Consider the following 54,788-nt stretch of genomic DNA (forward strand, 5'->3'; position numbering starts at 1 on the left):
TGAACTGACCCCATAATGTTGGACAGTTTATTTTAAGCGGTTATCTGGGCCTGGGTTCGGTACTCTACCGGACTCAGGCCTTTCAGTTTCTGTTTTATTCTTTCATGGTTGTAATAGTGGATGTAGTCATCGATAGCCATGCGCAACTCGCTGATATTCTTGTGTTCCGTGAGGTAAAAACACTCAGATTTCAGTGTGCCGAAGAAGCTCTCCATCACTGCATTGTCATGACAGTTTCCCTTTCTTGACATGCTCTGTTTTAGACCCGCCTCCTTTAGCCGGTTCTGATAATGCGCCATCTGATATTGCCAGCCCTGATCTGAGTGGAGCAGCGGGTATTCGTTTTTGCCCAGTACAGATATAGCCTTCGACAGCATGTTATCCACCATCGACAGAAGAGGACGGGACTCCATCTGATACGCTACTATTTCTCCGTTATACAGATCCAGAACCGGGGACAGATACAGCTTTTCTCCGCTTATTTTAAATTCCGTGACATCTGTTACCCACTTCTGGTTGGGTTTATCCACACTGAACTGCCGGTTCAGTACATTACCCGCAACTTTCCCATGCCGGCCTTTGTAAGAGTTATATTTCTTCCTTCTGATACAACAGGTTAAATCTAACACCTTCATTAACCTCTGAACCGTTTTATGGTTCAGTAAGCTTCCTTCCCGGCGGCCAGCCAGCGTGATTCGCCTGTATCCATACCGTCCTTTATGTTTATGGAACAGCGTTAAAATATGCTGCTTATCATCGGCATATTTGTCTGGTTTTTTACCGTTGGCCAGTTGCCAGTAGAACGTGCTTCTTGCCAGTCCTGCAGCTTTTAACAAGCGTGCAAGAGGGAACTTCAGCCTTAACTCATTCACGACCTGCGCTTTATCCCGCGTCCTGACGTGCTTCTTTCCCTGAGTAAGGCCTGCAGCTTTTTTAGATATGCCACTTCAGCACGCAGTTGTTCAAGTTCCTCACGTTCATCCGGAGCAAGGGGGGTCTGCAAAGGAGGGACGGGGTGATTCTCAGGGCGTTCTGGCATCGTTTTTTTCCTGCGTCGACTGTCTGTAAGGGCTTCTAATCCCCCTTCATCATACAGTCGTTCCCACTGACTAACAGTGGAAAAGGCAGGGATAGTGAATTTTGCACAGACTTCGCGAACAGACAGCTGGTGTTCACGCATATGCAGGATAACGGACTCTTTAAAAGCAGGAGAATAGGTGAAATGCCGGGTTGTAAGCCCGGCTTCGCCATGGAGCTTCCAGGCGGCAGACCATTTACGAACGGCACTGTGATCGATACCAAAACGTTTTGCAGTCGCCTCCTGTCCTTCCAGCCCGGAAAGATAGTGCTGCACAACCTCAAGCTTGAAGCTGAGAGAATACTTGCTCATAAAAAACTGCACCTTACTTCGTTGGGTGTCCAACTTTTTGGGTGCAGTTCAATGTTGCCGGGGTTTTTGTTTCCAGGCCTCTCTGTAGGCCGGATAAGGCACGTTAATGCCGCCATCCGACAATCAAATTACCCATTTAGTTGTTCTGATAAATATCCTTGTACAACCGGCTCTCGAAGCGCACCAACGGAATACGGCGATTACGCTGGTCAGCTGGCTCTACCGCATAACCAGATAAATACTGCACGAATGCCATGCGTTGGCCACTTGCCGTGGTGATGAAACCTGCGAGGTTATAAACCCCCTGCAGCGAGCCTGTCTTCGCCGATACTTTGCCATCCACACCAGCCTGATGCAGACCCGCACGGTATTGCAAGGAGCCGTCGTGGCCCGCCAGCGGCAGCATAGTGATAAAGTTCAGCTCGTTATCGTGTTGAGCGATATATTGCAGCACCTGCATCATGGTCGCTGGGGCAATCAGGTTATGGCGGGAGAGGCCAGAACCGTCGGCAATAATGGTGTTGCCGATATCAACGCCTGCCTGCTGACGTAAAATCTGGCGCACGGCATCAGAACCCGCCCGCCAGGTGCCCGGCACGTTAAACCGGGCATGACCAATCATACGGAAAACGGTATCGGCAATCATGTTGTCCGATTTTTTCAGCATAATCTTAAGCAGGTCATGTAGCGGCGCAGACTGTTTACTGGCGACCACCGTTCCCGGTTCGTTGACCAACGTCTGGCGCAGCAGCGTACCGCTGTAGGTGATACCTGCTTGTTTTAGCTCATCTTTGATAATTGCCCCGGCATAGCTGGCACCGTCCTGAATGGCGAACGCCAGCGGCAGCGGATCGGCTCGTTGTGGCAGGCATCCGGTCAGCGTATAGCGGTTGAGATCGCCGGGAACCACATCCAGTTCACAATATTGCGCTTCCGCAGAACCTCGGGCGAGGGTACGCACCTGACTGAACATGGTGACCGGGTAATAAGATGCCACGCGAATAAAGGCGAGATCGTTGGGTTTTTGCGCGCTGTAGAGTGAAACCGAGAAACAGTTTCTATCGACAATAGCCGCTGCGGGCGGTGCGCTAAAACACTGCGTCATGTCGTTCCAGGGCCAACCGGGCGCTTTATCATGACTGGCAAAAATAGAGGTGTCGATCAGGACATTCCCGGCAATTTGCGTCACACCTGATTTTTTCAGGGTTGCCACCATATTGCGAATATCCTGGCGTTTTAGCGTCGGATCGGCACCAAATCGTGCCACTAAGTCACCTTTCAATACGCCGCCTTCCACGCTGCCTTTGGTCTCAAGCGTGGTGGTAAAACGAAAGTCAGGCCCGAGCTGAATCAATGCCGCCAGCGCGGTGATTACTTTCTGGGTGCTGGCGGGCAGCGCCATCTGCTGGCTATGAAAATCAATAGCGGGTGCAGGTGCGCCAACCTTCTGTACCATAAGGGCGAGGTTGGCCCCGGCAGGGAGCTGATTGATATACTCGTCGACGTTCGCAGCCTGAACGCTGAACGCTATACTGGCAGTCAATCCGATGGTAAATCTGGAAAATCGCATAATCTCGCGCTAACAACCTGGAAACAGGCCGTCATACTACGGCGCAACGCCCCAAAAAGTAAACGATGACCCATAAGGAACTCCAGGGTAAAATGATCATCAAATAGAGAATTGTAGCTGACCTGGGACCTTGAGCCCCGGGTCGGTATTTTTTTGCTTCTGACTCTGGCATGACACACGCCAGGGTGGGCTTAGCAGCCGGGGTGAGAGCAACTACCCCCTACAGGAATGTTCAAGAGGTATAACAAATGCAAGCTATCCCGATGACCTTACGTGGTGCTGAAAAACTGCGCGAAGAGCTGGATTTTCTGAAATCTGTGCGCCGTCCTGAAATTATTGCCGCTATCGCTGAAGCGCGTGAGCACGGTGACCTGAAAGAGAACGCGGAGTATCACGCGGCGCGCGAACAGCAGGGTTTCTGCGAAGGACGCATTAAAGATATCGAAGCTAAACTGTCCAACGCGCAGGTAATCGACGTTACTAAAATGCCGAACAATGGCCGCGTTGTTTTCGGTGCGACGGTTACCGTTCTGAATCTCGATAACGATGAAGAGCAGACATGGCGTATTGTCGGCGATGATGAAGCCGATTTTAAACAGAACCTGATTTCAGTGAACTCGCCTATCGCTCGTGGCCTTATCGGTAAAGAGCAGGATGACGTCGTGGTTATCAAAACGCCGGGCGGCGAAGTGGAATATGAAGTGACGAAGGTAGAATACCTGTAATTCGCATCTTGGTTAAGATATTGATACATTGTAAAGAAAGGAAAAAGGCCGCATAGCGGCCTTTTATCAACGAAGAGAGCGTGGCATTTTGCTCTCCTGCTAGCGGAAAACCCCGCGTTTTACACAAACTTCGTGTGCAACTTTGGGATATTCTTAGCGTGGCAGCGAGATTTTACGTTCTTTAGTCGGGCGATACAGTACCAGCGTTTTGCCGATGACCTGTACATTGCAGGCGCCGGTTTCGCGTACGATAGCTTCCACGATCAAGGTTTTAGTATCGCGATCTTCCGAGGCGATTTTCACCTTGATAAGTTCATGGTGCTCTAACGCTTGTTCAATCTCGGCCAGTACCCCTTCGGTCAAACCATTATTGCCAAGCATAACTACAGGCTTGAGCGGATGTGCCAGACCTTTCAGGTGCTGTTTTTGTTTAGTACTCAGATTCATCGTATATTTTTGCTTACGTTGGGATTGAAAACGGGTCATTCTACCGCCATCTCCCATATATCACCAAATAGCTGTGTAGAAATTTACACCATTGGTTACGATGAACTGCCCTTTGGGAATGTGAAATGACAGGTAAAAAGCGTTCTGCCAGCTCGAGTCGCTGGCTTCAGGAACACTTTAGCGATAAATATGTTCAACAGGCACAGAAAAAGGGGTTACGTTCCCGTGCCTGGTTTAAACTTGATGAAATACAGCAAAGTGACAAAATTTTTAAACCGGGGATGACGATAGTTGATCTCGGTGCCGCACCCGGTGGCTGGTCGCAATATGCAGTTACGCAGATCGGCAACACCGGCCGCATTATCGCTTGCGATCTTTTACCTATGGATCCAATCGTTGGTGTGGACTTCCTTCAGGGCGACTTTCGTGATGAATTAGTCCTGAAAGCGTTACTTGAACGCGTAGGTGACAGTAAAGTACAAGTTGTCATGTCTGATATGGCGCCAAATATGTGTGGAACACCGGCGGTGGATATTCCCCGGGCCATGTATCTGGTAGAGCTGGCGCTTGGAATGGCTCGTGATGTATTAGCGCCAGGCGGTAGTTTTGTAGTGAAGGTGTTCCAGGGCGAAGGCTTCGATGAGTATCTAAGAGAGATTCGCTCCCTGTTTACGAAGGTCAAAGTTCGTAAGCCGGACTCTTCTCGCGCCCGTTCGCGTGAAGTGTATATTGTAGCGACCGGGCGTAAACCATAACCGGCAGATTTCAAACGAAAGTTTGAAAGAAACTGGATATAGAGTATCCTGACGCTGTTTTTAACACAGTTGTAATATGAGGTTAATCCCTTGAGTGACATGGCGAAAAACCTAATTCTCTGGCTGGTCATTGCCGTTGTGCTGATGTCAGTATTCCAGAGCTTTGGGCCCAGCGAGTCTAATGGCCGTAAGGTTGATTACTCTACCTTCCTGCAAGAGGTCAATCAGGACCAGGTTCGTGAAGCGAAGATCAACGGACGTGAGATTAACGTTACCAAGAAAGATAGTAACCGTTACACGACCTACATCCCGGTTAACGATCCGAAGCTGCTTGATAACCTGCTGACCAAAAACGTCAAGGTTGTTGGCGAACCACCTGAAGAGCCGAGCCTGCTGGCTTCTATCTTCATTTCCTGGTTCCCAATGCTGCTGCTGATTGGTGTCTGGATCTTCTTCATGCGTCAGATGCAGGGCGGTGGTGGCAAAGGTGCCATGTCGTTCGGCAAGAGCAAAGCGCGCATGCTGACGGAAGATCAGATCAAAACGACTTTTGCTGACGTTGCGGGTTGTGACGAAGCAAAAGAAGAAGTCGCTGAGCTGGTTGAGTATCTGCGCGAACCGAGCCGTTTCCAGAAACTGGGCGGTAAAATCCCGAAAGGCGTCCTGATGGTTGGTCCTCCGGGTACGGGTAAAACCCTGCTGGCGAAAGCTATCGCAGGTGAAGCGAAGGTTCCATTCTTCACAATTTCCGGTTCTGATTTCGTGGAAATGTTCGTGGGTGTCGGTGCATCTCGTGTGCGTGACATGTTCGAACAAGCCAAGAAAGCGGCACCGTGCATCATCTTCATCGATGAAATCGACGCCGTAGGTCGCCAGCGTGGCGCAGGTCTGGGCGGTGGTCACGATGAACGTGAACAGACGCTGAACCAGATGCTGGTTGAGATGGACGGCTTCGAAGGTAACGAAGGTATTATCGTTATCGCAGCAACTAACCGTCCAGACGTTCTTGACCCTGCGCTGCTGCGTCCAGGCCGTTTCGACCGTCAGGTTGTGGTTGGTCTGCCAGACGTTCGCGGTCGTGAACAGATCCTGAAAGTGCATATGCGTCGCGTACCGCTGTCTCCGGATATCGATGCGGCAATCATTGCTCGTGGCACGCCTGGCTTCTCCGGTGCGGACCTCGCGAACCTGGTGAACGAAGCGGCGCTGTTTGCTGCTCGTGGCAACAAGCGCGTAGTGTCGATGGTTGAGTTCGAAAAAGCGAAAGACAAAATCATGATGGGTGCGGAACGTCGCTCCATGGTGATGACGGAAGCGCAGAAAGAATCTACCGCGTATCACGAAGCTGGCCACGCGATTATCGGTCGCCTGGTACCGGAACACGATCCGGTGCACAAAGTAACGATTATCCCGCGCGGTCGTGCGCTGGGTGTGACCTTCTTCCTGCCTGAAGGCGACGCAATCAGCGCCAGCCGTCAGAAACTGGAAAGTCAGATCTCCACACTGTACGGTGGCCGTCTGGCGGAAGAGATCATCTACGGTGCTGAACATGTTTCTACCGGTGCGTCGAACGACATTAAAGTCGCGACTAACCTGGCGCGTAACATGGTTACTCAGTGGGGCTTCTCCGATAAACTCGGTCCGTTGCTGTACGCTGAAGAAGAAGGCGAAGTGTTCCTGGGACGTTCTGTAGCGAAAGCGAAACACATGTCCGATGAAACCGCTCGCATTATCGATCAGGAAGTTAAACTGCTGATTGAGCGTAACTATGACCGTGCACGTCGTTTGCTTAACGAAAACATGGACATTCTGCACTCGATGAAAGATGCGCTCATGAAATATGAGACCATCGATGCGCCGCAGATTGACGATCTGATGGCTCGCCGCGATGTGCGTCCGCCAGCGGGTTGGGAAGAACCGGGTTCTTCTAATAACAACTCTGGCAGCACCGGCAAGCCGAGTGCACCGCGTCCGGTTGATGAACCGCGTGCGCCGGACTCTGGCACTATGTCAGAGCAACTGGGCGACAAATAAGTTATCGTTGATGATGACCGTGTTTTAATTGAAAACCCTGGGGCTTGCTCCGGGGTTTTTCTTATCTGCATATTCAAGATTTTACCAGGGATAAAACTATGAAACTCTTTGCTCAGGGTTCTTCACTGGATCTCAGCCATCCGCACGTCATGGGGATTTTGAACGTCACGCCAGACTCATTTTCCGATGGCGGAGCGCACAACTCTCTGGTTGAGGCGGTAAAACACGCAAACCTGATGATTAACGCCGGGGCGACTATCATTGATGTGGGCGGTGAGTCCACGCGTCCGGGCGCGGCTGATGTGAGTGTGGAAGAAGAGTTGCAGCGAGTGATCCCAGTGGTCGAGGCGATTGCTCAGCGTTTTGAAGTGTGGATTTCGGTCGATACCTCAAAACCCGAAGTGATTCGCGAATGCGCCAGAGTTGGCGCGCATATCATCAATGATATTCGCTCGCTCTCGGAGCCTGGAGCGCTGGAAGCCGCAGCGGAGACCGGATTGCCGGTTTGCCTGATGCATATGCAGGGGCAGCCGAAAACCATGCAGGAAGCACCAAAGTATGAGGATGTTTTTGCTGAGGTAAACCGTTACTTTGTTGAGCAAATAGCACGTTGCGAGCGGGCTGGAATCACAAAAGATAAATTGTTGCTCGACCCCGGATTCGGATTCGGTAAAAATCTCACTCACAACTACACATTACTGGCACGTTTGTCTGAGTTTCATCATTTTAATCTGCCATTGCTGGTTGGGATGTCACGAAAATCAATGGTTGGCCAGTTACTGAATGTGGGGCCATCTGAACGCCTGAGCGGTAGCCTTGCGTGCGCGGTGATTGCCGCAATGCAGGGGGCGCAGATCGTTCGTGTCCATGACGTCAAAGAAACCGTAGAAGCGATGCGTGTGGTGGAAGCCACATTGTCTGCAAAGGAAAAAAAACGCTATGAGTAATCGTAAATATTTTGGCACTGATGGGATCCGCGGTCGCGTAGGCGATGCCCCAATTACTCCTGACTTTGTGCTCAAGCTGGGCTGGGCTGCAGGGAAAGTGCTTGCTCGTCATGGTTCACGTAAAATTATTATCGGTAAAGATACGCGTATTTCCGGCTATATGCTGGAGTCTGCGCTGGAAGCGGGCCTGGCTGCCGCCGGACTCTCAGCCTCATTCACAGGGCCAATGCCAACACCCGCCGTTGCGTATCTGACGCGCGCCTTCCGTGCTGAGGCCGGGATTGTTATCTCCGCTTCGCACAACCCGTACTATGACAACGGGATTAAATTCTTCTCTACCGACGGGACTAAACTGCCGGATGCAGTGGAAGAAGCCATTGAAGCCGAGATGGAAAAAGCGATCACCTGCGTGGATTCCGCTGAACTGGGTAAAGCCACGCGTATCGTTGATGCTGCCGGTCGCTATATCGAGTTTTGCAAAGGCACCTTCCCGAACGAATTGAGCCTGAATGAGCTTAAAATTGTGGTGGATTGCGCTAACGGTGCGACGTACCACATTGCGCCAAATGTACTGCGTGAACTGGGTGCAAACGTGATTGCCATTGGCTGTGAGCCAAACGGTGTGAATATCAATGAAGAAGTCGGTGCCACCGACGTCCGTGCCCTGCAGGCGCGCGTGATTGCGGAAAAAGCCGATCTGGGTATTGCGCTGGATGGCGATGGCGACCGCGTCATTATGGTTGACCACGAAGGTAATAAGGTCGATGGCGATCAGATCATGTACATCATCGCCCGTGAAGCCCTGCGTCAGGGTCAGCTGCGCGGTGGCGCGGTAGGTACGCTGATGAGCAACATGGGCCTCGAGCTGGCGCTGAAACAGCTGGGTATTCCGTTTGCCCGTGCAAAAGTTGGCGACCGTTATGTGCTGGAAAAAATGCAGGAAAAAGGCTGGCGTATTGGTGCCGAAAACTCTGGTCATGTGATCCTGCTGGACAAAACCACCACTGGTGACGGCATCGTGGCGGGCCTGCAGGTGCTGGCGGCGATGGTGCGCAACCATATGAGCTTGCACGACCTGTGCAGCGGCATGAAAATGTTCCCACAGCTGCTGGTTAACGTACGATACACAGCAGGTAGCGGCGATCCGCTGGAACATGAAAACGTGAAAGCGGTGATGGCGGAAGTGGAAGCGGCGCTGGGTAACCGTGGACGCGTCCTGCTGCGTAAGTCTGGTACCGAACCGTTAATTCGTGTGATGGTTGAAGGTGAAGACGAAGCGCAGGTGACTGAATTCGCCCACCGTATTGCCGATGCTGTGAAAGCAGCGTAATCCCGAAGAAAGTGAAAGCCGGAGTCTGAGACTCCGGCTTTTTTTTACTGTACGGCAAGCGGCTGTTTACGTCGGCGCTGCCAGAAGTAACCACCGACCATCAGTAGTACAAGGACTGCCAGCCACGGCAGAACCGCCAGCAGATGCCCAGACCGGGCAAAGGTTAGCGCAATCATCAGTAGCCAACCGCCCAGCATCGGAATCGCGGTACGCTTAACAATATCCACAGGCGAGACACCTGCAATCCCTGCGATAGCAATGATTACGCCGGCAATGGGCGATAACGTACGACCAATACCCGCAGAGATCTGGATAGGCAACATCATGACCGCGATATCGCTACCGATATGACGGCTGATGTCCGGCACCATGGGTGCGAAGGAGAAAAATGCCGCATTCCCGGAGCCCATCAGCGCTGAAATTGCGAAGGTGATCAGGGTCATCAGCAGGATAATAGAGGCGGCGCTGAGGCCAAATTCACCGGAAAGTGACAACAGTGCGTCAACGGCACCAATGGCTTTCAGTCCGGCGGAAAAGACTTCACCGGCGATAATCAGTGTCACGACGGTGGCAAAAACGCTGCCCATGCTGTCAAAAACCTTTTGTACGCCAGCCATCACCTCACGCGCCTTGCGATGACGGCAGTACTCACAAACCAGCGTAATAGCGAGGCTTATCAGTACGGCGGTATCCAGCGTGATCTTGAGTGAGCTGAATACTAAATCGCTGCACACCAGCATCAATACCAGCGGCAGCATGGGCAGAAACAGCCAGGCGATAGGTGCGTCGGCTTCATCAGTCGCCGTTAATGTCTGCATTTGCTGAGCTGTATTGTCGCCACTTTCCCGACGGTCAAAAAAGCGTTGCACAACAATATGCAGTAGGGCGATGAAAAGAATGACGGGTACAACGATCGGCAACTGATCCTGCACGAAATAGTTCACGACCTCGATGCCTGCAGTTTTGGCGGCGAGAACAGAGTTGCCGGAACCGGGGCCAAACTCAACCGCACAGGTACTGGCGATAACGGCGGCAACCGCGGCGCGGCTACAGCCAAGACGGGTAAGCAATGGGTAAAGCGTCGCCATCAACAGCAGACCCAATCCGGTGGCGCTGCTGATAAACAGCGACAGGAATTGACCCAGTAGCAGTGCCAGCCCCAGCAGCAGATAAGGCGAGTTCAGGCGTTGCAAAGGACGAGATGTCACCCGAACCAGTACCTGGCTTGCGCCAATGGCCGACATATAGGTGGCAAAACCACCAATCAGCATAATTTGCAGACCGAGGCCGCCGAGACGCACGCTCAGGGTATCGCGAATAAACTCAAAGGCGTCAAAGGGGCCAAATCCAGTGCTCTTTTTCACCAGGCCACTGAGTGAGGTCATTCCGCTAAAATGCGCGATAAGCAACAGCACAATCCCGGTCAATAACAGTACCGACTGGGGGTGATATTTTTTGAGGATTAGACGTCCGGCAAAAATGATGGCGATTAGCGCCAGTAGTAACGACATTCTTGCCCCCTTACTCGAAGTTGCCGGTAACCAGGCACTCGCCATCCCGCAGCAACGGTTTACCCGCGGCAAACAGATGGGCCAGCGAGAGGTCATCATTGAGTACACAGATATCAGCACGTTCTCCGGCGCAGAGCACGCCCCCGGAAATACCCAGCGAGCGCGCAACGTTTGCCGTCAGCATCGCGATGGCCTGTTGCACCGGAATCCCGACATCAATCAGGCGAGGAAGCAGGTTAAGATTGCCTGCGACCGGTGCTGCGCTTAAACCTTCAACGATACCCTGAGCGTTAAAGCGTGGAACGCTGCCGTTGCCGTCAGAACTGATCGTGATGCGCTCCGCCGGAACCTGTGCTTCGAGTGCGTGGAGAATCGCTTGTTCCTGAGGCATAAAACGACTGCCACCTGACGTAACATCGATATGGCCGCCGCGATGGGCAAAAGCAATTGCCTGTTCGAACAAGGGCTCAGTTCTCGCAACATGCGTCGGTGAAATATGGTGAATCGGAATACCCGCATCACACAGCTCAATAAGTTGCGACATCCCTTCCGGCAGATTCCCCAGGTGCACATGCAGCAAGCCCTTTTTCCCAGCCAGCAGGGAAGCGACGCGAATATCGCTCACTATCCTCAGCAACTCCTGGAAAGAGGGGTAAGAACCGCGGTGATCGGCGAGGGCGATTTTTACACCAAGAATTGCCGGAATGAAGGCCATATCATCGCGGATGGATCGCGTAATAGTTGGGCTGGGAACGGCGTAGGCTCCCGTGTGCATAAACGCGCGTAATCCCTCAAGGTTGAGAGACTGCATTTTAGCGTAGAGATCTTTGGGCGAACGGGAAATGGCATCGGTGCCTAACACGCCAACCACCGTGGTAATACCCGCCTGAATCAGATCGCGCAGCTTGACGGCGGGCGTCCGACTGGCAAATCCGGCTTCACCACCGCCACCGGTAAGATGAACATGCTGATCGATGATACCAGGGATAACCCATTTACCCCGACAATCGATGACCTCGTTGATGCCATCAAACAATGAAATATCTTTTTCTACCGCCACAATTCGGTCGGCATGAATGAGCAGGGAGCAGAGGCCTAAATCCTCAGGAGAAAAAACACGGGCATTGGTCAATAAAGTAAACATAGCGGTCCTGTCAAACGTCGAGGGTGAGAGTCGGCAGGTGAAACGAAATATTGTTGTTATGATGCCCACCATAAAGCCATTACTATAACTATGACTATTACCGATTTGTTATTGGAGGATGCGGTTATGGCATGGCGGAGAGCACAACGTGGATTGTAAGTGGCTGGAAGATTTTCTGGCCTTGAGCCAGCATGGAAACTACTCTCAGGCCGCGGCGCAGCGGCATATTACTCAACCTGCGCTGAGTCGGCGTATAAAGGCCCTGGAAGAGGTGCTGGGCGTACCTTTGTTTGACCGGACAACGACCCCCGTCACGTTGACGCGCTATGGTGAACGCTTTGAACCTTATGCCCGGCACGTTCTCAGCACGTTAAGAGAGGCAAGCCATGAGCTGTCGGCGATGACGCCAGCAACGGATAACACGCTGGTGATGGTTAGCCTGCATACGCTGTCGGTGAATATCCTGCCGGATATGATCAACTACCTGCGACAGAGTGAGCCGCAGTTAAACTTTACGGTAAACGCCAGTATCCAGGGGATAGACAACCACTTCAATGCCCTGATGAACCGGCAAATTGATTTACTGGTAACCTACGATTTACCGTCTGCCCAGCCGGGGCTGGAGATCGCCGGAGGGTTAAAACGTTCCCTATGGCGGTATGAGCGATTTATACCGGTTATTTCAGCCCAGTTGGCTGATGCGCTTAATGATCCGCATGCTCCGATTCCGTGGCTATGCTACAGCGACTACACCTTTGTCAGACGTATTATTGAGTCGGCAGAACAACGCGTCCGCCCACGGCTAAAAAAAGTATTTGAGAGTGGTTTAAGCGAAACGATACGAGAAATGGTACTGCGCCATATGGGAATGGCCTGGTTACCTGAATCGATGGTTGCGGAAGAGTTGGTGAATCAGCAAATTATTCACTGCTGGCCAGAAAATACAGACCTGATTTGTGAAATCCCCGTTGTGGTATGGGCGAATCTTGAAGATCAACGTGCCGTTATGCAGAGATGCTGGGAGAAGTTGCTGCGTTTTTGATTGATATGGCGATTTTTTCCGCAGTTGATACAATGCTAACAAATTGCCCTTGCGAAGGTTATTCGCTTTGGTTAGTATTCACACCCGCTTCAGTGGGAAACAGTAAATATTCCCGCTTTAATGGTCGAAGCATTGTACGCGGCAACTCCGCAAGGAACAGGTTGATTATGCACGAAGCTCTTTTAGTAGTTTTCCTTATTGTGGCAATTGGCCTGGTAGGCTTGATCATGCTGCAGCAAGGCAAAGGCGCTGATATGGGAGCCTCTTTTGGCGCAGGCGCTTCTGGTACTCTGTTTGGTTCAAGTGGTTCTGGTAACTTCATGACCCGTATGACAGCTGTATTGGGAACCTTGTTCTTCATCATCAGTCTGGTGCTGGGTAACATGAACAGCAATAAGACCAATAAAGGAAGTGAGTGGGAAAATCTGAGCGCACCGGCGAAAACCGAGCAAACTCAGCCAGTTGCTCCGGCTCAGCCGACCAGCGATATCCCACGCTAAGTATTCTGTACCGAGGTGGTGGAATTGGTAGACACGCTACCTTGAGGTGGTAGTGCCCTAACGGGCTTGTGGGTTCGAGTCCCATCCTCGGTACCAAATTCCAAAAAAAAGACGCTGCAAAGCGTCTTTTTTTTCGTCTGTTATTTATGGCTGTCTGTAGGTCGGATAAGCGTAGCATCATCAGGCGTTGTAATAATGTCGGATGGCGGCGTAAACGCCTTATCCGACCTACAGACATCCTATATTCCGCGCATAAAAAAGGCCGCTTTCGCGGCCTTAAGATAGTGAATCTTTACTTCGCCTTATTTTCCAGATTCTCAACCTGCGGCAGGCCGGTTGCGGAAGAGGCGGTCAGCAGGCCAGACTGCGCATAGCCGAACAGCTTCTCGCGGGTATCGGTGATATCCAGATTACGCATGGTCAACTGACCGATACGGTCGTCCGGAGAGAATACGGAGTCGCCTTTTTCCATCGTCAGACGTTCTGGTTTGTACGTCAGATTGTCAGACACGGTGTTGAGGATTGAGTAGTCATTACCACGACGCAGTTCCAGCGTGACTTCACCGGTAATCTGGCTGGCAACCCAACGCTGCAGACCGTCACGCAGCATCAGCGCCTGAGAGTCGAACCAGCGTCCCTGATACAGCAGACGACCAAGCTGGCGACCGTGCGCGTGATACTGCTCGATGGTATCCTCGTTGTGAATACCGGTCAGCAGACGCTCGTAGGCGATATGCAGCAATGCCATCCCCGGGGCTTCGTAGATGCCACGGCTCTTCGCTTCAATGATGCGGTTTTCAATCTGGTCACTCATACCCAGACCGTGACGCCCGCCGATACGGTTGGCTTCCAGCATCATCTCAACGTCGTCGCTGAAGGTTTTACCGTTCAGAGCAACCGGATGACCCTGTTCAAAGCGCACGGTCACTTCTTCTGCCGGGATCTTCACGCTCTCATCCCAGAACTTCACGCCCATAATCGGGTTGACGATTTTGACGCTGGAGTTCAGGAACTCAAGGTCTTTAGCTTCGTGGGTCGCACCGAGCATGTTGGAGTCAGTGGAGTAGGCTTTCTCAACGGACATTTTGTAGTCGAAACCACAGGCAATCATAAATTCGGACATCTCATGGCGACCGCCGAGTTCATCGATAAAATCGGTATCCAGCCATGGTTTGTAAATCTGCAGTTCGGCGTTGGTCAGCAGACCGTAACGATAGAAACGTTCAATATCGTTACCTTTATAGGTGCTACCGTCGCCCCAGATGTTTACACCATCTTCTTTCATTGCGGCAACCAGCATGGTGCCGGTCACGGCACGGCCCAGCGGGGTGGTATTGAAATAGGTCAGTCCGCCAGTGGTGTTGTGGAATGCACCGCACTGAATGGCAGCGATCCCTTCGGCAACCAGCTGCTTACGGCAATCTACCAGGCGAGCATTCTCAGCACCATATTCCATTGCACGGCGAGGAATGGCGTCATAGTCATCCTCATCCGGCTGACCCAAATTCGCAGTATATGCATATGGGACAGCCCCTTTTTGTCGCATCCACAGCAGTGCTGCGCTGGTGTCCAGGCCGCCGGAAAAAGCGATACCAATACGTTGACCTACCGGGAGATGCTTGAGAATCGTCGTCATAAAATAAAACCCTGCTTGATAGACTGGTGAAGAGGTCGGCTTATTATACTAATTGCATTTTTATGCAAAATAAATGAGTTTTCATTTAATCATCTTTTCTGGATGACAGGAAGAGTTTAGTGATAATTTCGTTAAATAACGGCGTGGGCGGCATATTTATCTTGCTGGGCTAGCGCTGGGCAGCATTCATTGATTTGCATAGTCGTAACAAGGTTGACATAACGCATAGTGAATCAATATACTGTGCGCAGATTTTACGTCCCGTCTCGGTACCAAATCCCAGCAGTATTTGCATTTTTTACCCAAAACGAGTAAAATTTGCCACGTTTCAGGCGCGGGGTGGAGCAGCCTGGTAGCTCGTCGGGCTCATAACCCGAAGGTCGTCGGTTCAAATCCGGCCCCCGCAACCACTTTCCCTTAGAGTTCTTTTTCAAATATACTGTGAAGACTTAGGCCTTCGTAGCTGGATTTGAAAAAAATTCTTTCGGAAGGTTCTCCGAACCGCAGGTGCGGTTATAGGGTTCAGTTATCTAAAGCCCCGATTTATCGGGGTTTTTTGTTATCTGACTACAGAATAACTGGGCTTTAGGCCCTTTTTTTATGTCTTGGGGGTGGGCTTGTCCACATTAGAGCAAAAATTAACAGAGATGATTACAGCGCCAGTTGAAGCCCTGGGCTACGAACTGGTCGGCATCGAATTTATTCGTGGTCGCACATCCACACTGCGCATCTATATTGATAGTGAAGATGGCATCAATGTTGATGATTGTGCTGATGTGAGCCATCAGGTAAGCGCCGTGATGGATGTCGAAGACCCAATCACCGTTGCCTATAACCTGGAAGTCTCCTCTCCGGGTCTCGACCGTCCTCTGTTCACAGCTGAACACTACGTGCGTTTCCTGGGTGAAGAAGTCACGCTGGTTCTTCGTATGGCGGTACAAAACCGTCGTAAATGGCAGGGCGTTATCAAAGCGGTGGACGGTGAGATGATCACGGTCACAGTCGAAGGCAAAGATGAAGTGTTCGCGCTGAGTAATATCCAGAAGGCGAACCTGGTTCCCCACTTTTAACAGTCTGGATTGAGGTGAAAAGCCCGCGATGAACAAAGAAATTTTGGCTGTTGTTGAAGCCGTATCCAACGAAAAAGCGCTGCCACGCGAGAAAATTTTTGAAGCGCTGGAAAGTGCGCTGGCTACAGCAACAAAGAAAAAATATGAGCAAGAGATCGACGTTCGCGTAGAAATCGATCGTAAAAGCGGTGATTTCGATACCTTCCGTCGTTGGGTAATCGTAGAAGAAGTTACTCAGCCGACCAAAGAAATTACGCTGGAAGCGGCACGCTTCGAAGACGAAAGTCTGAACGTGGGCGAATATGTTGAAGATCAGATTGAATCTGTCACCTTTGACCGTATCACTACCCAGACCGCGAAGCAGGTTATCGTACAGAAAGTACGTGAAGCTGAACGCGCAATGGTTGTTGATCAGTTCCGCGAACATGAAGGCGAAATCGTCACCGGTGTGGTGAAGAAAGTAAACCGCGACAACATTTCACTGGATCTGGGCAGCAATGCTGAAGCTGTGATCCTGCGTGAAGACATGCTGCCGCGTGAAAACTTCCGCCCTGGTGACCGTATTCGTGGTGTTCTGTACTCAGTTCGCCCGGAAGCGCGCGGTGCGCAGCTGTTCGTAACCCGTTCCAAGCCGGAAATGCTGATTGAGCTGTTCCGCATTGAAGTGCCGGAAATCGGCGAAGAAGTTATCGAAATTAAAGCGGCTGCTCGCGATCCGGGATCGCGTGCGAAAATCGCCGTTAAGACCAACGACAAGCGTATTGATCCGGTCGGCGCCTGTGTTGGTATGCGCGGTGCGCGCGTTCAGGCGGTTTCTACCGAACTGGGCGGCGAGCGTATCGATATCGTCCTGTGGGATGATAACCCGGCGCAGTTCGTGATTAACGCAATGGCACCAGCAGACGTCGCTTCTATCGTGGTGGATGAAGACAAACACACCATGGATATCGCGGTTGAAGCCGGTAACCTGGCTCAGGCGATTGGACGTAATGGTCAGAACGTCCGCCTGGCTTCACAACTGAGCGGTTGGGAACTCAACGTGATGACCGTTGATGACCTGCAAGCGAAGCATCAGGCTGAAGCACATGCAGCCATCGATACCTTCACCAAATATCTCGATATCGATGAAGATTTCGCGACCGTTCTGGTGGAAGAAGGTTTTGCGACGCTGGAAGAACTGGCCTACGTGCCAATGAAAGAACTGCTGGAAATTGACGGCCTGGATGAACAGACCGTTGAAGCGCTGCGCGAGCGTGCTAAAAACGCACTGACCACTCTGGCACTGGCCCAGGAAGAAAGCCTCGGTGATAACAAACCGGCTGACGATCTGCTGAATCTGGAAGGATTGGATCGTGAGATGGCCTTCAAACTGGCGGCCCGTGGTGTTTGTACGCTGGAAGATCTCGCTGAACAGGGCATTGATGATCTGGCTGATATCGAAGGGTTGACCGACGAAAAAGCCGGTGAGCTGATTATGGCTGCCCGTAATATTTGCTGGTTCGGCGACGAAGCGTAATAAACTGTAGCAGGAAGGAACAGTATGACAGATGTAACCGTAAAAACGCTGGCTGCAGAGATACAGACTTCCGTAGATCGCCTGGTACAGCAATTTGCTGATGCCGGTATTCCGAAGTCTGCTGACGACTCTGTGTCCGCACAAGAGAAACAAACCTTACTGGCGCATTTGAACCGTGAAAACGGCTCAGCGCCGGATAAGTTGACATTGCAGCGTAAAACGCGCAGTACTCTCAATATTCCAGGTACCGGTGGAAAAAGCAAATCGGTACAAATCGAAGTCCGCAAGACACGCACCTTTGTGAAACGCGATCCGCAAGAGGCTGAACGCCTTGCCGCGGAAGAGCAGGCGCAGCGTGAAGCGGAAGAGCAAGCCCGTCGTGAGGCAGAAGAAGCTGCCAAACGCGAGGCGCAACAAAAAGCCGAACGTGAGGCCGCAGAACAAGCTAAGCGTGAAGCCGCTGATAAAGCGAAACGTGAAGCTGCGGAAAAAGACAAAGTGAGCAATCAACAGACCGACGATATGACTAAAACCGCCCAGGCCGAAAAAGCCCGCCGTGAAAATGAAGCCGCAGAACTGAAGCGTAAAGCGGAAGAAGAAGCACGTCGCAAGCTTGAAGAAGAAGCGCGCCGCGTAGCGGAAGAAGCTCGCCGTATGGCGGAAGAAAACGAGAGAAATGGTGTGAATAACGCTGAACCTGTCGAAGACACCAGTGATTATCACGTCACCACCTCTCAGCATGCTCGCCAGGCTGAAGACGAGAACGATCGTGAAGTTGAAGGCGGTCGTGGTCGTACTCGCAGCACTAAAGCAGCGCGTCCGGCGAAAAAAGGTAACAAACACGCTGAATCTAAAGCTGACCGTGAAGAAGCACGTGCAGCGGTTCGCGGGGGTAAAGGCGGTAAGCAGCGTAAAGGTTCCGCTCTGCAGCAGGGCTTCCAGAAGCCAGCTCAGGCCGTTAACCGTGACGTTGTGATCGGCGAAACCATCACCGTTGGCGATCTGGCGAACAAGATGGCGGTCAAAGGCTCTCAGGTCATCAAAGCGATGATGAAACTGGGCGCAATGGCGACCATCAACCAGGTCATCGACCAGGAAACCGCACAGCTGGTTGCCGAAGAGATGGGCCACAAAGTTATCCTGCGTCGTGAAAACGAGCTGGAAGAAGCAGTAATGAGCGACCGTGACACCGGCGCTGCGGCTGAACCGCGCGCACCGGTAGTGACCATCATGGGTCACGTTGACCACGGTAAAACGTCTCTGCTGGACTACATTCGTTCAACGAAAGTGGCCTCTGGCGAAGCGGGCGGCATTACTCAGCACATCGGTGCGTACCACGTTGAAACTGACAACGGTATGATCACCTTCCTGGACACCCCGGGTCACGCCGCGTTTACCTCCATGCGTGCTCGTGGTGCTCAGGCAACGGATATCGTTGTTCTGGTTGTTGCAGCAGACGACGGCGTGATGCCGCAGACTATCGAAGCTATCCAGCACGCGAAAGCGGCAGGTGTGCCGGTAGTTGTTGCAGTCAACAAAATCGATAAACCGGAAGCGGATCCAGATCGCGTTAAAAACGAACTGTCCCAGTACGGCATCATGCCGGAAGAGTGGGGCGGCGAGAGCCAGTTCGTTCACGTTTCTGCGAAAGCGGGTACCGGTATCGACGAACTGCTGGATGCTATCCTGCTGCAGGCCGAAGTTCTGGAACTGAAAGCTGTGCGTAAAGGTATGGCGAGCGGTGCGGTTATCGAATCCTTCCTGGATAAAGGTCGTGGCCCGGTTGCTACCGTCCTGGTTCGCGAAGGTACCCTGAACAAGGGCGATATCGTTCTGTGTGGTTTCGAATACGGCCGCGTTCGTGCGATGCGTAACGAACTGGGTCAGGAAGTACTGGAAGCAGGTCCGTCCATTCCGGTGGAAATCCTCGGTCTGTCCGGTGTTCCGGCTGCGGGTGACGAAGTTACTGTTGTTCGTGACGAGAAGAAAGCGCGTGAAGTTGCACTGTACCGTCAGGGCAAATTCCGTGAAGTTAAACTGGCTCGTCAGCAGAAATCTAAACTTGAGAACATGTTCGCCAACATGACCGAAGGCGAAGTTCACGAAGTGAACATCGTGCTGAAGGCTGACGTACAGGGTTCTGTAGAAGCGATTTCCGACTCTTTACTGAAACTGTCTACCGACGAAGTAAAAGTGAAGATCATCGGTTCTGGCGTAGGTGGTATCACCGAAACCGACGCGACCCTGGCTGCGGCATCCAACGCGATTCTGGTTGGCTTCAACGTACGTGCTGATGCCTCTGCACGTAAAGTTATCGAATCAGAAAGCCTGGATCTGCGTTACTACTCCGTCATCTATCATCTGATCGACGAAGTGAAAGCTGCGATGAGCGGCATGCTGTCTCCGGAGCTGAAACAGCAGATCATTGGTCTGGCTGAAGTTCGTGATGTGTTCAAATCACCGAAATTCGGCGCTATCGCAGGCTGTATGGTTACCGAAGGCACGATTAAACGTCACAACCCAATCCGCGTACTGCGTGACAACGTGGTTATCTATGAAGGCGAGCTGGAATCCCTGCGCCGCTTCAAAGATGACGTTAACGAAGTCCGTAACGGTATGGAATGTGGTATCGGCGTTAAGAACTACAACGACGTTCGCGTAGGCGATATGATCGAAGTGTTCGAGATCATCGAGATCAAACGTACAATTGCTTAAGGTTGTTCGGGTGTAGGCCGGATAAGGCGTTTACGCCGACATCCGGCAATGTAATGCCTGATGGCTCTACGCTTATCAGGCCTACAGCCTAATCACCGAATTATTTTCAAAAGGGGCTGAATGCCCCTTTTTTGTCTGGAGAATTTATTATGGCGAAAGAATTTGGTCGCCCACAGCGTGTCGCGCAGGAGATGCAGAAAGAAATCGCACTCATCCTGCAACGCGAAATCAAAGACCCGCGTGTTGGCATGATGACCACCGTATCGGGTGTTGAGATGTCCCGTGATCTGGCATATGCCAAAGTATTCGTGACTTTCCTCAACGATCAGGACGAAGCTGCTGTGAAAAACGGCATTAAGGCACTGCAGGAAGCCTCTGGTTTTATCCGTTCTCTGCTGGGTAAAGCAATGCGTCTGCGTATCGTGCCTGAGCTGACCTTCTTCTACGACAACTCGTTGGTTGAAGGGATGCGCATGTCCAACCTGGTGACCAGCGTGGTGAAACATGACGATGAGCGTCGTGTGAACCCAGCGGACGACAGCAAGGAGGACTGATGAGTCGTCCTCGTCGTCGTGGTCGCGATATTCACGGTGTCCTGCTGCTGGATAAGCCGCAGGGCATGTCCAGCAATGACGTGCTGCAAAAAGTAAAGCGCATCTACAATGCCAACCGCGCGGGACATACCGGCGCGTTGGATCCGCTGGCGACAGGTATGCTGCCTATCTGCCTCGGTGAAGCGACAAAGTTTTCACAGTATTTGCTGGATTCTGACAAACGCTATCGCGTGGTTGCCCGTCTGGGCCAGCGTACTGACACTTCCGATGCCGATGGGCAGATCGTGCAGGAGCGTCCGGTAACCTTCACCGCAGAACAACTGGCGAGCGCGCTGGAGACTTTCCGCGGCGATATCGAGCAGATTCCGTCGATGTATTCGGCGCTGAAGTATCAGGGTAAGAAGCTGTACGAATATGCGCGTCAGGGCATTGAAGTGCCGCGTGAAGCGCGCCCGATTACCGTCTATGAGCTGCTGTTTATCCGTCACGAAGGTAACGAACTGGAGCTGGAAGTTCACTGCTCCAAAGGCACCTATATTCGTACCATCGTTGACGATCTCGGTGAGAAGCTGGGCTGCGGCGCGCACGTAACGTATCTGCGTCGTCTGACGGTCAGCAAGTATCCGGTGGATCGTATGGTCACGCTGGAACACCTGCGTGAGCTGGTCGAACAGGCAGAACAGCAGAAAATTCCGGCGGCTCAGCTGCTTGATCCTTTGCTGATGCCAATGGACAGTCCGGCATCGGACTATCCTGTTGTTAATTTGCCTTTAACATCGTCGGTTTACTTTAAAAATGGTAATCCGGTACGGACGACAGGCGCCCCGCTGGAAGGGCTGGTACGCGTGACGGAAGGCGATGACGGCAAGTTTATTGGCATGGGGGAGATGGACGATGAAGGTCGTGTCGCCCCCCGCCGCCTGGTGGTTGAGTATCCTGCATAGCGCTCTCTGTCTTGCGATAAAAGGGCGCTGCGAGTAGAATACTGCCGCTTAACGTCGCGTAAATTGTTTAACAATCTGCGTGGCGTATACACAAAATCATTCGAGCTGCATCAAGGCGGCAAGTCTGAGAATCCTCAGGAGCTTACTTAGGTAAGTGACTGAGGTGAGCGGACGCAGCCAACGCAGAGTCAGTTTGAAGGATAAAGTGTATACACTGGGATAGCTGAATTAGAGATCGGCATCCTTTCATTCTTATCACTTTGGAGTTTTAAAATGTCTCTAAGTACTGAAGCTACCGCTAAAATCGTTTCTGAGTTTGGTCGTGATGCAAACGACACCGGTTCTACCGATGTTCAGGTTGCTCTGTTGACTGCACAGATTAACCACCTGCAGGGCCACTTTGCAGAGCACAAAAAAGATCACCACAGCCGTCGTGGTCTGCTGCGCATGGTTTCTCAGCGTCGTAAACTGCTCGACTACCTGAAACGTAAAGATGTTGCACGTTACACCGCGCTGATCGAGCGTCTGGGCCTGCGTCGCTAATTCTTTCGAGTTTCAGAAAGAGGGGGCCTTCATGGCCCCTTTTTTCCAGCAGATGGCAGCAATTCGCTGGAAACTAATGTATTGTTGCTATGAATGATCTTCCGTTGCAGAGGTTCGCGCGGCTAATGAGAGGCTTTACTCATGCTTATGGGTTAGGGTTGTCATTAGTCGCGAGGATGCGCAGAAGATCGGGTATTAACGATGGCGCAAAAATGTGCCGTCAAAAAATAGAGAAAGGATATTATTTTGCTTAATCCGATCGTTCGTAAATTCCAGTACGGTCAGCATACCGTTACGCTGGAAACCGGCATGATGGCGCGTCAGGCGACTGCCGCTGTTATGGTTAGCATGGATGACACCGCGGTATTCGTTACCGTTGTTGGTCAGAAAAAAGCGAAACCAGGCCAGGACTTTTTCCCGCTGACCGTTAACTATCAGGAGCGTACCTACGCTGCTGGACGTATCCCGGGTAGCTTCTTCCGTCGTGAAGGCCGTCCGAGCGAAGGCGAAACCCTGATCGCGCGTCTGATTGACCGCCCGGTTCGCCCGCTGTTCCCGGAAGGCTTCGTTAACGAAGTTCAGGTTATCGCGACCGTTGTTTCCGTTAACCCGCAGGTTAACCCGGACATCGTGGCAATGATTGGTGCATCTGCTGCGCTGACGCTGTCTGGTATCCCATTCAACGGCCCGATCGGTGCTGCACGTGTTGGTTACATCAATGACCAGTACGTACTGAACCCGACTCAGGACGAACTGAAAGAAAGCAAGCTGGACCTGGTTGTTGCAGGTACTGAAGCAGCCGTACTGATGGTTGAATCCGAAGCTGAACTGCTGAGCGAAGATCAGATGCTGGGCGCTGTTGTGTTCGGTCACGAACAGCAGCAGGTTGTGATTCAGGCGATCAACGAGCTGGCGAAAGAAGCTGGCAAACCGCGTTGGGACTGGCAGCCAGAAGCCGTCAACGAAGCGCTGAACGCGCGCGTTGCCGCACTGGCAGAAGCTCGTCTGAGCGATGCTTACCGTATCACTGACAAACAAGAGCGTTATGCTCAGGTTGACGTGATCAAATCTGAAACCATCGCGACTCTGGTGGCTGAAGACGAAACCCTGGACGCTAACGAACTGGGTGAAATCCTGCACGCTATCGAGAAAAACGTTGTTCGTAGCCGCGTACTGGCAGGCGAGCCGCGCATCGATGGCCGTGAAAAAGACATGATCCGTGGCCTGGACGTGCGTACTGGCGTTCTGCCGCGTACCCACGGTTCCGCACTGTTCACCCGTGGCGAAACTCAGGCGCTGGTTACTGCGACCCTGGGCACCACGCGTGATGCGCAGAACCTCGACGAACTGATGGGCGAGCGTACTGACAACTTCCTGTTCCACTACAACTTCCCTCCGTACTGCGTAGGTGAAACCGGTATGGTCGGTTCTCCGAAGCGTCGTGAGATTGGTCACGGCCGTCTGGCGAAGCGTGGCGTACTGGCAGTAATGCCGGAACTGGATAAATTCCCGTACACCGTGCGTGTGGTTTCTGAAATCACCGAATCTAACGGTTCTTCTTCCATGGCTTCCGTATGTGGTGCTTCCCTGGCGCTGATGGACGCAGGTGTGCCGATCAAAGCCGCCGTTGCGGGTATCGCGATGGGTCTGGTGAAAGAAGGCGACAACTTTGTTGTTCTGTCTGACATCCTGGGCGACGAAGACCACCTGGGCGATATGGACTTCAAAGTGGCGGGTTCCCGCGACGGTATCTCTGCACTGCAGATGGATATCAAAATTGAAGGTATCACCAAAGAAATCATGCAGGTTGCTCTGAACCAGGCTAAAGGTGCGCGTCTGCACATCCTGGGTGTGATGGAACAAGCGATCAACGCTCCGCGCGGCGATATTTCTCAGTTCGCTCCGCGTATCCACACCATCAAGATCAGCCCGGACAAGATCAAAGATGTTATCGGTAAAGGCGGTTCTGTTATCCGTGCTCTGACCGAAGAAACCGGCACCACCATTGAAATCGAAGATGATGGTACCGTGAAGATTGCTGCGACCGACGGTGAGAAAGCGAAATATGCTATCCGTCGTATCGAAGAGATCACCGCAGAGATCGAAGTTGGCCGTATCTACAATGGTAAAGTGACCCGTATCGTTGACTTTGGCGCGTTCGTTGCCATCGGTGGCGGTAAAGAAGGTCTGGTACACATCTCTCAGATCGCTGACAAGCGCGTAGAGAAAGTGACCGACTACCTGCAGATGGGCCAGGAAGTACCGGTCAAAGTTCTGGAAGTTGATCGCCAGGGCCGTGTACGTCTGAGCATTAAAGAAGCAACTGAGCAGTCTCAGCCTGCAGGCGAACCGGAAGCTCCGGCAAGCCAGGGCGAGTAAGGTTGCCATTGCCCTCCGTGAAAGCGGAGGGCCTTTAACCCGGCAGGATGCCTTGTTAGCAACCGGGGAACCTGGACGTTCATTCAATCGTTGTCTTCGGGAGTGGGAAATGAAGCCTTTTTTGCGCTGGTGTTTCGTTGCGACAGCACTCACGCTGGCTGGATGCAGTAATTCCGCCTGGCGAAAGAGTGAAGTCCTCGCAGTACCATTGCAACCGACTTTGCAGCAGGAAGTGATTCTGGCACGTATGGAACAAATTCTTGCCAGTCGGGCTTTAACCGATGACGAACGCGCACAGCTTTTATATGAGCGCGGAGTGTTGTATGATAGTCTCGGTCTGAGGGCACTGGCGCGAAATGATTTTTCACAAGCGCTGGCAATCCGACCAGATATGCCTGAAGTATTCAATTACTTAGGTATATATTTAACGCAGGCAGGCAATTTTGATGCTGCCTATGAAGCGTTTGATTCTGTACTTGAGCTTGATCCAACTTACAACTACGCGCACTTAAATCGCGGTATCGCATTGTATTACGGCGGTCGCGACAAGTTAGCGCAAGATGATCTGCTAGCGTTTTATCAAGACGATCCCAATGATCCTTTCCGTAGTCTGTGGCTTTATCTTGCCGAGCAGAAGCTCGATGAGAAGCAGGCTAAAGAAGCGTTGAAGCAACGCTTTGAGAAATCGGATAAAGAGCAATGGGGATGGAACATTGTCGAGTTCTACCTGGGCAACATTAGCGAAGCAACGCTGATGGAACGCCTGAAGGCGGACGCAACGGATAACACCTCGCTCGCTGAGCATCTCAGTGAAACCAACTTCTATTTAGGTAAGTACTACCTAAGTCTGGGGGATTTGGACAACGCTACGGCATTGTTCAAACTGGCGGTGGCTAACAACGTTCATAACTTTGTTGAGCACCGATACGCATTGTTGGAATTATCGCTCCTGGGCCAGGACCAAGATGACCTGGCAGAATCGGACCAGCAATAGCTGACGTACACATCAGCCCGTAATCTTTTTTGATTGCCATCACCTTCACGGGTGAGGGCGTTGTTGTTCGTTAATACACCTACTTTGAGCCGGTTCACACTTTTCAATGAAAATTGCAGATCAATTTCATGATGAGTTATGTAGACTGGCCGCCATTAATTTTGAGGCACACGTACTACATGGCTGAATTCGAAACCACTTTTGCAGATCTGGGCCTGAAGGCTCCTATCCTTGAAGCCCTTAACGATCTGGGTTACGAAAAACCATCTCCAATCCAGGCAGAGTGCATTCCGCATCTGCTGGGCGGCCGCGATGTTCTGGGTATGGCCCAGACAGGCAGCGGCAAAACTGCAGCGTTCTCTTTACCGCTGCTCAACAATCTTGATCCTGAGCTGAAGGCACCTCAGATTCTGGTGCTGGCACCGACCCGCGAACTGGCGGTTCAGGTAGCAGAAGCCATGACGGATTTCTCTAAACACATGCGCGGCGTGAACGTGGTTGCCCTGTACGGCGGCCAGCGTTATGACGTGCAATTACGTGCCCTGCGTCAGGGGCCACAGATCGTCGTCGGTACGCCGGGCCGTCTGCTGGATCACCTGAAGCGCGGTACTCTGGACCTCTCCAAACTGAGCGGTCTGGTACTGGACGAAGCTGACGAAATGCTGCGTATGGGCTTCATCGAAGACGTTGAAACCATCATGGCGCAGATCCCGGAAGGTCATCAGACCGCTCTGTTCTCTGCAACCATGCCGGAAGCGATTCGTCGTATTACCCGCCGCTTTATGAAAGAGCCGCAGGAGGTACGTATTCAGTCCAGCGTTACTACCCGTCCTGACATCAGCCAGAGCTACTGGACTGTGTGGGGCATGCGTAAAAATGAAGCGCTGGTGCGTTTCCTGGAAGCAGAAGATTTTGATGCGGCGATTATCTTCGTTCGTACCAAAAATGCGACCCTGGAAGTAGCAGAAGCGCTGGAGCGTAGCGGTTATAGCAGCGCTGCACTGAACGGCGACATGAACCAGTCCCTGCGTGAGCAGACTCTGGAGCGTCTGAAAGATGGTCGTCTGGATATTCTGATTGCCACCGACGTTGCGGCCCGTGGCCTGGACGTTGAGCGTATCAGCCTGGTTGTCAACTACGACATCCCGATGGATTCCGAGTCTTACGTTCACCGTATCGGCCGTACCGGTCGTGCGGGTCGTGCGGGTCGTGCGCTGCTGTTCGTTGAGAACCGCGAGCGTCGTCTGCTGCGTAACATCGAACGCACCATGAAGCTGACTATTCCGGAAGTAGAACTGCCGAACGCAGATCTGCTGGGCAAACGCCGTCTGGAAAAATTCGCCGCTAAAGTACAGCAGCAGCTGGAAAGTAGCGATCTGGATCAGTACCGTGCTCTGCTGGCGAAAATGCAGCCGGAAGAAGAGCTGGATATCGAAACGCTGGCAGCTGCACTGCTGAAAATGGCTCAGGGCGAACGTCCTCTGATCCTGCCGCCAGATGCGCCGATGCGTCCGAAACGCGAATTCCGCGACCGTGATGACCGTGGTCCGCGTGACCGTAACGATCGTGGCCCTCGTGACCGTAATGACCGTGGTGGTGAAGACCGTCCGCGTCGTGAACGTCGTGACGTTGGTGACATGCAGCTGTACCGCATTGAAGTGGGCCGTGATGACGGTGTTGAAGTTCGTCATATCGTTGGTGCGATTGCTAACGAAGGTGATATCAGCAGCCGTTACATCGGTAACATCAAGCTGTTTGCTTCCCACTCCACCATCGAACTGCCGAAAGGTATGCCGGGCGACGTACTGCAGCACTTTACCCGTACTCGCATCCTGAACAAGCCGATGAACATGCAGCTGGTTGGCGATGCAGTTCCGCACACCGGTGGTGAGCGTCGTGGCGGTGGCCGTTTCAGCGGTGAGCGTCGTGAAGGCGGTCGCGGTGAAGGTCGTAACTTTAGCGGCGAACGTCGTGAAGGCGGTCGTGGCGATGGTCGTCGTTTCAGCGGCGAACGTCGTGAAGGCAACCGTGGTCCGCGTCGTGACGATTCTTCTGCTCCGCGTCGTGATGACTCTGCTGGTCGTCGTCGTTTCGGCGGTGATGCATAAGCCTTTTAGCTTTATAGCTGTAAAGTAAAATATACGGCCCCGATCTCAACAATCGGGGCTTTTTTTATTTCAATTGTACTCGTGTACTGGTACAGTGCAGCGCATTGAGATGTAGTCACAATATAAATGACTGGAGAGATGGCTAAATGGCAACACTAACCACCACCCAAACGTCACCTTCGCTGCTCGGCGGCGTGGTGATCATCGGCGGCACCATTATTGGCGCGGGGATGTTTTCTCTGCCAGTGGTCATGTCCGGGGCGTGGTTCTTCTGGTCAATGGCGGCGCTGATCTTTACCTGGTTCTGTATGCTGCACTCCGGGCTGATGATCCTTGAAGCTAACCTCAATTACCGCATTGGCTCCAGTTTTGACACCATCACGAAAGATCTGCTGGGCAAAGGCTGGAACGTGGTGAACGGCATCTCGATTGCTTTCGTTCTCTATATTCTGACCTACGCGTATATCTCGGCGAGCGGATCAATCCTGCACCACACCTTCTCGGAGATGTCGTTGAACGTTCCTGCACGTGCGGCAGGTCTTGGTTTTGCGCTGCTGGTGGCGTTTGTGGTGTGGTTAAGCACCAAAGCGGTGAGCCGCATGACGGCGATTGTGCTGGGTGCGAAGGTAATTACCTTTTTCCTGACTTTCGGCAGTTTATTAGGGCACGTTCAGCCCACAACGTTGTTTAACGTGGCGGAAAGCAACGCTTCGTATACGCCGTACCTGCTGATGACGCTGCCGTTCTGTCTGGCCTCATTCGGCTATCACGGCAATGTCCCGAGCCTGATGAAGTACTACGGCAAAGATCCGAAGACCATCGTTAAGTGTCTGGTTTACGGCACGCTGCTGGCGCTGGTGCTGTATACCGTGTGGTTACTGGGGACGATGGGTAATATCCCGCGTCCGGAATTTATTGGTATTGCACAGCAAGGCGGTAACATTGATGTGCTGGTACAGGCGCTGAGCGGTGTGTTAAATAGCCGCAGTCTGGATCTGCTGCTGGTGGTGTTCTCCAACTTTGCGGTGGCGAGTTCATTCCTCGGTGTTACGCTCGGTCTGTTTGACTATCTGGCGGATCTGTTTGGCTTTGATGACTCGGCAATGGGACGTTTCAAAACGGCATTGCTGACGTTTGTCCCGCCAATTATCGGTGGCTTGCTATGGCCGAATGGTTTCCTGTACGCCATTGGCTATGCAGGACTCGCGGCAACCATCTGGGCCGCCATTGTTCCGGCGCTGCTGGCCCGTAAATCTCGCGAGCGTTTCGGTAGCCCGAAATTCCGTGTCTGGGGCGGTAAGCCGATGATTGCGCTGATCCTGGTATTCGGTATCGGCAACGCGGTTATCCATATTCTGTCGAGCGTTAATTTGTTACCGGTTTATCAGTAAAACCGTTGCCCGGTGGTGCTACGCTTACCGGGCCTACATCACCGTGTAGGCCGGATAAGGCGTAGCCGCCATCCGGCACAAATAGTACTATCCCAATAATTCCTGCTTCACATCCATCGCCAAATCAAACGAATGTAGACGTGCCTGATGATCAAAAATCTGGCCGTTAACCATAATCTCATCAGCCTGGGTTTCACGCAAAATGGCGTCGAGACCATGTCGCACTTTTGCCTTATCACCGACCAGCGACATGCTCAGCGCCTGTTGTACGCCGTACTGCTCAGAAGCGGACCACAGCTGATGCATATTCTCTACCGGCGGCGGTAGCTGGCCGGTTTCGCCACGACGCAGCTTCACAAATGCCTGCTGCATGGAGGTGAAAAGAAACTCGGCGTCGCGATTGCTGTCGGCGGCAATAATGTTGATGCACACCATCGCATACGGTTTTGCCAGACGCGCTGAGGGCTTGAATTGGCTGCGATACAGATGCAGTGCCTGGTGCAGCATATCCGGAGCAAAGTGCGAGGCGAAGGCAAACGGCAGACCAAGCTGGGCCGCCAGTTGTGCGCTGTACAGGCTGGAGCCTAATAACCAGACGGGGATCTGCTCGCCGTAGCCGGGAACCGGACGTACATGGGGGTTAGGATCGCGGGCGTCGAACCAGTCCACCAGTTCAGCGACGTCGCGTGGGAAGTTATCGATATCACCGCTCATATGGCGGCGCAGTGCGCGCATGGTTGGCTGATCGCTGCCCGGTGCGCGACCAAGCCCGAGATCGATTCGTCCCGGATACAGCGTATTCAGGGTACCGAACTGCTCGGCGATCACCAGCGGCGAATGGTTAGGCAGCATCACGCCGCCAGATCCGAGATGCAGCGTGGTGGTATTAGCAGCCAGATAACCAATCAACACTGAGGTAGCGGCGCTGGCGATGCCGGTCATGTTGTGATGTTCCGCCAGCCAATAGCGGTGGTAACCGCGTTTTTCGGCCAGTTGAGCGAGATCAAGCGAGTGTGTGAAGGCCTCTTTTGCCGAGGATCCTTCAGGGATCGGCGCCAGATCCAGCACCGAGAACGGAATAGTTTTGTCAGTCATAACGGCTCACTTTGTTACCGGTTAATCTTTTAATACTGCATTAAAGATTAGCGAATGTTGTTAACAAAGTGAGCTTTATACGGCGGGTACCGAATATAACATGCCCGATGGCGCTGCGCTTATCGGGCCTACGGGATCGCTATTTGTAGGCCCGATAAGGCATTTATGCCGTATCCGGCTAGTCCTGCAGCTCCAGTCCAGCCAGTCGCTTCCAGTAGCCGTTACAGTCACTGTGGGCAGCAAGCGGTAATGGGGCACTGCCATTTTCATTGGCGCGGAAGGCGTCGAGCATGGCGAATGTTTCAGTGCCTGAAGGGGACAGACGCACAATATCAACCAGCCCCTGCATCGATGTCAGTTCGTTGCCGAGGTTGTAAACATAGCCGCTCATGGTCTGGATCCCGTTGAGGACAAAGACCTGCTGATTCTCCTGCGACAGCACATTGCGCCCGTTCGGGTATTTTATGCAGCAGGTTTCACACTCGTCTTTTGGACGGTCTTCAGAGCGTGCGGTAAAGCAGCGGGCAGAGTACGCCAGCGGCAGATGCCCGTAGCTTAGCACCTCAACTTCAAACTGATTGCGAATACCCAGCTCATCACACTGGTTGAGCAGGTTTGCCAGCCAGTCGCGGGAAAGCTCTACCGGCATACACCAGCGCACCATGCCTTGTTTGAGCAGCATACGCAGGGTAACCGCGTTGTAGCAGTTGAGCGCATGCCCGGCGACAAACGGCAGCTTACGCTCGGCGCACATGTTTACCACCCCGAGATCGCTGGCTTCCAGCAGGAAGTCACCGTTTTCGACATAGCGCTTCAGCTCTCCCAGTTCAGAAGAGGCCTGCACCAGCGCCAGTGTTGACAGCACAACTTGTTTACCGCTGCCAGCGAGCGATTTCGCCATATCGAGCCAGTCGCCCACTTTGGTGGCGCGGCGTTTACTGCATACCGCTTCACCAAGATAGATAACGTCGGCCTGGCTTACGGCAGCCTGCTGATAAAAATCTTCCAGCGTTTCTTTCGGCCAGTACCACAGCACCGGCCCTAAGGAATATTTCATTGCTTCTCTCACTGCCATTTACGGTGATACGCGCCAAGCGTGGTCTGTGTGCCTTCGGACATTGAACCGAGCGTTTCCATCCACGCGGCCTGCGGGACGTAGTTTTGCGGGTCGGCCATACAGCGGTCGATCGCCTGACGCCACACTTTCGCCACCTGACTGACATAGGCCGGGCTGCGCTGACGTCCTTCGATTTTCACCGAAGCAATATTGGCTGCCAGCAGTTCCGGCAGCAGCTCCAGCGTGTTCAGGCTGGTGGGTTCTTCCAGCGCATGATAACGCTCGCCGTCAACCAGATAGCGACCTTTACATAGCGTCGGATAACCGGCGTTTTCTCCGTCCTGGTAGCGGTCGATCAGCACTTCATTAAGACGGGATTCCAGCCCTTGTTGGGTCTGTTGCCAGCGGACAAAACGGGCAGGCGAGCAGGCACCAACCGTGTTAGGAGACTCACCCGTCAGATAGGATGAAAGATAGCAACGGCCTTCCGCCATAATGCACAGGCTACCGAAGGCGAACACTTCCAGGGGAACTGGCGTGACGCGAGCAAGCTGTTTCACCTGATGAATAGACAGCACGCGCGGCAGTACCACACGGGCGACGTCAAAGTTGCGATGATAGAAATTAATTGCCTCTTCATTGGTTGCAGATGCCTGAACAGAGACATGGCGCTCAATATGCGGGTAGCGCTCTGCGGCATACTCAAGCATGGCGAGGTCGGCAAGGATCAGCGCATCTGCACCGAGTTGTGCTGCCATATCCACGGCACGTTGCCAGCGCGCGTAACCATCCGGGTGCGCAAAGGTGTTAATCGCAATGTGCAGCTTACGGCGGTGCTGATGGACAAAACTCACCGCTTCCTGCAATTTTTTCTCGGTAAAATTAAGGCCGGCGAAATGACGGGCGTTGGTATCATCTTTCAGCCCGATGTAGACAGCATCAGCGCCGTTCTCGATGGCCGCCTTAAGCGCCGGTAGGTTTCCGGCAGGGCAGAGCAGCTCCATAATTTATCCTGAACGTTGCGCCGTGATGGGCGCAGAAATGTTAACGAATGGGGATTTTAGTTAACCTTGCTGAGACAATTTTTGATTTGAGGCAGTTAAAGTCGTATTGGTGACACCAATAAAGAGGTAACAATTTCGCATCGAATTGTTGATTTATGCCGCTATGTCGTTTATTTGATATGGCAAAATAGCAGGACTATTGAAACAGGGAGTAAAGCTCGTGTTGGATAAACTGCGTTCACGCTTAGTACAATTTGGTCCTTCTCTGATGAGTGTACCAGTTAAACTGACGCCCTTTGCGCTGAAGCGCCAGGTTCTGGAGCAGGTCCTGAGCTGGCAGTTTAGTCAGGCGCTGGCCGATGGGGAGCTGGAGTTTCTCGAAGGTCGCTGGCTGAGCATTCATGTGCGTGACATTGACCTCAAATGGTATACCTCTGTTGAGAACGATAAACTTATCGTCAGCCAGAATGCAGATGCGGATGTGAGTTTTAGCGCCGATGCCAGCGATCTGCTGATGATCGTGGCCCGCAAGCAGGATCCGGATACGCTTTTCTTCCAGCGTCGTCTGGTGATTGAAGGTGATACAGAATTAGGGCTATACGTAAAAAATCTGATGGATGCCATCGAACTGGAGCAGATGCCTAAAGCGTTGCGCGTCATGTTGATGCAGTTGGCAGATTTTGTTGAGGCGGGGATGAAAACGTCGCCAGAAACCAAACAGACCTCGGTAGGTGAGCCATGCTGATTCGAGTTGAAATTCCCATTGATGCCCCAGGTATTGATGCGCTGCTGCGCCGTTCATTTGAGAGCGATGCGGAAGCGAAATTAGTGCACGACCTGCGTGAAGATGGTTTCTTAACGCTGGGTCTGGTTGCTACCGATGACGAAGGTCAGGTAGTGGGTTACGTCGCGTTCAGCCCAGTCGATGTTCAGGGTGAAGATCTGCAATGGGTCGGCATGGCGCCGCTCGCGGTGGATGAAAACTACCGGGGGCAGGGCCTGGCGCGTCAGCTTGTCTATGAAGGACTCGATTCACTGAACGAGTTTGGCTACGCAGCTGTGGTTACGCTGGGGGATCCGGCCCTGTACAGCCGCTTTGGCTTTGAGCTGGCGGCCCATCATGACCTGCGTTGCCGCTGGCCGGGCACCGAAAGCGCGTTCCAGGTTCATCGCCTGGCGGACGATGCGCTGGAAGGCGTGACGGGTCTTGTGGAATACCACGACCACTTCAATCGCTTTTAAGCTTCCGGGGTTTGCAGGCTGCTTAGTAGCGCCTCAAACCCTTCGCCTTCGACAAGGTGCTCTTTCTGCCGCTTGGTGAGCTGTTTAACGCGATACTCCAGGCGCAGGGCCAGCGAACGGTCGCCAACCTGCGCCGCAAATGCCAACGTGAGTTCCCCCTTTCCGCGTAGCGCCTTCGCGCCTTTCCCACTTTGATGCTGCTTATAGCGGCGCTGCACATCGGTGGTTATTCCGGTGTATAAGGCGTTGTCAGCGGTACGGATCAGGTACAGATACCAGGGTGTCATTGTCACCATCGACGTGATAATTTTCAGGCCTACAGTATAAAAGAGAACAGAAATGGAAACACTGACTGCGGTGTCTCGCTGGCTGGCAAAACAGCACGTCGTGACCTGGTGCGTACACCATGAAGGTGAATTGTGGTGCGCCAATGCGTTTTACCTGTTTGATGCGCAGAAGATGGTGTTCTATGTGCTGACTGAAGAGAAAACGCGTCATGCGCAGATGTCCGGACCCCGCGCGCCGATTGCCGGTACAGTAAACGGTCAGCCTAAAACCGTCGCTCTGATTCGTGGCGTACAGTTTAAAGGGGAAATCCGGCGTCTTGAGGGGCAGGAGAGCGAAGACGCGCGTAAAGCCTACAACCGCCGTTTCCCCGTTGCCAGAATGCTGCCAGCGCCCGTATGGGAGATTCGACTGGATGAAGTCAAATTTACGGACAACACGCTGGGCTTCGGTAAAAAGATGCACTGGCTGCGTGATCTATAGTTAGAAGAGTGATTGAAGACCCTGGGGAAGATAAGCGATGAGTCAGGTGTTAATAACGGGAGCCACGGGGCTGGTGGGCGGACATTTGCTGCGTATGCTGCTCAATGAACCCCGGGTCAATGCCATCACGGCACCAACGCGTCGACCGCTGGCAGATACGGTTGGTATCTATAACCCCCATGATCCGCAGCTAACCGATGCTCTGGCGCAGGTCACCGATCCGGTCGATATTGTCTTTTGTTGTTTGGGGACTACCCGGCGTGAAGCGGGCAGCAAAGAGGCGTTTATCCATGCTGACTATACGCTGGTGGTAGATACGGCCCTGACGGGACGTAGGTTAGGCGCCCAGCATATGCTGGTAGTGAGTTCGATGGGCGCCAATGCGAATTCACCGTTTTTTTATAATCGGGTGAAAGGTGAAATGGAGCAGGCGCTGATCGCGCAGAATTGGCCACGGCTGACGATTGTCCGGCCTTCAATGCTCCTGGGTGATAGGGACAAGCAGCGGACGAATGAGATGTTTTTAGCGCCGTTGTTCAGGCTGCTGCCGGGTAACTGGAAGTCGATTGAAGCGCGCGATGTTGCTCGGGCAATGCTGGCAGAAGCGCTGGCGCCTGGGCATGAAGGGGTTTCGATCCTGACCTCTTCCGAGCTACGCGAAAGGGCTAAATAAAAAATGCCGGATGGCGCTGACGCTTATCCGGCCTACAAACGATTACGTTCTATAGGCCGGATAAGATGCCATCTACAGGCGTGTTACTTAATAAACGTAAAGGCTGTCGTGACGCGTTTCACGCCGCTTACCCGGCTGGCGATATCCGCCGCCGCCTTCGCTTCACGCTCGGTCACCAGACCTAACAGGAACACTTCCCCGTTCTCAGTCGTTACTTTCACGTTAGAGGATTTCACCTGATCGCTGGTCAGTAACTGGGAACGTACTTTGGTGGTTATCCAGGTATCGTTGGACGCATCGCCCAGACCAATTGGCTGGCCCTGACGGATCTCATTAAAGACCTCAGTCGTACCTTCTACGCCCATCGCAATCTGTTTTGCACGTGCAGACAGTTCGCTATTCGGCGACTGGCCGACCAGCAGCACTTTACCCTGATAAGCGCTCACGTTGATTCGCGCTTCTTTCTTGATTTGGGCATCTTTCGACAACGCCGTATTGACGCGTAATTCCAGGGTTCCGTCATCTACCTGAGTGCCGACGCTGCGAGGATCCGTCGCGGCTTTAGTCCCGACAGCTGCAGTTCCAACAACGGCGGCAGCGACACAGCCTTGCAGCAGCAGTGCAGCGATAATCACAGCAAGCGGCGAAAATGCCTTCATGTGTACTCCTTAATCATCCTGGTGAGGGAAAAGCGTGTTATCGATAAGATCGCAAAGGCAGTTGACCGTCAGCATGTGCATTTCCTGAACGCGGGCGCTGTGGTGTGAGGGAATACGGATTTCAACATCCTGTGGCCCCAGTAATCCGGCCAGTTCCCCTCCGTCATACCCGGTCAGCGCGACGATTGTCATGTCGCGTGTCACGGCGGCTTCAACGGCTTTTACGATATCGCGGCTATTACCACGCGTAGAGATTGCCAGCAGAACATCACCTGCATGTCCCAGCGCACGGACTTGTTTTGCATAAACTTCGTCGTGCAGGCGATCGTTGGCAATCGCAGTTAAGACCACATTATCAGTATTTAGTGCAATCGCAGGTAAACTTGGGCGTTCTGTTTCAAAACGATTGATCATGCTGGCAGCAAAATGCTGTGCGTTGGCAGCGGACGTCCCATTACCACAACAGAGAATTTTGTTGCCATTGAGCAGGGACTGAACCAGCGTCATGGCGGCACGGGAGATTGCATCCGGAAGTGCTTCAGCCGCAGCTATCTGAGTTTGAATGCTTTCTGTAAAGCAGACTTTAATTCTATCTAACACGCTAATCCTTAAGAACCAGGCTCTGAATCTTCAACTATGAGCGGTCGTTGAACGCGTCCTTAAACCACTCAACATCATTTCCGGTGAAGGCTAACACATCGAACCGGCAATCCACAGTATCAAAACTCCCATTGTGGCGCGCAAGCCACAAGCGGGCGGTCTGTAATAATTTGTGTTGTTTGCTCCGGGTCACACTCGCCGCCGCACCGCCGAACTGTGCTGAGCGTCGGTAGCGAACCTCAACAAATACGGTGGTGTTGCCTTCACGCATTATCAAGTCGATTTCGCCGCCACGTTCACGCACGTTGGCGGCGATAAAATGCAGTCCCTTGCTCAGCAGCCAGTCACGCGCGGTGGATTCCCACGCGTCACCGGTCTGTTTACTCGTTAACTGGCGGGGACGACTTGTCCTTGCTGGTATTTGAGCCATGATAACTTCCTGTTAATCACACAATCCTGCGTTGCGGTTAAGGCCCCGGTATTACCGTTAATTTCGAAACCCTGCACCTGACGCATTTGCGAAAAGTGGTTGGCAAGCGACCAGGCATCGACACCCATGGCATACATACGCGCCAGCGAGTAGTCGTTACGAACCGCGCCAAGCGCCTGCTGCATGAGAGGCGCGTTAGCGCCTGCCAGCATCGGAATTTCGCTGTACTGCAAGCCTTCCATCTCCAGACGGAAATCCGGGCCGGCAGTGCCCTGCGCACTACGAGAGCTGGCGTACAGTGTTGCTCCGCTCTGGCTGCCGTTGCGCATGGCGATCATCGGCTTAATAAATGCAATTTCTTCCGGCGTCGCCAGAATATACACGGCATCAACACGACCGCTACCGCCGGTGATTTGCGCATCGGTAGGTGCTGCCGGGATGGTCAGACCGCCAATCGTCACGCCGGGTTGGGCTGGCACAGAGGAGGCCACCGGGCTGCCTGTCAGGGAAATCCCTGAGCCGCCGTTGACGCCCATTTTAAGTTCAGCGGTGGAGCCGAACTTCTGCTGCAATACCACGCCGCCACCCAGTTTTTGCCATTCCTGTGCAAAGGCGTTGGCAACGCGATCGCCTAATGAACTCCGTGGAATCAACAACAGCGGCGTCTGTTTTCCCTGATCGCGGATGTGGCGTGCGGCGTCGCGCGCTTCATCTTCTGGCGACAGGGCGAAGTAGCAGACGTTCGGCAGATTTTTCACCGACTCCGGCTGGTTAAGCGCCAGGACGTTCAATGGCGTGTTGCTTTTCATCAGCTCTTCAACATTGTTCTTCAACAGTGGGCCAACCACGATGCTGGCGCCATCCTGCTGAACCTGAGTCAGGATCTGGTTCAGCGGCTGTGATGAAGTGTCGTAGATTTTCAGCTCAGCGGACGGATTCGCCGGTGCGCTGGCGGTTGTTGGCTGAGCGGGTGCTGCGGGCTGCACAGCAGGTGTTTCTGGCTGAGCCGGCGTCTCGTTGGTCAGATCGCTTACTGACGCCTGAGACGGGCTGGCAACGCCGTCAGTCGTTTGCGGCTGTTCCGTAGTAGTCGTAGCAGCTGGAACTGCGGCAGGTGCGACAGCAACAGGGGCTGCGACAGGTTGAGTGCCCATGTTTTTCGCAGCTTCAAAGCCTTGCTGAATAGTACGGCCAAATACAGCGGCCTGACCGTTCAGTGGTAACAGCAGGGCGATTTTGCTGGTGGAGGCGGGCTTAAAGCTCTGCACGTTAACCAACTGTGTTGGTAACAGTTTTGCCCCTGGGTTTTGCGGATAACGTTTCTGCCAGTCCGCAATACCGGCTTTCATCATGTCCGGATCGTTACGGTTATCGAACCAGACGCGCTGAAGATCCAGCCAGCCTTGCAGCACATTTTCATCAGCATTGATGACCAGCGCCTGAGCTTGCTCCTGGGTCATGGACGACAGCGCCTGCCAGGTGGCGTCCATATTTTTCTGCTTAGCATTCGCGGCCAGCAGCGGTTCCTGGGCGATCAGGGCGCGCAGCAGCGTCAGAGATGGGCGGCCCTGGTTGACGTCGATTTGCGCCTGCCAGTAGCGTGCCTGTTGGTTTTGATCGAAATCGGCGGGAGTTAACTTATCCAGCAGGGCCTGTGCGCCAGCGACATCTTTCTGCGCGAGCTTAATCTCGACGGCCAGCAGTGACTGCTCACGCTGCTGGGTATCGCTTAGCTTCTGCGGTAGCTGGTTAAACAGTTCGATTGCCTGCTGGCTCTTGCCTTCTTTCAGCAGTGCACGAATGGCGAGTAATTGCCAGTTGGTCTTGCTATCATCTGAGCTTTGCTGCATTTGTTGCAGATAAAAGCCGGAATCAGCCTGCGCAGTGCCCTGCATATGGGCTGCACTCTGGTCTGGCGCCTGGGTGCCACAGCCTGCGAAAATCAGTGCTGCCAGAATGACTGGTAGCGCGCGTGCGGCTTTCAAACGAGAAAATGTTGAGGGTACCATACTGTATCCAGTGATATTTTTTTACTCAATGCTCAATATTAAATCGGCAATACGGACGACACAATGAAACAACACGAATCGGCGGATAATTCTCAAGGCCAACTCTTTATTGTACCTACTCCTATAGGAAATTTGGCTGATATTACCCAACGAGCGCTCGAAGTTTTACAAGCCGTTGATTTGATTGCCGCTGAAGACACTCGTCATACAGGATTATTGTTACAACACTTCGCGATTAACGCGCGTCTGTTCGCGCTACATGACCACAACGAGCAGCAAAAGGCCGAAACGCTGGTCGCGAAGCTCAAAGAAGGACAAAACATTGCGCTGGTTTCCGATGCCGGAACGCCGCTGATTAACGATCCTGGCTACCATCTGGTGCGTACCTGTCGCGAAGCGGGGATCCGCGTTGTTCCCCTGCCTGGTCCTTGTGCGGCGATTGCAGCCCTGAGCGCTGCGGGCCTGCCTTCAGACCGTTTTTGCTATGAAGGATTTCTGCCTGCCAAATCGAAAGGGCGTCGTGATGCGATGAAAGCCATTGAGGCCGAGCCGCGTACGCTTATTTTTTATGAATCTACCCACCGCTTGCTGGATAGCCTGGAAGACATGGTTGCCGTGTGGGGCGAATCCCGTTACGTGGTGCTGGCGCGCGAGCTGACCAAAACCTGGGAAACTATTCACGGTGCACCGGTTGGTGAACTGCTGGCGTGGGTCAAGGAAGATGAAAACCGTCGTAAAGGTGAAATGGTGCTGATTGTCGAAGGGCATAAAGCGCAGGAAGACGACCTTCCTGCCGATGCGCTGCGTACGTTGGCCTTATTGCAGGCAGAACTGCCGCTGAAAAAGGCCGCCGCGCTGGCTGCTGAAATCCATGGCGTGAAAAAAAATGCGTTGTATAAGCACGCGCTGGAACAGCAGGGAGAGTAAAAGTGAGCACCTACCAACCGCCTTTCGTGGTCACTCCATTGATCCTCATCCAGGTCATTGAAATTGGTGAGTTGATGGGGCATTGGGCTGCGATGGCTGGTAGGGCATCTCCTCTTTATCTCTGCTTTGCAGGAGGGATTGGGAAAACCATCAGCCTTGTCGGAAGAAATGTCGGCTGATTTACTGGATATAGACAAACGCATTCTACAAATATTGTCGAATCAGCCGAGCAGATCCGCCAAAGGTATCGCTAATGAGTGTGAAATCTCAGTCCGGACCGTAGAACGCTATCTGAAAGCGTTGCAGCTAAAAGGTAAACTGCAACGCGTTGGCGCGACAAAAGGGGGATGTGGCGGGTAATTTAAACGACCAGCAGTTCAACGCCTGTTTTGGCCAGCGCTGATTTATCCTGTTTGCTGATACTGTCGTCGGTTATTACGCAGTTAATCTTTTCCATTGGCAGCACCTGATTAAAACCACGTCGATTAAATTTTGTCGCGTCCAGTACGGCAATGACCTTATGTGCTGCCGCCGCCATCACGCTACTAATCGAATAACCTTCGTTGAAGGTCGTAATACCGTTAGTAGCATCAATCCCGTCAGCGCCCACGAACATCAGGTCAGCGCTTATTCCTTGTAGGGAACGTTCAGCGATAGTGCCATGCATTGAATGCGTTTTGTGGCGCACAGTGCCGCCGCAGACGACCAGCGTAATGTCTTTGTTTTCCGATAACGTGAACGCGGCAGGCAGGCTATTGGTAATAACGGTGATATTACTTTTTCGGTTTAGCGTTTCAGCAATCAATAAAGTGGTGCTTCCGCTATCCAGAATTACGGTCATTCCTTCCTCAACCATTGCCGTTGCGGCCTGGGCAATCCGTTTTTTGGGATCGCTGGCAAGCTGATACCGATCTTCTAATAACACTTCCTGATTGTCACCTTCAGCCAGATGGCTTCCTGGTTTTGCCGCACCGCCGTGAAAACGGGTGACCAGACCCTTCTCTTCTAATAACCGTAGGTCGGCGCGAATGGTTACTTCAGAAATACCAAAGGTATTCGAAAGGTCCATTACCAGTACGCTGCCTTGCGTGTTAATCAAGTCGACAATTTTATTCCTTCTCTCAAATGAGTTCATATTGATTTGCCTGATAATTTAATTATCACTAGTTTAATCGAAGGATTGCGAAAGGTGAACGCTAAATTTCGAAAGTAAATGTGAGCCAGCGCAGGTTGCTGGCTCATGGGTTCAGGATAGTTTGAGTAGAATTTTTCCTTGCATCGGCGCGCCGTGGAGTGACTTGACGGCGCTGGCAAAGCTTTCGGCATCGCCAATGTGAGCAATTAACGGCTCAAGCTGTAGGCGTTTTTCCGTCAATAAACGGGCAGCGGTTTCCCACTCTTCTCCAGGCCATGGGCTGGAATAGTTCATCCAACTGCCAAGAATGGTTAATTCTTTACGTAATATTTGCCCAAAGACACCTGAAGCAAGCGTCAGATCGTGATGCAATGTGCCGACTAACGCTAGTTGAGCACGAGGGCCTGCAATCTCAATCGACAGCGTCACAGTTTGCGGGGTTCCCGCTGTTTCCAGCACGAGTTGGTCAAACTGAATATTTTCCAGGCCCGCGTGGATCTCAGCCGCACTCATCTCACGACTATTAAACACATGGGTTGCCCCCAGTTCTTTTGCTAATGCCAGCTTTTGCGGGTTGATATCAATCGCCGTGATACTTTTTGCACCGAGTTCACGGGCACATTGCATTGCCAGCAAACCGATAGTACCAGCACCAACGATAATCACATTTTTCCCTTCGCATCCCTGAGCCAGATGAAAAGCATGCAGACCGACGGTAATCGGTTCAATGAATGCGCCATCATCAATCGGCATATCTGAAGGCAGGCGGAACAGGTTGGCGCGTTTTACAACCACATATTCTGCGTTCCCGCCTTCGCTTCGTGAACCGACAAACTGATATTGTTTACATAACGAGAAGTATCCCCGCTCGCACTGAGGGCAATGAAAGCAGGGAAGCAGCGGTACGCAGGCCACGGCATCACCGGGTTGTAAGTCGGTTACGCTTGCGCCGTAGGACTCAACATAACCACTGAACTCATGCCCGAGCGTGATTGGATAATAGTGCGCACCATGATTGAAGATACGGGGAATGTCTGAGCCGCAAAGCCCTGAACTGACCACTTTGACCAATACATCTTCATCAGTTTGCAGTTGTGGTATGGGACGTTCTTCAACGCGTACGTCGCCCTCAGCGTGAATAACCACTGATTTCATAAGTGTCTCCAGAAATGTGAAGGGGAGCAAATGCTCCCCAGAAATTAAGATGCGGTCTGGCTTTCCGTTATGGCTGCCGCTTTTTCAGCCGCCACGAAATTACGTGCCCGACGCCAGGTCAGCAATACACCCAACAGGTAAATAGCAGCGATGATGATGAAGCCCACCACGTTCTGCCAGGTGAAGAGCTGGATTAGCAGCCAGGTGATTGGGGAGCCGCCCTGATCCATTGAGGCCACCATGCCACCGGCTTTCAATGCGCCTGCATTAGCGGCAAGCTGGGTATGTAAACCAATAGTTTGTGTGGCTATCCACAGGGTGATACCCATAATGATGACGCCAGAGATCAGCGTGCGGAACAGGTTCCCCTGATGAACGGCTACCGCCATGGCGACAAAGAAACCAATGGTCGCGAGATCGCCGAATGGCAGAACCTGGTTTCCGGGTACCAGAACAGCAATCAGAATGGTCAGCGGGATAAAGATTAGACTGGCGGAAACCACCGACGTATGGCCGAGCAGTAGTGCAGGATCCAGACCGATTAAGAACTCCTGTCCGCCAAATTTTGCCTGCAGGCGTTTACGGGCATGTTTAGCAATAGGAGTCAGGCCATCCATAATCGGTTTAATGACACGCGGCATGAGCAACATAACGGCAGCGGTTTTCACCGCCAGTTGCAGCACAGATTTAACGTCATATCCAGCCAGCATGCCGATCACTAATCCCATCACAAAACCGACGGTTACAGGTTCGCCGAAGGGTCCGAAGCGTTTTTGGACATCATCCGCGCTGAAATGAATGCGGTTCAGTCCGGGGATTTTTTCAATAATCGTATCAACCAGGACAGCTATCGGGCCCAGGTATGCCGAGGAACCGTGTGGAATGGCAATGCCTTCCAGGCCAAAAAAGTCGCGCGTGTCTTTGGCAAACCAGTCACCCAGTTTATAGACGAAGGCGGCATGAACAACCACGCCGAGAATGCCCAGCCAGTATGAGCCGGTCGCCAGATGCAACATGGCACCAGTAAACGTCATATGCCAGATATTCCAGATGTCGACGTTCACCACACGGGTCATGCGGGTAACCAGCATCAGGATATTCACCCCAATGGCGACTGGAATCGCAATTAACGCAATTTGCGAAGCCCAGGTCATTGGTGATGAGCCAGGCCAACCGACATCGATGACATGCAGGTTGATTTGAAATTGTTCTGCCATTGCTTTTGCGGCAGGGCCAATAGAGTCCAGCATCAGGCCGATCACCAGACCGATACCGACGAAGCCAATCCCGATATGCAAACCTGATTTAAAACAATCCCCGAGCTTCATTCCCAGCAATTTTGAGAAGATGATGATCACTAACGGCAGCATAACCGTTGGACCTAAGTCGAGGATATAACGCATTATTTCGCTAAACATGGCGTTACCCCACGAGGATAGTCAGTATTTTTTGCTGTAATGCTTCGATACCCACACCTGAAACAAAAGGCATGCCGTGGACCACTGGGATATCGCCAAACGTACGGTCAACGCGGGCGGTGGTACAGATAAGATCCGCTCCATCCATATAGGTTTCGATTTCTGTTACCCGACATTGAACCAGGTCGAGTTGGATATTGTTGGCTTCACAGAGTTCTTTAATTTCTTCTGCCGCCATTGTTGAAGTTGCTACAGCACCGCCACAGGCCACAATTACTTTACGTTTCATAGGGTATTCCTTTTATTATCAGTTTTTTATCAAGCCTGTGCGCAGGGCTCAGACTCAAGGATTTTTTCCCGAAAGAGCATGGCCAGTTCTGCATCAGGCGCATTCAGCAATGCTTCAATGGTGTTCGGGTTTTGTAGCTCACTAAACAGACGACGCAGGAGCTTCAGCTGCGCAGTCGGGTTCTCAACGATTAAGGCGATAATTAAAGAGACGGCTATCTCTTCGTCATCATCTGCTTGTTGAAAGTTGACCGGTGTATCCGGGCGAATCAGATAGATAGCAGGGGATATCGCATGCACAGCTTCACAATGTGGAATCGCAACGGCATGACGTTCCAGCGCTATTCCGGTTGGAAAAGTTGCTTCACGCTCAATCAGGGCCTGCGGATAGCTTTCATACACGACCCCTTTGGCCAGCATCTCCTCCCCAATATGTGTCAGCGCATGCTGACACGAGCTAAAGTTAATTCCTGTTCGAACAAAAAGTTGGCTCATATATTCTCCAGATTTCAGGCAATTACTGGTGCGCAACCAAAGCGATAGGCGCGCAGAACGTCCTGGATTTTGTCGATAATCAGATTGCGTGGTGTGGCGGTTAACGTCCCTTCAGTCAGGCGTTCAAATTGCACGGGCATAAACTGGCTAATGAGTCCCAGTGGTAAAGCGATGTCATTAAGGTTGGTGATTAATTTCTCTACACTTTGACGAATGCGGGGATGCGGCCAGTAGTAACGAATACGGTCGGAGAGGCTGAAGTGAATATCGACCATCGCCTGGCTCCAGGTTGGGCGATAATATTTTTTCCAGTAGTCCGGTTCATTCAACATTACTTCGTCAATTACTTCCAGAACCCGGCTCCGTTGTTCTGGGGAGATCAGTTCATTTTCCATTTGCGCAAGAGCAAAAATAGCTTCGCGCAGGGCAAAGGTGAGTGCCGGACCCACTTTCAATATTGCATAGTGATCGCGTACCAGAGCACGGTATGCCTGGCGGGTTTGATAATCGGTAGAATGCGCTTCGTAGACCATTGGTGTCTCTTTTATCCAGGCGGATAGCGCTTCTGCTGCTTGTGGTTGGTAGTGAATGATTTGGGTGTGATCGAACTCGACGCCGGGTTGAACCACAATGGCGATTACACGAGTTAACGCCTCTTCAAGCCCTAATGCGCGGAAGGCAACCTGATGGGTTTCCAGTGTCCGGGCGGCATCTTCTTCGCGTGTGACATGAACGGTGCCAATGGTGCTGGCTTCTCCGCCTGGTACGGGAACTTCTGTTCCAATAACGTAAGTCAGATGGTGTTTCTGTTCTTCGGTTGCCGTTGTTTCTGCGGCCTGGCAAAGTACGGCTGCCCGCTGGGCAACAACCATTGGATCTAACGGCGTTGGGTCGTCAGCACAGGACATCGAAGCATCAAGATGGATTTTGCTGAACCCTGCGGCAACGTAAGCTTTGATTAAGGCTACGGATTTTTCCATCGCTTCTGCCGCAGGTTCGTTTTGCCAGCAGTTAGGGCCGAGATGATCGCCACCCAGAATCAGCCTTTCGCGAGGAAAACCAACCGCTTGTGCGATGCTATAGACAAAGTCACGGAAATCAGCGGGTTTCATCCCGGTATAACCACCAAACTGATTAACCTGATTAGAGGTCGCTTCGATTAGAACTTTCGTGTTCGTATTGAGATCAAAACGTAATGCAGATTCAATAACCAGCGGATGGGCTGAACAAACAGAACAAATACCTAAATGCTCACCTGCTTTATGACGAGAGATTATTTCTTTCACTTCTATCTCCGATATCTTTTGTTTATCTTCATAATATTTTTGGATTGAAGGCAAAGGGTAAAAGCATCTTTCGTGATCCAGCTTTAAAAACAGACCTTTGTCAGAACCCGTACAATTCGAATTAATTAATCAATTACAACTTTCCTTCGCAGCCGCAGTCGGCAATCACCTTACGTACTACCTCTTTCATGGCCGCTTTTGCTGGCATCATGTAATGCCGTGGGTCGTTCGCATCGGTATGTGCGCTCAGGTAGGTTTTGAGTGCGCCAGCAAAGGCGATTTTAAGTTCGGTAGCGACGTTAACTTTGCAGACCCCTAAGGAGATTGCGCGCTTAATATCATGTGTAGGCAGGCCAGATGCGCCATGTAAAACCAGTGGGATATCAACGTGCTGACGAATCTCGGCTAGTCGATCGAAATCCAGTTTAGGTTCAGCGTTATACAGACCATGAGCTGTGCCAATCGCGACAGCCAGTGAGTCGATACCCGTTTTTTCCACGAACTCCCGAGCCTGTTCTGGGTGGGTATATAGCGCGTCTTTTCCGTCCACGATTAGGTCATCTTCTTGCCCACCCAGCCGTCCCAGCTCAGCTTCAACGCTAACGTCATAGCGGTGGCAGTAGTCTGTTACGTGTTTAACTAATGCAATGTTGTCGGCAAACGGCAGATGGGAACCATCGATCATCACGGAGCGAATGCCTGTAGCGACTTTCGCTTCAATATCGGTGGCGCTTTCATGGTGATCGAGATGGATGGCGAGAGGATGGTTCCAGCTTCTTGCCAGTTCACTGGCGATTGCAACGATGTTACCGACCCCGGCATAACTAAAAGTGCCAGGTGTGCCGGCGACGATCAACGGAGAGCGTAGTTCGGCTGCTGTTTCCACGACAACCTGTAAGGTCTCCAGGTTGTGAATGTTAAACGCCGGTACGGCATAGCCTTCTTGCTGCGCCTTCTTCAGCATCATTTTGCTTGAGATGATAAACATACTTCCTCCGAAGTCTTTCGATTTCTTTCTTCGAAATAAAATATAGGGTTTCGTAACGTTTTTTTGTGATTTCGATCTGATAAATGAAAGTTTCGAAAGATATGGGAGGTTTACGAAAGGTTGCGGCGAAAAAAAAGCATGCCCGAAGGCATGCTCATTAAGAAAATACGGTAGATAATCAGGTCACTGGCGCCGGGTTAAACACCGCCAGCTGGTTATGCAGTCCCCACTGGTCCGAGAAGGTTTTCTTACGCCCGCTGGCGACGTCGAGAATAAATTCGAACAGTTTCAGACCCACATCTTCAATGGTTTCTTCTCCGGTGGCGATGGTACCTGCGTTAATGTCCATCAGGTCAAACCAACGGTTGGCCAGCTCGGTGCGTGTCGCCATTTTAATCACCGGCACGGCCATCAGGCCATACGGCGTACCGCGACCAGTGGTGAACACCTGCACGGTGATCCCGGAAGCGACCTGCTGTGTACCGCAAACAAAATCACTGGCGGGGGTTGCTGCGTAAATCAGGCCACGTTTGGTTGGACGCTGACCCGGCGACAATACTTCGACAATCGCGCTCTTGCCAGACTTGGCAATCGAACCTAGCGCCTTTTCCACCACGTTTGCCAGACCGCCTTTCTTGTTGCCCGGAGAAGGGTTGGCACTGCGATCCGTTTTGCCCATATCAAGGTAGTTATCGTACCAGGCCATCTCTTCGAGCAGGCGTTTACCGACTTCTTCGTTAATCGCACGTGGGGTCAGAAGGTGGATGGCATCGCGCACTTCTGTTACTTCAGAGAACATTACGGTCGCGCCGCAGCGTACTAACAGGTCGGAGGCATAGCCCACCGCCGGGTTGGCCGTCACGCCGGAAAACGCATCGCTACCGCCGCACTGCATGCCGACCACCAGTTCTGAAGCCGGGCAAGTTTCACGTTGGCGCTGATTGAGCTTTGCCAGATGATGTTCGGCCACTTGCAGAATATCGGTGACCATCGATTGAAAGCCGACGTGCTTTTCATCCTGCAGGCTGACGATACTGGCGCTGTCGACTGGAATACTTTTCACATCGTGCGTGCCTTCCAGCAGCCGCTCAGGCTGCAGTTTTTCGCAACCGAGGCCGATGACCATCACTTCACCGCCAAAATTCGGGTTAAGCGCAATATTGTGAATGGTGCGAATCGGCACGATGGCGGCTGGAGCATTGATCGCCACGCCGCAGCCGTACAGATGATTGAGCCCCACCACGCCGTCAACGTTCGGGTATTTAGGCAGCAGATCGCGCTCAATGATTTTCACCACATAATCCACCACACCCGCCACGCAGTGCACACTGGTGGAAATGCCGAGTAGATTTTTGGTACCTACGCTACCGTCAGCATTGCGGTAACCTTCAAAGGTATAACCCTCAAGAGGCGGCAGCGGCTCTGGCACTTTAGTTGCCAGCGGCAGCGTCTCCAGCGGCGGGGCTTTGGGCAGCTCAACCATTGATTCATCAATCCAGCTGCCACGTGGGATATGGCGAACGGCATAGCCTATCACTTCGCCATAGCGCACGATTTCGCCATGAACAGGAATATCCAATAGCGCCACTTTATGACCCTGGGGAATATGTTCAATGAGTTCCAGTCCGTCCGGAAAACGCGTTCCGGCTTTCAGACCATTGTCATTGACAATTATCGCCACATTATCTGTTTCGTGAACTTTAATATAAAACGCCGTTGGCGATTCTTGTCTGATTTCGATGTCGGCCATTGTCCAGTATTCTCCAACAAGGTGGTGATAATAGTGTGGATATTTATATTTTGAATCTAATTGTAAGTAATAAAGATTCGGTATCGTGAAATAAGAATGTCAGGAGTTTAACGTGAAGAATGTGATGATGATCACTTAAACTCAGCAAGGCCGCGTCGCCGAGGGTAGCAATACGTAAATGTGTGCATTAGCGCCCAGGCATGTGTGCATATGCCCAAAACATTAATTAAATAACGCTAGTTTAATGAGCGTTTGAACAATGATTAACGTTGTGTTGATGATTATACTAAATCACGGTTTCATAACGCCTGATAAATTATTATCTATTTCTATTATCGGTAATTTATCACGAGAAATACCCACAAAATAATAATAAAAACCTTTTATGTGCCCGAGGTAAATAGAATGATATTGGATACAGTTGTCGAGAAAAAGAAAGGTACGCACACCCGTTATTTAATATTGCTGATAATATTTATTGTTACAGCCGTTAACTATGCGGACCGTGCGACGCTGTCTATTGCCGGAACTGAAGTGGCGAAAGAGTTACATCTCAGCGCCATCTCAATGGGTTACATTTTCTCCGCCTTCGGCTGGGCTTACCTGTTGATGCAAATCCCCGGCGGCTGGCTGCTGGATAAATTCGGCTCTAAGAAAGTCTACACCTACAGTTTGTTCTTCTGGTCACTGTTTACCTTCCTGCAGGGCTTTGTGGACATGTTCCCGCTGGCCTGGGCGGGTATTTCAATGTTCATCATGCGCTTTATGCTGGGCTTCTCGGAAGCGCCATCCTTCCCGGCTAATGCCCGTATCGTGGCGGCCTGGTTCCCAACGAAAGAGCGCGGTACGGCATCTGCGATTTTTAACTCTGCACAGTATTTCTCCCTGGCGCTGTTTTCCCCGCTGCTGGGCTGGCTGACCTTCGCCTGGGGCTGGGAGCACGTCTTTACCGTAATGGGCGTGATTGGTTTTGTGCTTACCGGACTGTGGGTAAAGTTTATTCATAACCCAACCGATCACCCGCGCATGTCGCAAGAAGAGTTGAAGTTTATCTCTGAAAACGGCGCGGTCGTGGATATGGACCATAAAAAGCCGGGCGATGTGAAGTCAGGTGGTCCTAAACTGCATTATATCAAGCAGTTGCTCACGAACCGTATGATGCTTGGTGTATTCTTTGGCCAGTATTTTATCAACACAATTACCTGGTTTTTTCTCACCTGGTTCCCGATTTACCTGGTTCAGGAAAAAGGTATGTCGATCCTGAAAGTGGGCATGGTGGCTTCGATTCCGGCACTGTGCGGGTTTTTCGGTGGCGTGCTCGGCGGCGTGTTCTCTGATTATCTGATTAAACGTGGTTTCAGCATTACCCTGGCGCGTAAGCTGCCGATAGTGCTCGGCATGTTGCTCGCATCGACCATTATTCTGTGTAACTACACCGATAATACCGCTCTTGTGGTGGCGCTGATGGCGCTGGCTTTCTTCGGTAAAGGTTTCGGCGCGCTGGGTTGGCCGGTGATTTCCGATACCGCGCCGAAAGAGATTGTCGGTCTGTGCGGTGGGGTATTTAACGTATTTGGCAACGTGGCTTCCATCGTCACCCCGCTGGTGATTGGGTATCTGGTGAGCGAGCTGCACTCATTTAATGCTGCGCTGATGTTTGTAGGGTGCTCGGCGCTGATGGCAATGGTTTGCTACCTGTTTATTGTCGGTGACATTAAACGTATGGAATTGCAGAAATAAACAAAGGTATAGGCGATGAATAACACGATTTTCCCGAATAAGTTTAAAGCGGCCCTCGCGGCGCAACAAATTCAGATTGGCTGCTGGTCTGCATTGGCCAGCCCAATCAGTACCGAAGTTTTAGGCCTGGCAGGTTTTGACTGGCTGGTACTGGATGGCGAACATGCGCCGAATGATATCTCGACGTTTATTCCGCAATTAATGGCGCTGAAAGGCTGCGACAGCGCGGCGGTAGTGCGTGTACCAACCAACGAGCCAGTGATTATCAAGCGCCTGCTGGATATCGGGTTTTACAACTTCCTGATCCCGTTCGTTGAGACGGAAGAAGAAGCGGTTAACGCTGTGGCGTCGACCCGCTATCCGCCGGAAGGTATTCGTGGCGTGTCCGTATCCCATCGCGCCAATATGTTTGGCACCGTACCGGACTACTTTGCGCAGTCGAATAAGAACATCACCATCATCGTGCAGATCGAAAGTCAGCAGGGCGTTGATAACGTTGACGCAATCGCGGCGACAGAAGGCGTTGACGGTGTCTTCGTCGGACCAAGCGATCTGGCCGCGGCGCTAGGCCACCTCGGCAATGCGTCACATCCTGATGTGCAGAAAGCTATCCAGCACATTTTTGCCCGCGCGAAAGCACACGGCAAACCAAGCGGCATTCTGGCCCCGGTAGAGGCGGATGCGCGTCGTTATCTGGAGTGGGGCGCGACGTTTGTTGCCGTTGGCAGCGACCTTGGCGTGTTCCGTTCAGCCACGCAGAAACTGGCTGATTCTTTTAAGAAATAACCACCATCGACAGTAGAGAGAGATAAAGACATGACAATGAAAGTTGGTTTTATTGGCCTCGGTATTATGGGTAAACCAATGAGTAAAAACCTCCTCAAGGCAGGTTACTCGCTGGTGGTTGCTGACCGTAACCCGGAATCCATTGCGGAAGTAATTGCCGCAGGCGCTGAAACCGCCGCCACGGCGAAAGATATCGCTGAGCAGTGTGATGTGATCATCACCATGCTGCCGAACTCTCCGCATGTTAAGGAAGTGGCACTGGGTGAAGGCGGCATTATTGAAGGGGCGAAACCGGGCACAGTGCTTATCGACATGAGCTCCATCGCGCCGTTAGCCAGCCGTGAAATTAGCGATGCGCTGAAAGCGAAAGGCGTGGATATGCTGGATGCGCCGGTCAGCGGCGGCGAGCCAAAAGCGATTGACGGCACGTTGTCGGTGATGGTCGGCGGTGATAAAGCGATTTTCGACAAGTACTACGATCTGCTGAAAGCGATGGCAGGCTCCGTGGTGCATACCGGTGAAATTGGCGCGGGTAATGTCACCAAGCTGGCGAATCAGGTGATTGTGGCGCTGAACATTGCCGCGATGTCTGAAGCGCTGACGCTGGCGACCAAAGCGGGTGTGAATCCGGACCTGGTGTATCAGGCGATCCGTGGCGGGCTGGCAGGCAGCACCGTGCTGGATGCGAAAGCGCCGATGGTGATGGATCGCAACTTTAAACCAGGTTTCCGTATTGACCTGCATATCAAAGACCTGGCGAACGCGCTGGATACCTCTCATGGCGTTGGCGCTCAGTTGCCGCTGACTGCTGCAGTCATGGAGATGATGCAGGCGCTACGTGCAGATGGATTGGGTACAGCCGATCACAGTGCGCTCGCATGCTACTACGAAAAACTGGCGAAAGTGGAAGTCACTCGCTAACAAGAAGGGCGCGGATGCGCGCCCTGTATTTCTTGCCTTGCGCGGCACTGTCAGGCTACATAACTATGAAAATCGTAATTGCCCCAGACTCTTATAAAGAAAGCCTTTCTGCCACCGAGGTAGCTCAGGCAATAGAAAAAGGATTTCGGGAAATTTTCCCCGATGCGCAATATGTTTCTGTTCCGGTTGCCGATGGCGGCGAAGGAACGGTCGAAGCCATGATTGCCGCGACGCAAGGGAGTGAACATTCAGCGCAAGTAACGGGGCCGCTGGGCGAAAAAGTGAATGCCTGCTGGGGCATGTCTGGAGATGGTAAAACCGCGTTTATCGAAATGGCGGCAGCCAGCGGTCTGGCGTTGGTGCCTCCTGAAAAGCGCAACCCTTTAGTCACTACGTCACGCGGTACCGGAGAGCTGATTTTGCAGGCGCTGGATAGCGGTGCGCAGAGCATCATTATTGGCATCGGCGGCAGTGCGACCAACGACGGTGGCGCGGGTATGGTGCAGGCACTGGGGGCAAAACTTTGCGACGCCAACGGGACAGAGATTGGCTACGGTGGTGGAAGCCTGATGAGTCTGAACTCCATCGATATCTCGGGTCTGGATCCGCGCTTAAAAACCTGTTCCATTCGCGTGGCCTGCGATGTGACTAATCCTCTCATCGGCGATTCTGGCGCTTCGCGCATTTTTGGCCCGCAGAAAGGGGCGACGGAAGAACGCATTCTCGAACTGGACCGTAATCTGTCTCATTATGCCGACATCATTAAAAAATCGCTGCGGGTCGATGTGAAAGATGTGCCAGGCTCCGGTGCGGCAGGCGGAATGGGCGCGGCGTTAATGGCTTTTTTAGGCGCCGAGCTGCGCAGCGGTATCGAGATTGTGACCCAGGCGCTCAATCTGGAAGAGCATATTCACGACTGTACGCTGGTGGTGACCGGCGAAGGGCGGATCGACAGCCAGAGCATTCACGGCAAAGTGCCGGTAGGCGTGGCGAATGTCGCGAAGAAGTACCACAAGCCGGTTATTGGTATTGGTGGTAGCCTGACGCGCGATGTGGAGGTAGTGCATCAATATGGTATCGATGCGGTGTTTAGCGTATTGACCAGCATCAGCACGCTGGAAGAGGCCTTCCGTGGGGCATTTGATAATATTTATCGCGCCTCAAGAAACATCGCTGCCACGTTAGCGATAGGAATGCGCAGTGCGGGGTGACATTGCCCCGCAAACCCTCTATACTGCGCGCCGAAGCTGACCAGACAGTCGCCGCTTCGTCGTCGTCCTCTTCGGGGGAGACGGGCGGAGGGGAGGAAAGTCCGGGCTCCATAGGGCAGGGTGCCAGGTAACGCCTGGGGGGGAAACCCACGACCAGTGCAACAGAGAGCAAACCGCCGATGGCCCACGCAAGTGGGATCAGGTAAGGGTGAAAGGGTGCGGTAAGAGCGCACCGCGCGGCTGGTAACAGTCCGTGGCACGGTAAACTCCACCCGGAGCAAGGCCAAATAGGGGTTCACAAGGTACGGCCCGTACTGAACCCGGGTAGGCTGCTTGAGCCAGTGAGCGATTGCTGGCCTAGATGAATGACTGTCCACGACAGAACCCGGCTTATCGGTCAGCTTCAACTTCTTCTAAAACAATACGTTGGTGTGTCTCAGGCCTTAATAGGTAAAAATGTGACACAGACTGTGATACAAACGAGGCACACCAACGGCTGTTCCATCCCGAATATCCTGAAGCGTGGCAATCGCTACTGCCTTCATTTCAGACTACCTTTAGGTGGCTTCTTTCGTGTATCTTTAGGTTGCGATTCAGCCAGCAGAGCAAGGTTTATATCTTCCCGCCTCTCTATGTTCATTTCTCTTGTAAAATCGTCCAAGATGGAGCCAACCCAACTATTGGATATAGTGCAGAAAATGAAGAAATTAGAACAAAAAGACATTGATAACTATTTACTCAGCATTCAGGCTGCTTTTTATGCCGCAGTAAAAAAAATCCCCTCAAAAGTGCGTAGCACCTTGCGAGCGTCAGGTTCGTTGGTTGATGAAAAACGTAATGCGTCTGATTTCGGGCAACTGCTTGATTTTACCTTCAAACAAGACTCTGACCCATTGTCGATAGATTCAGTTATAGAAAAACTTAGTAGCCAATTTGATCTTACAGGAATGGAGGATGAGATCGATTATCTAGCTTCAGAATATGATCTCCTCTGGAGACACTACTGTGATGCGCATATAGCCTTTATAGATCAGCGAAATTCTGATTATCGGCAGATTGTTAACTCTATGCGTCCAGACAACGATTACACTCACACCGTAGCCGATAAATCTGAAGAACCATTGGCTTCTAAACTGACTTTATCTGAGGCATGGCAGGGATTTCTCAGCTTTAAATCTGATTGGGCACCGAAGATTAGGCAAGGCAATGAAAAATACTATGAAGTGATAGAAGCGGTTTTGGGGGCAGATACTCAAGTTACTGATATTACTCGACGTGATATCAAAAACCTGCTTGAGGTAGTTGAAGGTTTACCCCGTCAGAATAAGAAGCCTTATAACCGGATGACTATCCAGCAATGTTTGGACTTGGATGAAGTCCCAGAAGAAGATCTGGTTTCATCCAAAACAGTCAAAGATTATCTGAAGCTGTGTCAGGGGTTGTTTTCAACCTACCTGACTAAAGAAGAGGATATTCTTGAATCATCACCGACTCTTAACGTCACGTACCAAGCTAAAAGCCACAGCTATAGTTATTACACTCAAGCAGAAATGCGAGGTGATGCTGCCAACTTACTGATTTAGTGTATGATGGTGTTTTTGAGGTGCTCCAGTGGCTTCTGTTTCTATCAGCTGTCCCTCCTGTTCAGCTACTGACGGGGTGGTGCGTAACGGCAAAAGCACTGCCGGACATCAGCGCTATCTCTGCTCTCACTGCCGTAAAACATGGCAACTGCAGTTCACTTACACCGCTTCTCAACCCGGTACGCACCAGAAAATCATTGATATGGCCATGAATGGCGTTGGATGCCGGGCAACTGCCCGCATTATGGGCGTTGGCCTCAACACGATTTTACGTCACTTAAAAAACTCAGGCCGCAGTCGGTAACCTCGCGCATACAGCCGGG

51 protein-coding genes, 2 tRNA genes, 1 other RNA gene and 2 pseudogenes are annotated in these 54,788 nt (G+C 52.2%); 34 read left to right on the forward strand and 22 right to left on the reverse strand.

From position 1 onward, the window contains the following. Positions 1 to 32 precede the first annotated feature (32 nt). A protein-coding gene (locus OGX92_RS05710; RefSeq protein WP_174785198.1) for an IS3 family transposase occupies positions 33 to 1,390 on the reverse strand; the annotation gives its coding sequence in 2 pieces (ribosomal slippage) (positions 33 to 928 and positions 928 to 1,390; 1,359 coding nt in all). A 136-nt stretch (positions 1,391 to 1,526) separates the two neighbouring features. Beyond that, a complete protein-coding gene (dacB, locus tag OGX92_RS05715; RefSeq protein ID WP_032945109.1) occupies positions 1,527 to 2,960 on the reverse strand; it encodes a serine-type D-Ala-D-Ala carboxypeptidase in 1,434 nt (477 codons plus the stop codon). Positions 2,961 to 3,208: 248 nt separating this feature from the next. On the opposite strand from dacB, the gene greA reads away from it, so the two are divergent. Further along, positions 3,209 to 3,685 carry a transcription elongation factor GreA gene (gene greA / locus OGX92_RS05720; RefSeq protein WP_003025019.1) on the forward strand — a complete coding sequence of 159 codons (477 nt, stop codon included), beginning with the start codon at positions 3,209 to 3,211 and terminating at the stop codon, positions 3,683 to 3,685. A gap of 153 nt (positions 3,686 to 3,838) precedes the next feature. On the opposite strand, the gene yhbY is transcribed toward greA, so the two are convergent. After that, positions 3,839 to 4,132, reverse strand: a complete 294-nt coding sequence (gene yhbY / locus OGX92_RS05725) for a ribosome assembly RNA-binding protein YhbY (RefSeq protein ID WP_003025016.1) — start codon at positions 4,130 to 4,132, stop codon at positions 3,839 to 3,841. Between the two features lie 125 nt (positions 4,133 to 4,257). On the opposite strand from yhbY, the gene rlmE reads away from it, so the two are divergent. The 4 genes from rlmE (at position 4,258) to glmM (ending at position 9,198) form a co-directional block, all read left to right on the forward strand. Next, positions 4,258 to 4,887 (forward strand): 23S rRNA (uridine(2552)-2'-O)-methyltransferase RlmE, encoded by a 630-nt coding sequence (gene rlmE, locus OGX92_RS05730; protein ID WP_003025015.1) that lies wholly within the window; start codon positions 4,258 to 4,260, stop codon positions 4,885 to 4,887. Between the two features lie 99 nt (positions 4,888 to 4,986). Then, positions 4,987 to 6,921, forward strand: a complete 1,935-nt coding sequence (ftsH, locus tag OGX92_RS05735; protein ID WP_003025013.1) for an ATP-dependent zinc metalloprotease FtsH — start codon at positions 4,987 to 4,989, stop codon at positions 6,919 to 6,921. A gap of 98 nt (positions 6,922 to 7,019) precedes the next feature. Continuing rightward, positions 7,020 to 7,868: a dihydropteroate synthase gene (gene folP, locus OGX92_RS05740; RefSeq protein ID WP_048225717.1), complete on the forward strand. Its 849-nt coding sequence runs from the start codon at positions 7,020 to 7,022 to the stop codon at positions 7,866 to 7,868. After that, entirely contained in the window at positions 7,861 to 9,198 is a 1,338-nt protein-coding gene (gene glmM / locus OGX92_RS05745; RefSeq protein ID WP_008785919.1) for a phosphoglucosamine mutase, read from the forward strand. The genes folP and glmM overlap by 8 nt, the downstream gene beginning before the upstream one ends. Before the next feature lie 44 nt (positions 9,199 to 9,242). Here the strand turns inward: glmM and dcuC are convergent, their stop codons facing one another. Both dcuC and iadA read right to left on the reverse strand, forming a co-directional pair. Continuing rightward, a complete protein-coding gene (gene dcuC / locus OGX92_RS05750; RefSeq protein WP_286586316.1) occupies positions 9,243 to 10,709 on the reverse strand; it encodes a C4-dicarboxylate transporter DcuC in 1,467 nt (488 codons plus the stop codon). Positions 10,710 to 10,719: 10 nt separating this feature from the next. Then, positions 10,720 to 11,853: a beta-aspartyl-peptidase gene (gene iadA, locus OGX92_RS05755; RefSeq protein ID WP_003828718.1), complete on the reverse strand. Its 1,134-nt coding sequence runs from the start codon at positions 11,851 to 11,853 to the stop codon at positions 10,720 to 10,722. 148 nt (positions 11,854 to 12,001) lie between these two features. Here iadA and OGX92_RS05760 point away from each other — a divergent pair, with 148 nt between their 5' ends. From OGX92_RS05760 to OGX92_RS05770, 3 genes are all read left to right on the forward strand, one after another. Further along, a complete protein-coding gene (locus tag OGX92_RS05760; protein WP_103014950.1) occupies positions 12,002 to 12,895 on the forward strand; it encodes a LysR family transcriptional regulator in 894 nt (297 codons plus the stop codon). Between the two features lie 167 nt (positions 12,896 to 13,062). Beyond that, positions 13,063 to 13,395 (forward strand): preprotein translocase subunit SecG, encoded by a 333-nt coding sequence (gene secG / locus OGX92_RS05765; protein WP_101700722.1) that lies wholly within the window; start codon positions 13,063 to 13,065, stop codon positions 13,393 to 13,395. A gap of 9 nt (positions 13,396 to 13,404) precedes the next feature. Then, a tRNA-Leu gene (locus OGX92_RS05770) sits at positions 13,405 to 13,491 on the forward strand. A 196-nt stretch (positions 13,492 to 13,687) separates the two neighbouring features. Here the strand turns inward: OGX92_RS05770 and argG are convergent. Then, positions 13,688 to 15,031 carry an argininosuccinate synthase gene (gene argG / locus OGX92_RS05775; RefSeq protein ID WP_005131837.1) on the reverse strand — a complete coding sequence of 448 codons (1,344 nt, stop codon included), beginning with the start codon at positions 15,029 to 15,031 and terminating at the stop codon, positions 13,688 to 13,690. A gap of 333 nt (positions 15,032 to 15,364) precedes the next feature. On the opposite strand from argG, the gene OGX92_RS05780 reads away from it, so the two are divergent. From OGX92_RS05780 to mtr, 12 genes are all read left to right on the forward strand, one after another. Further along, positions 15,365 to 15,441: transfer RNA gene (locus tag OGX92_RS05780), tRNA-Met, on the forward strand. Between the two features lie 207 nt (positions 15,442 to 15,648). Further along, positions 15,649 to 16,101 carry a ribosome maturation factor RimP gene (rimP, locus tag OGX92_RS05785; RefSeq protein ID WP_003024996.1) on the forward strand — a complete coding sequence of 151 codons (453 nt, stop codon included), beginning with the start codon at positions 15,649 to 15,651 and terminating at the stop codon, positions 16,099 to 16,101. Positions 16,102 to 16,129: 28 nt separating this feature from the next. Further along, positions 16,130 to 17,617 (forward strand): transcription termination factor NusA, encoded by a 1,488-nt coding sequence (gene nusA, locus OGX92_RS05790; RefSeq protein ID WP_003024992.1) that lies wholly within the window; start codon positions 16,130 to 16,132, stop codon positions 17,615 to 17,617. Positions 17,618 to 17,641: 24 nt separating this feature from the next. After that, positions 17,642 to 20,332: a translation initiation factor IF-2 gene (gene infB / locus OGX92_RS05795; RefSeq protein WP_286586317.1), complete on the forward strand. Its 2,691-nt coding sequence runs from the start codon at positions 17,642 to 17,644 to the stop codon at positions 20,330 to 20,332. A gap of 149 nt (positions 20,333 to 20,481) precedes the next feature. Next, positions 20,482 to 20,886 carry a 30S ribosome-binding factor RbfA gene (rbfA, locus tag OGX92_RS05800; protein ID WP_003024988.1) on the forward strand — a complete coding sequence of 135 codons (405 nt, stop codon included), beginning with the start codon at positions 20,482 to 20,484 and terminating at the stop codon, positions 20,884 to 20,886. Next, positions 20,886 to 21,830, forward strand: a complete 945-nt coding sequence (gene truB / locus OGX92_RS05805) for a tRNA pseudouridine(55) synthase TruB (protein ID WP_149335562.1) — start codon at positions 20,886 to 20,888, stop codon at positions 21,828 to 21,830. Before rbfA ends, truB begins: the two co-directional genes overlap by 1 nt. A 273-nt stretch (positions 21,831 to 22,103) precedes the next feature. Beyond that, positions 22,104 to 22,373, forward strand: coding sequence for a 30S ribosomal protein S15 (rpsO, locus tag OGX92_RS05810; RefSeq protein ID WP_000059465.1), 270 nt, complete (start codon positions 22,104 to 22,106; stop codon positions 22,371 to 22,373). Between the two features lie 246 nt (positions 22,374 to 22,619). Further along, positions 22,620 to 24,752 (forward strand): polyribonucleotide nucleotidyltransferase, encoded by a 2,133-nt coding sequence (gene pnp, locus OGX92_RS05815; RefSeq protein WP_008785911.1) that lies wholly within the window; start codon positions 22,620 to 22,622, stop codon positions 24,750 to 24,752. A gap of 109 nt (positions 24,753 to 24,861) precedes the next feature. Then, a complete protein-coding gene (gene nlpI, locus OGX92_RS05820; protein ID WP_003024982.1) occupies positions 24,862 to 25,746 on the forward strand; it encodes a lipoprotein NlpI in 885 nt (294 codons plus the stop codon). Between the two features lie 106 nt (positions 25,747 to 25,852). Further along, the gene (gene yrbN / locus OGX92_RS05825; RefSeq protein WP_010723222.1) at positions 25,853 to 25,933 is read left to right on the forward strand and encodes a protein YrbN; all 81 of its coding nucleotides are present in this window, start codon (positions 25,853 to 25,855) and stop codon (positions 25,931 to 25,933) included. Next, positions 25,926 to 27,854: a DEAD/DEAH family ATP-dependent RNA helicase gene (locus OGX92_RS05830; protein WP_003828643.1), complete on the forward strand. Its 1,929-nt coding sequence runs from the start codon at positions 25,926 to 25,928 to the stop codon at positions 27,852 to 27,854. Before yrbN ends, OGX92_RS05830 begins: the two co-directional genes overlap by 8 nt. Before the next feature lie 146 nt (positions 27,855 to 28,000). After that, a complete protein-coding gene (mtr, locus tag OGX92_RS05835) occupies positions 28,001 to 29,245 on the forward strand; it encodes a tryptophan permease (protein ID WP_003828642.1) in 1,245 nt (414 codons plus the stop codon). A gap of 87 nt (positions 29,246 to 29,332) precedes the next feature. On the opposite strand, the gene OGX92_RS05840 is transcribed toward mtr, so the two are convergent. From OGX92_RS05840 to ubiU, 3 genes are all read right to left on the reverse strand, one after another. Beyond that, on the reverse strand, positions 29,333 to 30,340 hold the full coding sequence (locus tag OGX92_RS05840; RefSeq protein WP_003828640.1) for a luciferase-like monooxygenase: 1,008 nt from the start codon (positions 30,338 to 30,340) through the stop codon (positions 29,333 to 29,335). A 178-nt stretch (positions 30,341 to 30,518) separates the two neighbouring features. After that, positions 30,519 to 31,397, reverse strand: coding sequence for a U32 family peptidase (locus OGX92_RS05845; RefSeq protein ID WP_412098584.1), 879 nt, complete (start codon positions 31,395 to 31,397; stop codon positions 30,519 to 30,521). Positions 31,398 to 31,405: 8 nt separating this feature from the next. Then, positions 31,406 to 32,401, reverse strand: coding sequence for a ubiquinone anaerobic biosynthesis protein UbiU (gene ubiU / locus OGX92_RS05850; protein ID WP_003024971.1), 996 nt, complete (start codon positions 32,399 to 32,401; stop codon positions 31,406 to 31,408). A gap of 220 nt (positions 32,402 to 32,621) precedes the next feature. Between ubiU and ubiT the strand changes: the two genes are divergently transcribed. Next, positions 32,622 to 33,146, forward strand: coding sequence for a ubiquinone anaerobic biosynthesis accessory factor UbiT (gene ubiT, locus OGX92_RS05855; protein ID WP_003828637.1), 525 nt, complete (start codon positions 32,622 to 32,624; stop codon positions 33,144 to 33,146). Beyond that, entirely contained in the window at positions 33,140 to 33,643 is a 504-nt protein-coding gene (locus tag OGX92_RS05860; RefSeq protein ID WP_003024966.1) for a GNAT family N-acetyltransferase, read from the forward strand. The genes ubiT and OGX92_RS05860 overlap by 7 nt, the downstream gene beginning before the upstream one ends. On the opposite strand, the gene OGX92_RS05865 is transcribed toward OGX92_RS05860, so the two are convergent. Next, positions 33,640 to 33,930 carry a GIY-YIG nuclease family protein gene (locus OGX92_RS05865; protein ID WP_148361425.1) on the reverse strand — a complete coding sequence of 97 codons (291 nt, stop codon included), beginning with the start codon at positions 33,928 to 33,930 and terminating at the stop codon, positions 33,640 to 33,642. The two genes, OGX92_RS05860 and OGX92_RS05865, sit on opposite strands and share 4 nt — an antisense overlap. A 52-nt stretch (positions 33,931 to 33,982) precedes the next feature. Between OGX92_RS05865 and OGX92_RS05870 the strand changes: the two genes are divergently transcribed. Then, the gene (locus OGX92_RS05870) at positions 33,983 to 34,411 is read left to right on the forward strand and encodes a YhbP family protein (protein WP_003828634.1); all 429 of its coding nucleotides are present in this window, start codon (positions 33,983 to 33,985) and stop codon (positions 34,409 to 34,411) included. A 37-nt stretch (positions 34,412 to 34,448) separates the two neighbouring features. Next, positions 34,449 to 35,084 (forward strand): NAD(P)H-binding protein, encoded by a 636-nt coding sequence (locus OGX92_RS05875; RefSeq protein ID WP_003828632.1) that lies wholly within the window; start codon positions 34,449 to 34,451, stop codon positions 35,082 to 35,084. An 83-nt stretch (positions 35,085 to 35,167) separates the two neighbouring features. On the opposite strand, the gene dolP is transcribed toward OGX92_RS05875, so the two are convergent. The 4 genes from dolP to OGX92_RS05895 are packed head-to-tail and all read right to left on the reverse strand — an operon-like array spanning position 35,168 to position 38,782. Continuing rightward, the gene (gene dolP / locus OGX92_RS05880; RefSeq protein WP_003024954.1) at positions 35,168 to 35,743 is read right to left on the reverse strand and encodes a division/outer membrane stress-associated lipid-binding lipoprotein; all 576 of its coding nucleotides are present in this window, start codon (positions 35,741 to 35,743) and stop codon (positions 35,168 to 35,170) included. A 9-nt stretch (positions 35,744 to 35,752) separates the two neighbouring features. Then, positions 35,753 to 36,343 (reverse strand): DnaA initiator-associating protein DiaA, encoded by a 591-nt coding sequence (diaA, locus tag OGX92_RS05885; protein WP_003024948.1) that lies wholly within the window; start codon positions 36,341 to 36,343, stop codon positions 35,753 to 35,755. Between the two features lie 34 nt (positions 36,344 to 36,377). Continuing rightward, the gene (locus OGX92_RS05890; protein ID WP_003828625.1) at positions 36,378 to 36,773 is read right to left on the reverse strand and encodes a YraN family protein; all 396 of its coding nucleotides are present in this window, start codon (positions 36,771 to 36,773) and stop codon (positions 36,378 to 36,380) included. Further along, entirely contained in the window at positions 36,731 to 38,782 is a 2,052-nt protein-coding gene (locus OGX92_RS05895) for a penicillin-binding protein activator (RefSeq protein ID WP_197385473.1), read from the reverse strand. The genes OGX92_RS05890 and OGX92_RS05895 overlap by 43 nt, the downstream gene beginning before the upstream one ends. A 63-nt stretch (positions 38,783 to 38,845) precedes the next feature. Here OGX92_RS05895 and rsmI point away from each other — a divergent pair, with 63 nt between their 5' ends. The 3 genes and pseudogenes from rsmI to OGX92_RS05910 all read left to right on the forward strand — a co-directional run bounded on the left by rsmI (position 38,846) and on the right by OGX92_RS05910 (position 40,069). Beyond that, positions 38,846 to 39,709: a 16S rRNA (cytidine(1402)-2'-O)-methyltransferase gene (gene rsmI / locus OGX92_RS05900; protein WP_003024942.1), complete on the forward strand. Its 864-nt coding sequence runs from the start codon at positions 38,846 to 38,848 to the stop codon at positions 39,707 to 39,709. A gap of 2 nt (positions 39,710 to 39,711) precedes the next feature. Further along, positions 39,712 to 39,825 (forward strand): annotated as a pseudogene (locus OGX92_RS23560) (Fic family protein); the annotation flags it as partial. Between the two features lie 52 nt (positions 39,826 to 39,877). After that, a complete protein-coding gene (locus tag OGX92_RS05910; protein ID WP_232018034.1) occupies positions 39,878 to 40,069 on the forward strand; it encodes a winged helix-turn-helix transcriptional regulator in 192 nt (63 codons plus the stop codon). 1 nt (position 40,070) lies between these two features. Here OGX92_RS05910 and OGX92_RS05915 read toward each other — a convergent pair whose 3' ends face one another. The 8 genes from OGX92_RS05915 to garD all read right to left on the reverse strand — a co-directional run bounded on the left by OGX92_RS05915 (position 40,071) and on the right by garD (position 48,224). Further along, the gene (locus OGX92_RS05915) at positions 40,071 to 40,844 is read right to left on the reverse strand and encodes a DeoR/GlpR family DNA-binding transcription regulator (RefSeq protein WP_286586318.1); all 774 of its coding nucleotides are present in this window, start codon (positions 40,842 to 40,844) and stop codon (positions 40,071 to 40,073) included. Between the two features lie 111 nt (positions 40,845 to 40,955). Further along, a complete protein-coding gene (gene gatD / locus OGX92_RS05920; RefSeq protein ID WP_286586319.1) occupies positions 40,956 to 41,999 on the reverse strand; it encodes a galactitol-1-phosphate 5-dehydrogenase in 1,044 nt (347 codons plus the stop codon). Between the two features lie 44 nt (positions 42,000 to 42,043). Then, positions 42,044 to 43,417 (reverse strand): galactitol-specific PTS transporter subunit IIC, encoded by a 1,374-nt coding sequence (locus OGX92_RS05925; protein WP_267440810.1) that lies wholly within the window; start codon positions 43,415 to 43,417, stop codon positions 42,044 to 42,046. A gap of 4 nt (positions 43,418 to 43,421) precedes the next feature. Next, on the reverse strand, positions 43,422 to 43,706 hold the full coding sequence (gene gatB, locus OGX92_RS05930) for a PTS galactitol transporter subunit IIB (RefSeq protein WP_003828616.1): 285 nt from the start codon (positions 43,704 to 43,706) through the stop codon (positions 43,422 to 43,424). A gap of 29 nt (positions 43,707 to 43,735) precedes the next feature. Then, entirely contained in the window at positions 43,736 to 44,200 is a 465-nt protein-coding gene (gatA, locus tag OGX92_RS05935; RefSeq protein WP_003828615.1) for a PTS galactitol transporter subunit IIA, read from the reverse strand. Between the two features lie 14 nt (positions 44,201 to 44,214). Then, on the reverse strand, positions 44,215 to 45,486 hold the full coding sequence (gatZ, locus tag OGX92_RS05940; protein WP_197385474.1) for a tagatose-bisphosphate aldolase subunit GatZ: 1,272 nt from the start codon (positions 45,484 to 45,486) through the stop codon (positions 44,215 to 44,217). A gap of 133 nt (positions 45,487 to 45,619) precedes the next feature. Next, positions 45,620 to 46,474 carry a tagatose bisphosphate family class II aldolase gene (locus OGX92_RS05945; RefSeq protein ID WP_191222107.1) on the reverse strand — a complete coding sequence of 285 codons (855 nt, stop codon included), beginning with the start codon at positions 46,472 to 46,474 and terminating at the stop codon, positions 45,620 to 45,622. Positions 46,475 to 46,652: 178 nt separating this feature from the next. Beyond that, positions 46,653 to 48,224 carry a galactarate dehydratase gene (gene garD, locus OGX92_RS05950; RefSeq protein WP_191222108.1) on the reverse strand — a complete coding sequence of 524 codons (1,572 nt, stop codon included), beginning with the start codon at positions 48,222 to 48,224 and terminating at the stop codon, positions 46,653 to 46,655. Positions 48,225 to 48,629: 405 nt separating this feature from the next. Here garD and garP point away from each other — a divergent pair, with 405 nt between their 5' ends. The 7 genes and pseudogenes from garP to OGX92_RS05985 form a co-directional block, all read left to right on the forward strand. Then, positions 48,630 to 49,964: a galactarate/glucarate/glycerate transporter GarP gene (gene garP / locus OGX92_RS05955; protein WP_003828604.1), complete on the forward strand. Its 1,335-nt coding sequence runs from the start codon at positions 48,630 to 48,632 to the stop codon at positions 49,962 to 49,964. 15 nt (positions 49,965 to 49,979) lie between these two features. After that, positions 49,980 to 50,750: a 2-dehydro-3-deoxyglucarate aldolase gene (gene garL / locus OGX92_RS05960; RefSeq protein ID WP_063941599.1), complete on the forward strand. Its 771-nt coding sequence runs from the start codon at positions 49,980 to 49,982 to the stop codon at positions 50,748 to 50,750. Between the two features lie 30 nt (positions 50,751 to 50,780). After that, positions 50,781 to 51,671, forward strand: coding sequence for a 2-hydroxy-3-oxopropionate reductase (gene garR, locus OGX92_RS05965; protein ID WP_003828600.1), 891 nt, complete (start codon positions 50,781 to 50,783; stop codon positions 51,669 to 51,671). Between the two features lie 65 nt (positions 51,672 to 51,736). Continuing rightward, complete coding sequence (gene garK, locus OGX92_RS05970; RefSeq protein WP_032934186.1) at positions 51,737 to 52,882, forward strand: glycerate 2-kinase; 1,146 nt, start codon at positions 51,737 to 51,739, stop codon at positions 52,880 to 52,882. Positions 52,883 to 52,914: 32 nt separating this feature from the next. Then, an RNA gene (gene rnpB, locus OGX92_RS05975) (RNase P RNA component class A) lies at positions 52,915 to 53,291 on the forward strand. A 289-nt stretch (positions 53,292 to 53,580) separates the two neighbouring features. Further along, complete coding sequence (locus OGX92_RS05980) at positions 53,581 to 54,465, forward strand: hypothetical protein (RefSeq protein WP_286586320.1); 885 nt, start codon at positions 53,581 to 53,583, stop codon at positions 54,463 to 54,465. 28 nt (positions 54,466 to 54,493) lie between these two features. Further along, positions 54,494 to 54,788, forward strand: a pseudogene (locus OGX92_RS05985) (IS1-like element IS1A family transposase); the annotation flags it as partial.

It is taken from the genome of Citrobacter sp. Cpo089, from assembly GCF_030332695.1.
Taxonomy (GTDB): Bacteria; Pseudomonadota; Gammaproteobacteria; order Enterobacterales; family Enterobacteriaceae; genus Citrobacter; species Citrobacter portucalensis.

Coding starts and splice junctions, on each gene's coding strand:
- argG (WP_005131837.1), bottom strand. CDS start 15,031: ATGACGACGATTCTCAAGCATCTCCCGGTAGGTCAACGTATTGGTATC.
- yrbN (WP_010723222.1), top strand. CDS start 25,853: ATGAAAATTGCAGATCAATTTCATGATGAGTTATGTAGACTGGCCGCC.
- nlpI (WP_003024982.1), top strand. CDS start 24,862: ATGAAGCCTTTTTTGCGCTGGTGTTTCGTTGCGACAGCACTCACGCTG.
- OGX92_RS05870 (WP_003828634.1), top strand. CDS start 33,983: ATGGAAACACTGACTGCGGTGTCTCGCTGGCTGGCAAAACAGCACGTC.
- rsmI (WP_003024942.1), top strand. CDS start 38,846: ATGAAACAACACGAATCGGCGGATAATTCTCAAGGCCAACTCTTTATT.
- OGX92_RS05845 (WP_412098584.1), bottom strand. CDS start 31,397: ATGAAATATTCCTTAGGGCCGGTGCTGTGGTACTGGCCGAAAGAAACG.
- iadA (WP_003828718.1), bottom strand. CDS start 11,853: ATGTTTACTTTATTGACCAATGCCCGTGTTTTTTCTCCTGAGGATTTA.
- gatA (WP_003828615.1), bottom strand. CDS start 44,200: ATGAGCCAACTTTTTGTTCGAACAGGAATTAACTTTAGCTCGTGTCAG.
- OGX92_RS05890 (WP_003828625.1), bottom strand. CDS start 36,773: ATGGCTCAAATACCAGCAAGGACAAGTCGTCCCCGCCAGTTAACGAGT.
- OGX92_RS05945 (WP_191222107.1), bottom strand. CDS start 46,474: ATGTTTATCATCTCAAGCAAAATGATGCTGAAGAAGGCGCAGCAAGAA.
- ubiU (WP_003024971.1), bottom strand. CDS start 32,401: ATGGAGCTGCTCTGCCCTGCCGGAAACCTACCGGCGCTTAAGGCGGCC.
- greA (WP_003025019.1), top strand. CDS start 3,209: ATGCAAGCTATCCCGATGACCTTACGTGGTGCTGAAAAACTGCGCGAA.
- rlmE (WP_003025015.1), top strand. CDS start 4,258: ATGACAGGTAAAAAGCGTTCTGCCAGCTCGAGTCGCTGGCTTCAGGAA.
- infB (WP_286586317.1), top strand. CDS start 17,642: ATGACAGATGTAACCGTAAAAACGCTGGCTGCAGAGATACAGACTTCC.
- garK (WP_032934186.1), top strand. CDS start 51,737: ATGAAAATCGTAATTGCCCCAGACTCTTATAAAGAAAGCCTTTCTGCC.
- rpsO (WP_000059465.1), top strand. CDS start 22,104: ATGTCTCTAAGTACTGAAGCTACCGCTAAAATCGTTTCTGAGTTTGGT.
- garP (WP_003828604.1), top strand. CDS start 48,630: ATGATATTGGATACAGTTGTCGAGAAAAAGAAAGGTACGCACACCCGT.
- garL (WP_063941599.1), top strand. CDS start 49,980: ATGAATAACACGATTTTCCCGAATAAGTTTAAAGCGGCCCTCGCGGCG.
- secG (WP_101700722.1), top strand. CDS start 13,063: ATGCACGAAGCTCTTTTAGTAGTTTTCCTTATTGTGGCAATTGGCCTG.
- OGX92_RS05915 (WP_286586318.1), bottom strand. CDS start 40,844: ATGAACTCATTTGAGAGAAGGAATAAAATTGTCGACTTGATTAACACG.
- dcuC (WP_286586316.1), bottom strand. CDS start 10,709: ATGTCGTTACTACTGGCGCTAATCGCCATCATTTTTGCCGGACGTCTA.
- truB (WP_149335562.1), top strand. CDS start 20,886: ATGAGTCGTCCTCGTCGTCGTGGTCGCGATATTCACGGTGTCCTGCTG.
- OGX92_RS05980 (WP_286586320.1), top strand. CDS start 53,581: ATGAAGAAATTAGAACAAAAAGACATTGATAACTATTTACTCAGCATT.
- nusA (WP_003024992.1), top strand. CDS start 16,130: ATGAACAAAGAAATTTTGGCTGTTGTTGAAGCCGTATCCAACGAAAAA.
- OGX92_RS05910 (WP_232018034.1), top strand. CDS start 39,878: ATGTCGGCTGATTTACTGGATATAGACAAACGCATTCTACAAATATTG.
- gatB (WP_003828616.1), bottom strand. CDS start 43,706: ATGAAACGTAAAGTAATTGTGGCCTGTGGCGGTGCTGTAGCAACTTCA.
- folP (WP_048225717.1), top strand. CDS start 7,020: ATGAAACTCTTTGCTCAGGGTTCTTCACTGGATCTCAGCCATCCGCAC.
- garD (WP_191222108.1), bottom strand. CDS start 48,224: ATGGCCGACATCGAAATCAGACAAGAATCGCCAACGGCGTTTTATATT.
- OGX92_RS05895 (WP_197385473.1), bottom strand. CDS start 38,782: ATGGTACCCTCAACATTTTCTCGTTTGAAAGCCGCACGCGCGCTACCA.
- OGX92_RS05840 (WP_003828640.1), bottom strand. CDS start 30,340: ATGACTGACAAAACTATTCCGTTCTCGGTGCTGGATCTGGCGCCGATC.
- mtr (WP_003828642.1), top strand. CDS start 28,001: ATGGCAACACTAACCACCACCCAAACGTCACCTTCGCTGCTCGGCGGC.
- gatD (WP_286586319.1), bottom strand. CDS start 41,999: ATGAAATCAGTGGTTATTCACGCTGAGGGCGACGTACGCGTTGAAGAA.
- yhbY (WP_003025016.1), bottom strand. CDS start 4,132: ATGAATCTGAGTACTAAACAAAAACAGCACCTGAAAGGTCTGGCACAT.
- rbfA (WP_003024988.1), top strand. CDS start 20,482: ATGGCGAAAGAATTTGGTCGCCCACAGCGTGTCGCGCAGGAGATGCAG.
- OGX92_RS05830 (WP_003828643.1), top strand. CDS start 25,926: ATGGCTGAATTCGAAACCACTTTTGCAGATCTGGGCCTGAAGGCTCCT.
- OGX92_RS05860 (WP_003024966.1), top strand. CDS start 33,140: ATGCTGATTCGAGTTGAAATTCCCATTGATGCCCCAGGTATTGATGCG.
- OGX92_RS05875 (WP_003828632.1), top strand. CDS start 34,449: ATGAGTCAGGTGTTAATAACGGGAGCCACGGGGCTGGTGGGCGGACAT.
- dacB (WP_032945109.1), bottom strand. CDS start 2,960: ATGCGATTTTCCAGATTTACCATCGGATTGACTGCCAGTATAGCGTTC.
- garR (WP_003828600.1), top strand. CDS start 50,781: ATGACAATGAAAGTTGGTTTTATTGGCCTCGGTATTATGGGTAAACCA.
- ftsH (WP_003025013.1), top strand. CDS start 4,987: ATGGCGAAAAACCTAATTCTCTGGCTGGTCATTGCCGTTGTGCTGATG.
- dolP (WP_003024954.1), bottom strand. CDS start 35,743: ATGAAGGCATTTTCGCCGCTTGCTGTGATTATCGCTGCACTGCTGCTG.
- glmM (WP_008785919.1), top strand. CDS start 7,861: ATGAGTAATCGTAAATATTTTGGCACTGATGGGATCCGCGGTCGCGTA.
- OGX92_RS05925 (WP_267440810.1), bottom strand. CDS start 43,417: ATGTTTAGCGAAATAATGCGTTATATCCTCGACTTAGGTCCAACGGTT.
- OGX92_RS05865 (WP_148361425.1), bottom strand. CDS start 33,930: ATGACACCCTGGTATCTGTACCTGATCCGTACCGCTGACAACGCCTTA.